Origin of the sequence: Psychrobacter sp. TB15, from assembly GCF_000511655.1 — a bacterium.
Classification (GTDB): Bacteria; Pseudomonadota; Gammaproteobacteria; order Pseudomonadales; family Moraxellaceae; genus Psychrobacter; species Psychrobacter submarinus.
This window is the reverse complement of sequence record NZ_AYXN01000030.1, coordinates 1-57,671: the sequence shown is the minus strand read 5'-3', so window position 1 is coordinate 57,671 and position 57,671 is coordinate 1. Positions and strand designations below refer to the sequence as shown.

General features: G+C 46.4%; 44 protein-coding genes and 3 pseudogenes (1 of these 47 running past the window's edge). 25 read left to right on the top strand and 22 right to left on the bottom strand.

The genetic code is table 11. The annotated features are described in order from the left end of the window. The 13 genes from moaA to W234_RS0106650 all read right to left on the bottom strand — a co-directional run. A protein-coding gene (gene moaA, locus W234_RS0106710) for a GTP 3',8-cyclase MoaA (RefSeq protein ID WP_025645917.1) crosses the window boundary here: on the bottom strand, positions 1–688 show its 5' portion. 410 nt of this gene lie to the left of the window's left edge; 688 of the gene's 1,098 nt are visible here — the first part of the coding sequence; it begins with the start codon at positions 686–688; its stop codon lies beyond the left edge, outside the window. Between the two features lie 143 nt (positions 689–831). Continuing rightward, positions 832–1,539: a nucleotidyltransferase family protein gene (locus tag W234_RS0106705; RefSeq protein ID WP_025645915.1), complete on the bottom strand. Its 708-nt coding sequence runs from the start codon at positions 1,537–1,539 to the stop codon at positions 832–834. Then, a complete protein-coding gene (locus W234_RS0106700) occupies positions 1,532–2,773 on the bottom strand; it encodes an XdhC family protein (RefSeq protein WP_025645913.1) in 1,242 nt (413 codons plus the stop codon). The genes W234_RS0106705 and W234_RS0106700 overlap by 8 nt, the downstream gene beginning before the upstream one ends. 113 nt (positions 2,774–2,886) lie before the next feature. After that, positions 2,887–5,400, bottom strand: a complete 2,514-nt coding sequence (locus tag W234_RS0106695; protein ID WP_025645911.1) for a xanthine dehydrogenase family protein molybdopterin-binding subunit — start codon at positions 5,398–5,400, stop codon at positions 2,887–2,889. 2 nt (positions 5,401–5,402) lie between these two features. Continuing rightward, positions 5,403–6,395 carry an FAD binding domain-containing protein gene (locus W234_RS0106690; RefSeq protein WP_025645909.1) on the bottom strand — a complete coding sequence of 331 codons (993 nt, stop codon included), beginning with the start codon at positions 6,393–6,395 and terminating at the stop codon, positions 5,403–5,405. Beyond that, on the bottom strand, positions 6,392–7,063 hold the full coding sequence (locus tag W234_RS0106685; RefSeq protein ID WP_025645907.1) for a 2Fe-2S iron-sulfur cluster-binding protein: 672 nt from the start codon (positions 7,061–7,063) through the stop codon (positions 6,392–6,394). The genes W234_RS0106690 and W234_RS0106685 overlap by 4 nt, the downstream gene beginning before the upstream one ends. A 372-nt stretch (positions 7,064–7,435) precedes the next feature. Further along, on the bottom strand, positions 7,436–7,762 hold the full coding sequence (locus W234_RS0106680) for a hypothetical protein (protein WP_156923968.1): 327 nt from the start codon (positions 7,760–7,762) through the stop codon (positions 7,436–7,438). Between the two features lie 339 nt (positions 7,763–8,101). Further along, positions 8,102–8,806 carry a DUF3726 domain-containing protein gene (locus tag W234_RS13785; protein ID WP_227501931.1) on the bottom strand — a complete coding sequence of 235 codons (705 nt, stop codon included), beginning with the start codon at positions 8,804–8,806 and terminating at the stop codon, positions 8,102–8,104. A 17-nt stretch (positions 8,807–8,823) separates the two neighbouring features. Continuing rightward, positions 8,824–10,656: a hypothetical protein gene (locus W234_RS0106670; RefSeq protein ID WP_025645903.1), complete on the bottom strand. Its 1,833-nt coding sequence runs from the start codon at positions 10,654–10,656 to the stop codon at positions 8,824–8,826. Between the two features lie 101 nt (positions 10,657–10,757). Then, a complete protein-coding gene (locus W234_RS0106665; RefSeq protein WP_025645901.1) occupies positions 10,758–10,943 on the bottom strand; it encodes a hypothetical protein in 186 nt (61 codons plus the stop codon). A 197-nt stretch (positions 10,944–11,140) separates the two neighbouring features. Next, entirely contained in the window at positions 11,141–12,130 is a 990-nt protein-coding gene (locus tag W234_RS0106660) for a membrane dipeptidase (protein ID WP_025645899.1), read from the bottom strand. 193 nt (positions 12,131–12,323) lie between these two features. Continuing rightward, positions 12,324–13,799, bottom strand: a complete 1,476-nt coding sequence (locus W234_RS0106655) for an aldehyde dehydrogenase family protein (protein WP_025645897.1) — start codon at positions 13,797–13,799, stop codon at positions 12,324–12,326. Positions 13,800–13,885: 86 nt separating this feature from the next. Then, positions 13,886–14,275: a RidA family protein gene (locus W234_RS0106650; protein WP_025645895.1), complete on the bottom strand. Its 390-nt coding sequence runs from the start codon at positions 14,273–14,275 to the stop codon at positions 13,886–13,888. A 198-nt stretch (positions 14,276–14,473) separates the two neighbouring features. Here W234_RS0106650 and W234_RS0106645 point away from each other — a divergent pair, with 198 nt between their 5' ends. Together W234_RS0106645 and W234_RS0106640 are read left to right on the top strand one after the other, a co-directional pair. Continuing rightward, positions 14,474–15,394, top strand: a complete 921-nt coding sequence (locus W234_RS0106645; RefSeq protein WP_025645893.1) for a LysR family transcriptional regulator — start codon at positions 14,474–14,476, stop codon at positions 15,392–15,394. Positions 15,395–15,403: 9 nt separating this feature from the next. Beyond that, positions 15,404–16,192, top strand: coding sequence for a sulfite exporter TauE/SafE family protein (locus W234_RS0106640; protein WP_227501927.1), 789 nt, complete (start codon positions 15,404–15,406; stop codon positions 16,190–16,192). A 99-nt stretch (positions 16,193–16,291) separates the two neighbouring features. Here the strand turns inward: W234_RS0106640 and W234_RS0106635 are convergent, their stop codons facing one another. Together W234_RS0106635 and W234_RS0106630 are read right to left on the bottom strand one after the other, a co-directional pair. Next, complete coding sequence (locus W234_RS0106635; RefSeq protein ID WP_025645889.1) at positions 16,292–17,965, bottom strand: FAD-dependent oxidoreductase; 1,674 nt, start codon at positions 17,963–17,965, stop codon at positions 16,292–16,294. 81 nt (positions 17,966–18,046) lie between these two features. Then, a complete protein-coding gene (locus W234_RS0106630) occupies positions 18,047–18,805 on the bottom strand; it encodes a DUF305 domain-containing protein (protein ID WP_025645887.1) in 759 nt (252 codons plus the stop codon). Between the two features lie 492 nt (positions 18,806–19,297). Between W234_RS0106630 and W234_RS0106625 the strand changes: the two genes are divergently transcribed. The 5 genes from W234_RS0106625 to W234_RS0106605 all read left to right on the top strand — a co-directional run bounded on the left by W234_RS0106625 (position 19,298) and on the right by W234_RS0106605 (position 25,398). Continuing rightward, complete coding sequence (locus tag W234_RS0106625) at positions 19,298–21,664, top strand: FdhF/YdeP family oxidoreductase (protein ID WP_025645885.1); 2,367 nt, start codon at positions 19,298–19,300, stop codon at positions 21,662–21,664. A gap of 111 nt (positions 21,665–21,775) precedes the next feature. Beyond that, entirely contained in the window at positions 21,776–22,756 is a 981-nt protein-coding gene (locus W234_RS0106620; protein WP_025645884.1) for a formate dehydrogenase accessory sulfurtransferase FdhD, read from the top strand. A gap of 111 nt (positions 22,757–22,867) precedes the next feature. Further along, entirely contained in the window at positions 22,868–24,169 is a 1,302-nt protein-coding gene (gene glp, locus W234_RS0106615; protein WP_025645882.1) for a gephyrin-like molybdotransferase Glp, read from the top strand. A gap of 5 nt (positions 24,170–24,174) precedes the next feature. Next, positions 24,175–24,864 (top strand): molybdenum cofactor guanylyltransferase, encoded by a 690-nt coding sequence (locus W234_RS13780; RefSeq protein WP_037059211.1) that lies wholly within the window; start codon positions 24,175–24,177, stop codon positions 24,862–24,864. 42 nt (positions 24,865–24,906) lie between these two features. Next, positions 24,907–25,398: a M48 family metallopeptidase gene (locus W234_RS0106605; RefSeq protein WP_025645880.1), complete on the top strand. Its 492-nt coding sequence runs from the start codon at positions 24,907–24,909 to the stop codon at positions 25,396–25,398. 91 nt (positions 25,399–25,489) lie between these two features. Here W234_RS0106605 and W234_RS0106600 read toward each other — a convergent pair whose 3' ends face one another. Both W234_RS0106600 and W234_RS0106595 read right to left on the bottom strand, forming a co-directional pair. Then, entirely contained in the window at positions 25,490–27,118 is a 1,629-nt protein-coding gene (locus W234_RS0106600; RefSeq protein ID WP_025645878.1) for a long-chain-fatty-acid--CoA ligase, read from the bottom strand. A 135-nt stretch (positions 27,119–27,253) separates the two neighbouring features. Next, positions 27,254–28,195: an acyltransferase gene (locus W234_RS0106595; RefSeq protein ID WP_025645876.1), complete on the bottom strand. Its 942-nt coding sequence runs from the start codon at positions 28,193–28,195 to the stop codon at positions 27,254–27,256. A gap of 344 nt (positions 28,196–28,539) precedes the next feature. On the opposite strand from W234_RS0106595, the gene W234_RS0106590 reads away from it, so the two are divergent. The 4 genes from W234_RS0106590 to W234_RS0106575 all read left to right on the top strand — a co-directional run bounded on the left by W234_RS0106590 (position 28,540) and on the right by W234_RS0106575 (position 31,053). After that, complete coding sequence (locus W234_RS0106590) at positions 28,540–29,328, top strand: class II aldolase/adducin family protein (RefSeq protein WP_025645874.1); 789 nt, start codon at positions 28,540–28,542, stop codon at positions 29,326–29,328. 2 nt (positions 29,329–29,330) lie between these two features. Continuing rightward, positions 29,331–29,627: an alpha/beta fold hydrolase gene (locus W234_RS0106585; protein WP_025645872.1), complete on the top strand. Its 297-nt coding sequence runs from the start codon at positions 29,331–29,333 to the stop codon at positions 29,625–29,627. 371 nt (positions 29,628–29,998) lie between these two features. Then, positions 29,999–30,505, top strand: a complete 507-nt coding sequence (locus W234_RS0106580) for an alpha/beta fold hydrolase (protein WP_025645870.1) — start codon at positions 29,999–30,001, stop codon at positions 30,503–30,505. A gap of 68 nt (positions 30,506–30,573) precedes the next feature. Next, positions 30,574–31,053 carry a hemerythrin domain-containing protein gene (locus tag W234_RS0106575; protein WP_025645868.1) on the top strand — a complete coding sequence of 160 codons (480 nt, stop codon included), beginning with the start codon at positions 30,574–30,576 and terminating at the stop codon, positions 31,051–31,053. Positions 31,054–31,086: 33 nt separating this feature from the next. Here W234_RS0106575 and modA read toward each other — a convergent pair whose 3' ends face one another. Further along, positions 31,087–31,902, bottom strand: a complete 816-nt coding sequence (gene modA / locus W234_RS0106570) for a molybdate ABC transporter substrate-binding protein (protein WP_025645866.1) — start codon at positions 31,900–31,902, stop codon at positions 31,087–31,089. A 461-nt stretch (positions 31,903–32,363) separates the two neighbouring features. Here modA and W234_RS0106565 point away from each other — a divergent pair, with 461 nt between their 5' ends. The 3 genes from W234_RS0106565 to W234_RS0106555 all read left to right on the top strand — a co-directional run bounded on the left by W234_RS0106565 (position 32,364) and on the right by W234_RS0106555 (position 34,580). Further along, positions 32,364–33,365, top strand: a complete 1,002-nt coding sequence (locus W234_RS0106565; RefSeq protein WP_025645864.1) for an energy transducer TonB — start codon at positions 32,364–32,366, stop codon at positions 33,363–33,365. Positions 33,366–33,467: 102 nt separating this feature from the next. Continuing rightward, complete coding sequence (locus W234_RS0106560; RefSeq protein ID WP_025645861.1) at positions 33,468–34,121, top strand: MotA/TolQ/ExbB proton channel family protein; 654 nt, start codon at positions 33,468–33,470, stop codon at positions 34,119–34,121. A 57-nt stretch (positions 34,122–34,178) separates the two neighbouring features. Then, entirely contained in the window at positions 34,179–34,580 is a 402-nt protein-coding gene (locus W234_RS0106555; protein WP_025645859.1) for an ExbD/TolR family protein, read from the top strand. A gap of 441 nt (positions 34,581–35,021) precedes the next feature. Here the strand turns inward: W234_RS0106555 and W234_RS0106545 are convergent, their stop codons facing one another. Then, positions 35,022–35,918: a 3-hydroxyacyl-CoA dehydrogenase gene (locus W234_RS0106545; protein ID WP_025645857.1), complete on the bottom strand. Its 897-nt coding sequence runs from the start codon at positions 35,916–35,918 to the stop codon at positions 35,022–35,024. Between the two features lie 171 nt (positions 35,919–36,089). On the opposite strand from W234_RS0106545, the gene W234_RS0106540 reads away from it, so the two are divergent. The 4 genes and pseudogenes from W234_RS0106540 (at position 36,090) to W234_RS14170 (ending at position 41,897) form a co-directional block, all read left to right on the top strand. Next, positions 36,090–38,291 carry a PhoX family protein gene (locus tag W234_RS0106540; protein ID WP_025645855.1) on the top strand — a complete coding sequence of 734 codons (2,202 nt, stop codon included), beginning with the start codon at positions 36,090–36,092 and terminating at the stop codon, positions 38,289–38,291. Positions 38,292–38,428: 137 nt separating this feature from the next. Further along, positions 38,429–40,771, top strand: a complete 2,343-nt coding sequence (locus tag W234_RS0106535; RefSeq protein WP_156923967.1) for a hemagglutinin repeat-containing protein — start codon at positions 38,429–38,431, stop codon at positions 40,769–40,771. Then, positions 40,708–41,286, top strand: a pseudogene (locus W234_RS14175) (sigma 54-interacting transcriptional regulator). The gene W234_RS0106535 and the pseudogene W234_RS14175 overlap by 64 nt, the downstream one beginning before the upstream one ends. Then, positions 41,262–41,897, top strand: coding sequence for a hypothetical protein (locus tag W234_RS14170; protein WP_025645848.1), 636 nt, complete (start codon positions 41,262–41,264; stop codon positions 41,895–41,897). The pseudogene W234_RS14175 and the gene W234_RS14170 overlap by 25 nt, the downstream one beginning before the upstream one ends. A 177-nt stretch (positions 41,898–42,074) precedes the next feature. On the opposite strand, the gene W234_RS0106520 is transcribed toward W234_RS14170, so the two are convergent. Continuing rightward, positions 42,075–42,980, bottom strand: coding sequence for a LysR family transcriptional regulator (locus W234_RS0106520; protein ID WP_051397443.1), 906 nt, complete (start codon positions 42,978–42,980; stop codon positions 42,075–42,077). 223 nt (positions 42,981–43,203) lie between these two features. Between W234_RS0106520 and W234_RS0106515 the strand changes: the two genes are divergently transcribed. After that, a complete protein-coding gene (locus W234_RS0106515) occupies positions 43,204–44,907 on the top strand; it encodes an L-lactate permease (protein ID WP_025645845.1) in 1,704 nt (567 codons plus the stop codon). 26 nt (positions 44,908–44,933) lie between these two features. Continuing rightward, positions 44,934–46,676 carry a D-lactate dehydrogenase gene (gene dld, locus W234_RS0106510; RefSeq protein ID WP_025645843.1) on the top strand — a complete coding sequence of 581 codons (1,743 nt, stop codon included), beginning with the start codon at positions 44,934–44,936 and terminating at the stop codon, positions 46,674–46,676. 44 nt (positions 46,677–46,720) lie between these two features. On the opposite strand, the gene W234_RS0106505 is transcribed toward dld, so the two are convergent. Continuing rightward, positions 46,721–47,317, bottom strand: coding sequence for an IclR family transcriptional regulator (locus W234_RS0106505; RefSeq protein WP_084212634.1), 597 nt, complete (start codon positions 47,315–47,317; stop codon positions 46,721–46,723). Between the two features lie 351 nt (positions 47,318–47,668). Here W234_RS0106505 and W234_RS0106500 point away from each other — a divergent pair, with 351 nt between their 5' ends. Both W234_RS0106500 and W234_RS0106495 read left to right on the top strand, forming a co-directional pair. Beyond that, entirely contained in the window at positions 47,669–48,790 is a 1,122-nt protein-coding gene (locus tag W234_RS0106500) for a Fic family protein (protein ID WP_025645838.1), read from the top strand. A 243-nt stretch (positions 48,791–49,033) separates the two neighbouring features. Then, positions 49,034–49,366 carry a YnfA family protein gene (locus W234_RS0106495; RefSeq protein WP_025645837.1) on the top strand — a complete coding sequence of 111 codons (333 nt, stop codon included), beginning with the start codon at positions 49,034–49,036 and terminating at the stop codon, positions 49,364–49,366. A gap of 12 nt (positions 49,367–49,378) precedes the next feature. On the opposite strand, the pseudogene W234_RS0106490 reads toward W234_RS0106495, so the two are convergent. Further along, positions 49,379–50,410: pseudogene (locus W234_RS0106490) on the bottom strand (ArsO family NAD(P)H-dependent flavin-containing monooxygenase); the annotation flags it as partial. Positions 50,411–50,471: 61 nt separating this feature from the next. Here W234_RS0106490 and W234_RS0106480 point away from each other — a divergent pair. From W234_RS0106480 to W234_RS0106470, 3 genes and pseudogenes are all read left to right on the top strand, one after another. Then, positions 50,472–51,704: pseudogene (locus W234_RS0106480) on the top strand (IS3 family transposase). A 169-nt stretch (positions 51,705–51,873) separates the two neighbouring features. Further along, complete coding sequence (locus tag W234_RS0106475; RefSeq protein WP_037059204.1) at positions 51,874–52,848, top strand: OmpA family protein; 975 nt, start codon at positions 51,874–51,876, stop codon at positions 52,846–52,848. A gap of 78 nt (positions 52,849–52,926) precedes the next feature. Further along, positions 52,927–57,671 (top strand): Calx-beta domain-containing protein (locus W234_RS0106470; protein ID WP_025645828.1); only part of this gene is annotated, 4,745 nt, incomplete at its 3' end.

Genomic DNA, 57,671 nt, shown 5'->3' with positions numbered 1-57,671 from the left:
ACTCGATAAAGCGGTAGGTCACAGGACGGTCTTTGACGTAGTCCATCGCGTCAATTAAGTTTTGAAAAGCAGTCTCCGCCATTAAGATACTATTAATTTTGAGCTTAATATCAGTAGTCGCTAGAAGGGTGTCCATGTCGCGCATCAGCTGGGGCTGGGTATTAAAGCCCGTCATCTGATGAAAAGTATCGGCATCGAAACTATCCATACTGATGTTGAGCTGGTTTAGTCCTGCCGCCTGCCAGTTGGCTAGGTGCTTGCCAAGCTTGTAGCCATTGCTAGTCATTGCGACCATCTCGATACCAGCGGTATTCTTGATCGTTTCGATAACCTCCACCACATCGCGTCTGATCGACGGCTCGCCACCAGTGATACGCACCTTTTGCGTGCCCACTTGCGCAAAGCCTTGAATCAAAGTTTTGATTTCAGCGACGGTGAGCTCATCGGAGGGGCGTTTGCCTTGGTAGCCGTTTGGCAGACAATACTCACAGCGAAAGTTACAAAAATCAGTGATAGAAAGACGTAAATAAGTCAGCCGCCGCGAAAACCCATCGGTTAGCGGTTTACTATCAACCACCGAATGATCAGCGCCTAAATGACTGGCACGAGCAGAGTCGACAGAGGATAACACTGAGCTATTCTGTGCTTGTGGATCAAAAATATCAGGCTTTAAAACAGGTGAATACAAAAAGGTACTCCCAATAATGGGGTCATAAAAGAGTATAAGCGATTACGGGCGCTGTTGTCGTCAAAATTATGTATTTCTAAACAGCCCCTAGACTCAATAGCTAAACAAAGCGGGCAATAATTACTGTTCTATAGGCAGTTATATCAATAATCAAGCCATCCTTGCTGTCGAGCATAAGCTAATTGTTTAGGAGTATCAATATCATAGCTAAGATTTGAGTGAGCCACCGTGGTGACTTTCTCAGGAGCTAGCGCTCTAATAAAGTGCCGCAAGCCTTTGTCGCCACTGAGCGAGGATTGCCATGATTTTAGTACGTTATAACTGACAACTAATGGCACACCCACGATATCATGCTTATTATCATCAATAATAAATCTCTCATCCAAATTCGGGTAACGACTGGCGACGACTATATTATCTTGTGCTAGAAGTTGATCTAAATGAGGAGCGCTTAATAACACTTGATCCACGCCCATAATCAATACGCGCTTCATCGCTAAATCATGCTGAGATTTTAATGCATCAATAGCTAAAGATAAGCTCTTTGCCATTCCTAATTGTGGATTAGGGTTACTAACGATCTGTATGCTTGAGTTTGGCGCTGTCAAACGGTTAACAGCCGTTTCGATAACGTCAGCAATAGCTGTATCTTGCTGAGGAATGACGACAATAAAAGCTTTTGGCTGAGTCACCAAAGCAAGCATCGTCATATAGTTAATTAATGGTTTACCTTGTTTTTCTAGAAGCTGCTTTGGCTGACCTAATCGATGACTTAATCCGCTGGCTAAAATAATGACCGCATGATTTGGAGGTTTGTTTTGATTGAATGATGAGCTATCCTTGTCATTCATAGCTGGCTTTTGGCTGCGCTAACTCTTTAGTAACTGCAACTTGCTCATAAACGACGGCGCTAATTTGCGCGATGATACTTAGCGCTAACGCTTCAGGGCCATCACCGCCAAGCTTATAACCGATAGGGTAGTGCAGCTGATTGATACCGTCTGCCAAGGCGGTAGGGTCAGCGCAAGTTGCGCTAATCTCCTTAATCAAACGCTCAGTACGATAGCGCGGGCCTAACTGACCGATGTAATTACAATGATTGGCATTCTTTAACAAGACAGCTAAGCGTGCCCGATCTTGGCTGAGGCTATGCGACATTAGTGCTACCGCTGCATTTTGACTCAGTTTAAGTAGAGTTTCGCTATCGTTAAGAGCCACGTATAACGCAGCATCAGCCTGCGGGAAACGCTGGCGAGTGGCATACTGCGGCCGACTATCGATCACGGTGACGTGCCAATCTTGCAGCTTTGCCATGGTTACTAGCGGCATGATATCATTGCCTGCTCCGCAAACAAGTAACCGAATTTGCGGTTGCAAACGCTGCACTAACCACTCGGTTTGTATAGCGTTTTTTGAGCTATTGTCATTTGCAACCGGACTTTTTAAAACCAGATAATCAGCGTGTCTTTTACTCACTTTATAAGCAGATAACTCATCGATTACTGGCTTTGGTAAATTTGTGGTTTGCTCTGGTATCTTTTGTGAGTTTTTATTGTCATCTAAAAAACTGGCGTTTAAATGAACCCTAGTACCAACGGTTACCTCAGAGCTGTTAGAGCGTATTAAAGTAGCGACAGTAGTAGACTCTCCACTTTGACGAACTTTCTGAATTAAATCTAAATACGGCATAGCTGAAGATAAGCGCTCAAATAACACATGAACTTTACCATTGCAGCCTAAGCCAAAGTTCAGCTCGTCTTCTAAGTCTACTGTAAAATCTACAGCATCATTATCTAACTTTTCCTCTAGCTCATCCTCCAAGTCTTCTTTTTGCTCATCACCGGTTTGATAGACCTGCACGCTTGCGCCATGACGCGTCAGCCAAAAGGCGCGTTTAATAATGTGCGGTTCAAGGCAGCCGCCGCTTATCATACCTACTGAGCGACCATCCTCGCAAATAAGCATCATAGCGCCAGGTTTACGATAAGCTGAGCCTTCAGTGCGCACGACTGTCGCGAGCACCGCATCAACGTGCTGCTGCCGTGCGTCAAAGGCGAGCTGTAGAATGTCTGCGACTTGATTCATATTTTTGCGTTTCTTTTTATACTTTTAGGGATAAGATAAATAAAACCTGCTTAAGATTAGAATTATCATTCAGCAGGTCTTATTCAACAGGGGCTATACTTCGATGTCGACTATTACTCAGGCATATCGGCTAAGATTTTGTCCAAAGTAATCGGGAAGTCATAAACACGCACACCGACTGCATTATAGATGGCATTAGCAATGGCTGCCGCTGACCCTGATATAGAGGTTTCCCCAATCCCTTTAATATGCATAGGGTTAGTATAAGGGTCATCCTCTTCTAACAAAATCACATCCAACTGCGGTACGTCCGCGTTGACCGGCACATGGTACTCGGCAAGGTCATGGTTACATAAGCGCCCATCGTGCTTATCATGAATGACCTCTTCCATCAAAGCAGAACCTATACCAAATACCATACCGCCATAACACTGCGAGGTTGCAAGCTTATGGTTGAGAATACGTCCTGCTGCATACACGCCAGTCATACGCTTGACGCGAATCTCACCGGTGACTTTATGTACCGCCACTTCAGCGAAGTTGGCCCCAAACGAGGCTTGGCGAAGGTTTTTGCCATTTTTACCCGGCTTGATCTGGCCTTTGGCGCTGATTTCTTGCTCGTCAAACTTAGCAATAATATCAGCTAGTGCATAGGACTGATTATCATCAAAGTCGTATTGCTCATTTGCAGGTTTTAATTCAGGAAGCGGCATACCTGTCTTTGCCGACACCTTATCTGCCAAGTCTATAGCCTTATCTACCAAGCCTGATACTTTATCTACCTCGCTTTTATCGACTACTCCTTTTTCCACCAAGTTTTTATCGACAAAATCTGCTACTTTTTCTCTACTTGCTCCAATAGCGGCTTCTGCCTTACTAGGCTGATGCTCACCTGATTTCTTGATTTGACCGTTATCTATACGAATCGTATCGGCATGTAGACCTACTTTTTTTGCAAGCATTTTGCGTAGCTGCTCACAAGCCAAATAAACCCCACTACCAGCACTGGCCGCGCCAAAACTGCCGCCAGAACCTGATGCTGGCGGTAAATCACTGTCGCCAAGTTTCATCTCGATATGATCGATAGGTAGTCCTAACAAATCGGCGGCGACCTGAGTAAATACGGTATAAGAGCCAGTGCCGATATCTGTCATATCGGTTTCGATAATGGCTTTGACGCCAAGCTCTTTTGAGTCATCGACTTGTAGTATCGCCCGCGCTTCAGAAGGCTGCAGCATATTGCCACGAGAAGTGCCAGACATACCGGTACCTATCCACCAGTCGCCTTCTAGTCGGCTGGCAGGTTTGGGATTATGCTCATCCCAACCAAATGCTTCAGCGCCTTTTTCCATACAGGCGACCAGCTGACGTGTGGAAAACGGCATCTCTTCGCTAGGGTCTTCTTCAGGTTCGTTCCGGCGGCGCAGCTCAATAGGATCCATCTCAAGCTTAGTCGCCAGCTCATCCATCGCACACTCAACAGCAATCATACCCACCGCTTCACCAGGAGCACGCATAGAGCCTGATAATACGTGATTCATATCCACCATCTGATAGCTGACGCGGCGATTCTCTCCGCGGTACAAAAAGTGAGTGGATAGTGCTGTTGGTTCAAAGAACGCCTCGCCTGGTAAATTGCTGGTCGTGGTATCGTGAATAAAGGTATTAATAATACCCTCTTCATTACAACCAATAGCAATACGCTGACGGGTGTTTGAGCGTCTTACCGTCGCCTCCATCACTTGCGGGCGCGTCATAGTAATCAGTACCGGACGACCGACTTCTTTAGAAGCAATAGCGGCAGCAATAGATTCTGGCGCGATACCTAGCTTACTACCAAAACCGCCGCCGACATAGTATGAGATCAGCTCGACTTGATCTTTCTTCAAATCTAATGCGTCCATTACTTGCTGCTTACAAGAGGCGATCATCTGGTTTGAAGTATATAAGACCAGCTTGTCATCTTCCCAATGAGCCAAAGTAACGTGCGGTTCCATCGGTGAGTTGCTCTGACTTGGGGTATGGTACACACTATCGAGGGTTACCGCCGAATCAGCAAGGCCTTGCTCTGGATCTCCGTGCTTAGCATTCTTATCCGAGCCTTTTTTCTCATTTACCTCATGGGCGTTAGGCAGCTCTTTAGTAAAATCCAAAGCCGCTTGATCGGTTTCGTCTTTATAAGTGACTTTAAGGGCGTTGGCGCCTTCGGTCGCCGCTTCAAAAGTTTCAGCGACAACGACTGCGATGGGCTCACCATGATAAAAAACCTCACTCACACCCTGAGTCGGTGCTTCGGTCTCAGTGCCTTGCTGTGAGTTACGTAAGAAGCGCTTAGGGTCAGTGACGACTTTAATAATACCTGGTATATGGGCAATCGAGTCGCTATCGATCTTTTCAACTTTTCCTTTGGCGATGGTCGAGCCCACCAAGACACCATACACTTTATTGTCTAATTGAATCTCTGCCGAATAATGAGCTTGACCGCTAACCTTTAACGAGCCCTCGACGCGGTTAATTGGTTTACCTACCAAATTACTTGCTGTTTTGCCGAATAACGTCTCAACCGGCTTATCCATCTTCTCTTTGTTAGTGGGCTCTGCCGGTAGTACTGAATCTAATAATGACATGATTATGCTCCCTCGCCCGCTAATGCACGCTTAATAACCTGTTTTAGCAAACGGCGTGTTAGTGGTATTTTAAAATCGTTTTGACCGCTACCTTTGGCATCTTTTAACAACAAATCTGCTGCCTGTTTGATAGTGTCATCGTCGCCCTGCGTATTCGTCAACAAATCTTCCACATCTTCATTGCGCCATGGCTGAGTACCAATACCGCCAAATGCTAAGCGTACTGTCGCCAAATTACCATTATCATCAGCGTCTATCACAGCTGCACACGATACAAGCGCAAAAGCATAAGAGGCGCGGTCACGCACTTTGTCATAAGTGTGTATACCTTTAATAGGCGCTGGCAGCACGACATGCGTGATAAGCTCGCCTGACTCTAAAACGTTTTCGATGTGGGGAGTGTCTTTTGGCAGACAATAAAAGTCTTTTATTGGAATCTTCCGAGTCGAGCCATCGGTTTTTGCAGTCTCAATAGTAGCGTCAAGCAAACGCATAGCGACCGCCATATCGGACGGGTGTTGAGCAATACAAGCGTCACTTGTGCCTAAAATTGCAAGGGGGCGGTTCTCACCGTTAATTGCAGGACAGCCAGTACCCGGTTCACGCTTATTACAAGGGCTATCGGTATGATAAAAGTAGTAGCAGCGCGTACGCTGCAGGAAGTTACCGCCAGTCGTCGCCTTATTACGCAGCTGTCCGGTCGCCCCTGCTAATATCGCACGAGACAATACCGGATAATTGGCAATCACACTAGGATGCGCGGCCAAATCACTATTGCTTACTAAGGTTCCGATACGTAGGCCGCCATCGGCAGTGTCTTCAATCTGTTCAAGCTCTAAGCGTGTCACATCAACTAGCTTGGTTGGCGTTTCAATCTCAAACTTCATGAGATCAAGCAAATTGGTACCGCCTGCGATAAATGAGGCTTCTTTAGGAGTAGCAAACATTACCGCTTGCTGCGGTTCAAGGGCACGGATATATTCAAAGCGTTTCATGAGCGGCCTCCTGCTGTGCTACTGGCAGTTTTATTGTGGTTTACTGATTGATTACCAAGTTGGGACTGACTGGGCGGCGGTGACCAAATACCTGTCACTGCTGAGTCTTGCAGCGAACCTGTAGTCGTCTCTTCACTAGAAGAAGCACGCTTATTTGACACTTCGCTCTCAAGCACTTGTGAGATGGCATCCACGATATTGGGGTAAGCAGAACAGCGACAAACATTGCCACTCATGCGCTCAGCGATCTCTTGGACTAACAACCCATTCGGGTTTTTGAGATCTGTCGTCACATAGCTTGGCCAGTTTTGTTTCACCTCTTCTATTAAAGCCGTAGCGGAACAAATCTGCCCTGGCGTGCAATAACCACACTGAAAGGCATCATGATCTTTAAAGGCTTGCTGCAAGGCTGATAACGACTCAGGCATTCCGATACCTTCGATCGTGGTGATCTCATCGCCGTCATGCATAACCGCAAGGGTCAAGCACGAGTTGATGCGCTCACCATTGATAAGAATGGTACAGGCACCGCATTGACCGTGATCACAGCCTTTTTTGGGTCCGGTAATTTGTAGATGTTGACGACATAAATCTAGAATTGTCGTGCGCGGATCAAGATCGTCAAAGGAGTAATCTTGATTATTGATATTTAAAGTCAAGGTATTCATGCTGGCTTCCCGCTGGCAGATAATGGCTAAATTTAAGGATAACTAATAAGTCTCCATAAAATAGTAGAGGCAGCAGACTGGGGCGTCTGTGTAGTAAATGTTACTCTCTTGGCGTTAAGAGAGTAGAGCAGAGCGATGAATTCAGCTCTCAGTATCAAGCACAGACCTTACTATTGGCTTACTAAAAGAAAGTAGGATAGGTTTTATCGATGAGCGAAGATATAGCAGTTTGGCGTACTGTTTGCTTTTGTAACGGCATTATTAAATCACTTAGAGTATAGCAATGACGGTAACAAGAGTATCAACTTCATTTTGAAAACTATTGTCTGCTTGTTTCTACTATTATCTTGATATTTTATCTGCGCTTGCTACTTATCTGCGCTTGCTACGGCGCTTGATCTTTTGCTGCAGACGCTGATCTTTAGGGTGACTTATAGGGTTGATAGATTTGCTAATAGCGCAGACTGTATAGACCACTAACGTTAAGGCGATGATAAAAGGTGTCAGCAGCCATATTAGACTATTAATAATAAACGGTAGAAGTAGGCCATGAAATAGAGCAGTATTGGGTATCAAGGTGTCACATAAGGCATCTATAATGCGTTTGGATATAGGGAACAATAAGGTGCTAACTCCTAATAAATAAAGGAGCTCGATAGAAGCATAACCCTTAGCAAATACTATGAAATAAAACATCATATAAAAGCTAAAGCTCAATAACCAACACTTAATAGAATAGCTGACCTGTAGCATATGCGACCTCATAACGCCAAAACCCGCTGATATCTGACACACTGGCATGATCAATCTTAAAACTACAATGTCAGATAGAATGTAAGAGAAATACGGTTGAACTTATGTCTGCAAAATATCATCATAGCAAAAAATTTCTACACTGTTTCTATTATATTCATTTTTTTACATATTTATTTTGAACGGCTGTTTAAACGATGAAAAACCCTCAGAGTGGTTAGCTATGAGGGCTATAAAGGTTGTATTGTATTTAAGATGTTGAGAGCTTAACTCTTCAATGTTTAGTTATACGCCGCCTGCGCCTTTGCTTGAGGTGTCACTATTTTCTACTAAGATAGCCGCCGCCGTTTTTTTGAGGGTCTGCCACTGCTCATCATCGACATAGATGCCTTCTTTCCAAGCGCGATTATGCGTCTCATACAGCTCATCAGTCGATATCTTATGATCAAAATCTCGGCTCTCGTTATCGATATCGAAATTTGACGTTGCAAGCTCAATTATCATATCGTCGGTGTTGTAATTGGCTTGAATGTCATTAAAAAAGTAAATATCAGGATAGGTAAAGCCTTGATTTAGGGTAAATAAAGTGTGCTTCGGCGCGCTACCATTGTCCCATTTGGCAAGGCAGGCGATACCTTTGTTCGATAAATTGACCAGCTCGCTATAAGCCAGCCAGCGATTATGGCAGTTCTCGATATAGATTTTATAATGCTTAAGATCTCCCATTTTTTCTAGCGCGTAGTCCATGATAGCGGGCAGGTGGCAAGCTAAGCTGCTGCTATGCAAATTAAAGCGAATCTCAGTCTCGCTCTCATCAACGATATCGATAGGCGTATCTTGCTCCGTCAAGATATAAGGCGTAGCATTATTGAATTGCTCAACGCCATCAAGCCCCGCCATTTGCAATTCGGCAACCATAGTGGCGACTAGATCGGCTTCGCCCACTTCGCGGTGCATACCGGTAAAGGCTTTGTACACGGTACTGACAATCTCATTGCGTCAGACGATCATAACTCTATCTCCTTCATCGCTTTATCTGCATGGTTGGGCGCAATGGGCGCAACGGGCATTGTCGGCAGTGGTCCATTGGGCGCATCGGTAGCCAGTATTGTTGGCTGCTTCGCTATAGACCTCTTATCCAAAGGTAGTCTTGGCAGCAGCGGAAACAGCCACTCATCGCTATGGACTTCATTGAACAGCGGCGCACCCTGAAATAACGTCACTCGTACCCAGCGATCGGAGCGTGGATCGAATTTGGTTGCGCCAAACATCGATAGTTTGCAGCGCAGCAGATGAATAGGCAGAGTGTCCTTTTGTAGTACGTTCATTTGGATATCGCCCATTGCTTTATGACCCATTGTCCAAACGCGGCGGGCGATAGTGCGATACTTGGGCTGTTTTAAGATAAATTCTGAAAGCAGCCGCTCAGGCTCGGCTTGTTTGAGCGCTACATATAAGCGGTTCACTTGCCGCGCGATATCTAACGACAGCTCACGATCATCGCCAGGTTCCTCTCCGCGCACGCCCATACGCGGCTCTTCTTTATCTATCGAGCGATACCAAAACCAATAACTGTTATCCGGCTCATTGAAGTCAAGATTAATCGCCCACTGATAACGGCTTTGTAATACCTCGAGCAAGTCTTCAACTGTTTTACCTTTCGGTAGCGACAAGGTCTCATCGGCGTTGACCTTTTCTTGAAAGGCGTCTACTTGCTCAGGATACAGCTCCATCAAGCAAGAGATAATGACCTCTTGGGCTTCATAACTTAAGTTATTATGCGCGTGCAAAAAATCGCCCCAAGTCTGGTAGCTCTTTATTGTCGTCAGTAAATTATTGCGTAGTAAGGTCAGCTCTTTTACTGCAGTGTTGTTTAACGAGGCTTGTGTCTCATCGATAGTGATGATTTGGGTAAAATGCTGAATAGCGCGGTTGAGTAAAGTTGAGAAATAAGCCGCTTTTTTTGAATTGATTTCGTTGACGAGTGTCGCTTGTAGCGCCTCTTCTCGCGTGGTCAGCCATTGATCGACAATGCAGGGATGATTAATCAAATAAGGCGCCATGCCTAGACCTGTGGCATTACCGATGCCCAAATAGCGCTTTATCTCAGGATGTAGCGTGATGGCCTTGTCACCGCCGCGCTTATGCGCTAAATAGTCGACCCAATCAAGACTGAATTCACGTAATAAATAAACGGCGCACATCTGCGCGCGAAAAGACTGATTAAAATCCTCGCTGTGATTCAGCGGCTCAAAATCATAAATACCAAATTTGCCATTACCATAAACGGCGGTAGTGCGCAGGATGTAGCCCACTTTCGCTAGGATATCAAGATCCGGCTGCTGGCCCTCTGCTAAGCGTGAGACTGTGTGCTCAAACACGCGCACACTCTTGTTCGCGCGCGCCAGCACCATGACCATGTTAGAGTTGCGGCCTGCTTCTTGTAGCGGTACGTTAGCTTTGAGCTGATCGAGTAGCTCTTGCCCAATCTCGCCATACACGAGACCAAAGGTGACATCCCACTTCTGTGCAATCACCCTGTCGTTACGCTCATCATCTGCCAGCTCATTGCAAAACACTACCAAATGATAGACATGCTCAGCGGTCTGCAAGCGGTAAATCACTTGGCCATAACCGTTGTCATCTAAATCCCAAAGATAGGTTTTGAGCGTCCATTGCTCTCTATCTATCTTACGTAGCAAAGTACGCACAAAGCTAATGCGCGTCTGATGCATAGCGCCAAGCCGCTCAGCGTCCATGACTACATTAGGGGCACGTAAAGAACGTTTTGCCAGCTCAATGCCTGTCATACTATTATCATTTGCATGATCGAAATTCATAATGCCTCCGTGGTAAGTCGTGTATTGAGCTGGTCATTTAGTACAGTATTAAGTGACGAAATGACCGATTATATTGAGCTTTGCCGGTTAAGGTTTTAAAGTTAATCCAGCTCTTTAACGATAGCCTGTTTTTCTAATCTCTCCTCTTGAATGAGATAGTCAGTCTCCATGCGATTAGGACGATAAAGGTCCTGATCGCGTGCCATTTGTTGAGCAATTTGCGGCCCATTTACTAGAGTAAATGAGCGTCCGAGCTCGTCTTGCTTAAGTCCCTTTAAATCAGCCATGGTTTGGCTTCCTGTAGTTGTCATGACGTCGTCATGCGTTAGCTTAAATTATATCAATGAAATCAGCCGTAAAAGTTCAAGAGCTTCAATGGTATGATGTCAAATAAAGGTTAACGCCAAAAACAACTGATGCCTTATAGCGTCATAAAGGATTGAATAAAATATAAGTCTGAGTATTAAAGATGTGATCAAAAGATTTAAGTCAAAGGCTTAATTCCTTGCTCTAAAAAGTCGAACCAGTTTTGACCGATGATTTTGCCTGCGTCAGCTTCATTGAAACCGTGTTGAAGCAGACCGTTATAGATGTTCTCCATACCTTTCTCGCCAGCAAACCAAGGCAAGTTATCTGGCCAACCTGAATTGTTAGCACTGCCTTCGCCGTAGTCCATCGCCTTTGACCAGCGGCCATTACGCATCCACTCGAGTACAGATTTTGGCTGATTAAGACACAGATCACTACCGATGGCTAAGTGCCGGGCGCCGTACTTATCGGCGCAATCAGCAATCATCGTGCAAAAATCATCAAGCGTGCAGTCGCTACCATTGGGCAGATGAAACGGATATAAACTAAAGCCAAGCAAGCCGCCAGCCTTGGTCAAGGCGCTAATCACGGTGTCAGACTTATTACGCAGCGCATCGTGGGCAGTAGTGGGGTTGGCGTGACTGATACAGATCGGACGGCTAGAGTGCTCTATCGCCTCAAGCGTGGACTGCTCGGCGCTGTGCGACATATCGATAATCATGCCGACGCGGTTCATCTCTTTAATCGCTTGCTGACCGAAACGGGTCACGCCGCTGTCTTTGGACTCATAACAACCGGTGGCGAGCAGGCTTTGGTTGTTATAAGTCAGCTGCATAATCAGCAGTCCTAAACGGCGCATCACGCTAATAAGGCCAATCTCATCATCGATAGGCGAGCAGTTCTGTGCGCCAAAAAAGATGCCAACTTTGCCTTCCTCTTTCGCGGTTTTGATATCTTCAACATCATAGACAGGTAAAATCAAATCGCTGTTTTGCTCAAAGTGCCTATTCCATTCAGCAAAGCGAGTCATGGTCTGACGCGCATCTTCGTGATAGACCAAAGTAGCATGTACCGCGTTGATACCGCTGGCCTGTAGCATCTTAAAATAATCACGATCCCAATTGCTATATTGCAAGCCGTCAATGACGATATGGTCTTGGTACATCTTGTTATCCTTTTGTGCTTTGATAAAGTGTGTCAGGCACTCATTAAAATAAGGCTGTCAGTTATTTCGCATAGCTGGTATAAATTTTCCTCGCTTGCTGTTCGCCATGCTCACAGAGGCTTCGAAAAATTCATCCCAGCATACTTAACTTTACATTAGCTATGACAAATTAAGTGCTTTATATTCATTTTTCTTAATACGCCTTTTGATAAGCTGTCTTCACAATGGTATAAAACTCTTTGGCGTATTGACCTTGCTCGCGCGGGCCAAAGCTTGACTGTTTACGTCCGCCAAAGGGCACGTGATAATCCGTACCCGCAGTCGCTAAATTAACCATGACGCAGCCGGCTTGTACTTGCTCTTTAAACAGGGCGCTATTACGCAAGCTTTGGGTGATGATACCGCCAGTCAAGCCAAAACGCGTGTCGTTGGTCATGGCAATCGCCTCTTCTAAATCCTTGGCGCGTATCACGCAAGCTAAGGGAGCAAACACTTCTTCTTGGTTGACATCCCAGCTGTTGTCAGTCTCAGTAAATAGCGTTGGCGCCATATAGTAGCCGTCGTGCTGCTTTTGTAGACGCTCGCCGCCATAGGCAAGATTAGCGCCTGCTTGTTTGGCTTTTTCAACCCAGTCCATATTGGCTGCTAGTTGCTTGTCATCGACCACCGGCCCCATAAAGATACCGTCATCTAATGCGTGACCGACCTTTAGGGTTTTCATACGTTCAACCATCGCCTCGACAAAGGCATCATGGACACTATCCATTACAATCAAGCGAGAGGAGGCGGTACATTTTTGCCCCGAGCCGCCAAATGCGCCGGCAATCGCGGCATCAACTGCGATTTGCATATCGGCATCATCAGCGATAACAAGAGCGTTTTTGCTGCCCATCTCAAGCTGGCAACGCACAAAGTTCGGCGCAGTAGCGGCAGCAACTTTGCGGCCTGTCGGTACAGAGCCTGTAAAGCTGACCGCGTCGATATCGGTTGAGTGAATCAGCGCGTCGCCGACAGATGAGCCGCCACCTAATACTAAGTTGAACGTACCCTCTGGCAAGCCTTGACGGTGGATGATCTCAGCCATCGCCACAGCACTTGCTGGCGTTAAATTGGCAGGCTTCCAAATCACGCTGTTGCCAAAGGCGAGAGCAGGGGCGATTTTCCAAACGGCAGTCGCAGTTGGGAAGTTCCAAGGAGAGATAATTGCCACCACGCCTACCGCTTCGCGAGTGACTTCGACTTTAACGCCTGGGCGGACTGAATCTGCCAGATCGCCCATTTGACGTAAGACTTCAGCGGCGTAGTAATGAAAGAACTGACCGGCGCGATAAATCTCACCGCGACCCTCTGCGAACGGTTTACCTTCTTCTAGTGATAGTAGCGTACCTAGTTCGTCACAGCGCGCAATCATCTCATCGCCGATCGCTTGTAGGATAGATTGTTTTTTTTCAAGTGGCGTCGCTTCCCATTTGGGCTGCGCAGCACGGGCGGCTGCGATGGCGTCTTTGACTTGATCCTTGCTCGCCTGGGCAAAATCACCCAGATTTTCGCTAGTGTTTGAGGGGTTAATATTGGCGATAGTGTCTGTACCGCTTTGCCATTCACCATTGATATAAAGGGATTTCGTTGGGTCTTGCTTTAGGGTGGTTTGTGCAGTTTGAGTAGACATAAATAAATCCTTGATAAGATAGTTTGAATAAACGAAAAAGTTGATTTAAATATAATTATAATTATCGCCAATAAGGCATATAGAGCTTAAGGCACAGCAGCATAAACGACCAGCTCAACCAGCATCTCTTCGCGAGCCAGTCCTGCTATTACGAGCGCAGCACGGTTTGGGTAGGGCGCTTCAAAATATTCGGCATAGACTTGGTTAACGGTTTTGAGATACTCGCGGTCGGTCACATAGATCAGCACTTGTAATACCGCGTCCATGCCCACGCCTGCGCTTTGCAAGGTATGCTTGAGGTTATCAAGCGTCTGCCGCGTTTGTGCTTCGATGCCGCCGCTAACGACTTCTCCTTTATCATCGATCGGGATCTGCGCGGTGTATAAGGCACCATTACTCGTAACTGCCCACTCAAGGGGCGCTTTTGAGGCGTAAAGTGAGGTTTTTACCGCTTGTTTGGCTGAATGAGTGGTCATAACGCAAGCTTCCTTAGATAACATTAATAGATGTCACAACTTTAAATCGTTGTTTGATAGTTCTGGTCAATAGTCCTGTGGTTAGCATTTATGCTACTTGTTTTAATATGACAAATCTAACTCATTAAATATTGATAATGATAGATTTTATTTATCATGTAAGTTAAATTGTCAGTGCATGGTCTTAGGTGATGAATTATGAAAATACAACAGCTGCGGCATTTTTTACTCGTGGTAGAAGAGGGCGGTTTTCGCGCTGCCGCAGAGCACGCACACCGCACGCAAGCGGCATTATCAGCTTCTATCAAAGAGCTGGAAAAATCGCTTGGCAAGCCATTATTTGAAAGCGGTAACAAAGCTACCCTTAGCGCTTTTGGCGAGGTGTGTTTACCCAAAATTACTCAGTTTATGGCGGTGTATCAGGCGCTTGAGGAAGATTTGCAAGCAGTAGCGGCGGGCGATAAAGGTAAGATCAGAGTGGCAAGCGTACCGTCACTTGTGACTAAACTGTTGCCTAGCGTGTTGGCTGAGTATTCCAAAAGATATCCTGACATTGAGATTGTCCTGATAGATGACAATTCGGTTGGGGTGACCAATAGGCTGCTGGCAGGAGAGGTGGATTTGGCTTTGGGGAATTGCCATACCATTAACCAAGCCGATATCGATTTTACGCCTTTGATAGCGGATCCGATCGGCGTGGTTTGCCTAAAGAGTAATGCGCTAACTGATGAGCTACAGAACGCGACAGCGGCGCAAAGAAAAGCAGGGTTCGCGGCAGGTCTAAAATGGCAGCAGCTTATCGAGCAGCCGTTTATTTATAATGGTACTTGTGGCCTGCTAGAGAACACCCCTGCCGAGGTGTTAAACCGGCAAGCGCGCTATACGGTTGAGAATATCACTTCCTTATTTTCTTTATTGCGTCACGGTCTTGGTATCACCACTTTGCCTAAGCTGGCTTTTCCGTCTAATGAGCCTGATCTGATTTGGCTGCCGCTACTCAGGCCAGCTTTGACCCGGCAAATAGGCATTTTTAAGAGAGCGAATAAGACGATCTCACCTGCGGCGCAAACGTTTCATAAGTGGTGCGTGGAGTATGTCAAACAGGATTATTTGTTATAAGGATTGGTAGTGTCTCATTCGATAATGTTTGATATTTTTGCGGTTTTACAATCGATGGCGACTTGGCACTTAGCAGCCTTGTTTTTTGCAGGCATGTTGGCTTTTATCATATCTACTGTGTCAGGTGGCGGCGGTGCTTTGCTGCTGATACCGGTTACCTCTTGGCTATTCGGTGCCTCGTCAGCCGCTCCCATTATTAACCTAGGTACTTTTATAAGTCGTCCCTCGCGGCTGTACTTATTTTGGCAGGATATCGACTGGTCATTGGTAAAATACTATGTGCCAAGCGCTGTCATCGGTGCGTGGCTGGCAGCATTTTTGTTTAGTCGTCTAAATGCTAATTGGATTCAGCTATTGGTTGGTATTTTCCTTATCTCTACTGTATTTCAATACAGGTTTGGCAAAGTTGATAAGTCTTTTAATATGCCAAAATTAGGCTTTATACCTCTGGGTTTTGTGACCGCTCTTATCAGCACTTTGGTAGGAGGTTTGGGGCCTGTACTCAATCCGTTTTATATGAATACGGGACTCAAAAAAGAAGACCTTATCGCCACCAAAACCGCCAATTCGTTCTTTGTAGGTATCGCTCAGATAGGTAGTTATACTTTTTTTGGTATCTTGACCGCGCAGCTTTGGATATATGGTTTGGTATTAGGATTAGGCGCTATCGCCGGTAATGTCATTGGCAAGCGCTTTTTGGCGGGCATGAGTGTGAAGCAGTTTCGAGTCATGCTGATTTTACTCATGGTAGTCAGTGGTTTGGTAATGATCGTACAGAATATAGAGTGGTTGCTTTAATAGTGTTTACTTCTATAAAACAGATGTATCATCGATAAAAACCCTTAGTGAATAACACCTTCACTAAGGGTTAGTGGTTATCTTAACGTTTACAGTAGTCTAGGACAGCGCATTGGCTGTTTTGCTCATAGCCGTCACTAACGGATCAAGATATTTATAGCGCTTTTGATTAAGCAAAGTTGACGTCTCTAAGCTGACTGGTTTATCTATGTTTAGATAATCAAATAGCGCTTGCGCCGCTTGTTTACCAGAGGTTGCTGCTTGCTCCATCGTTGGGATTTTCCAGCGCCCAGTCACTGAGATAATCTCGCCAGCTAACACTATATTGTCCCACTGCGTCGCAGTATCAATCAGCTCGTCATCGGCATTACGTACGTAGATTTGCGCTAAGTTAACCCAGCGCTTACCGTTCTCTTGCAAGATACCCATCTCCGCCGTTTCGATATCAGCATAGTCTTGCCAATCCTCGGTATAGCGTAGATTGATAGCGTCAATAGAGCCGCCTTTTGCAATAGCTTTACGCTCGGCGGCATCAGTGATACCTAGCTGATAAAGGATTTCTTTGGCAGCTTCCTCAGGGCTACACTCCATAAAGCGCTTGCCAAACAGCGAGCCTTTATTAAACGGTGAGCTACAAGTGGCCGATAGATTATAGTCAAAGCCGTTAGGAAACTCAACATCCTGCCAAAAGCCGTCACGATGCTGAATTTGAAAGACGATATTCCACGGCGCATCAAAGCATAGGTTGTACGACTTACCCAAAAATGGCTCAAAAACTTTTGGCACTTCGCTCAACGGATACTGAGTGCCAAACGACCATTCATCATTGAACGGCTTTTTGACTTGCGGCATGAGCCCCAGTTTCCACAGCACCTCATGCGGTAGCGCCATTACTGCCGCATCAAAACGCTGGTCTTGCAGGGTATGTTGTAATTGACTGTCACTTGCTTGAATATCTATGCTCAGCTGCTCGTTATCATGGTGATGCAGATTGATTATCCGTGTTTGGGTGATGAATTTGACCCCGCGCTTTTTTAGCTTATCAACTAACGCGTCAATGACCTTGGATGTGGGACGATTAAAGCAGTAGGACTTAGAAGCCACGCCTTTTGGCAGCACAGGCGCGTCAAGCATCGGCAGGAACATCAGTACAAAGCTGTCCATGATATCGACCGCTTTACTATGCATGCGCGCGCCCGTCAAAATCCCGAACCAATTGGTTATAAAGCGCTTAGTATACGCGTCAAAGTCATCGATACCGATAATATCGCCTGCTTTTTTATGAGCCATTGCTGCACGCTCTTCATCAGAGGCATTGACGTGATGGACGATGCGCTGCACCAGTTGCAGCATGTCTTTTTTGTTGAGATTAAAGGTCTCAATCATCGACTCAATAGTCGCCAAATCTAACGACGCGCGTCTATCGACAGCGACTTTATTACCGCTATTTTTGCTCTGTATCTCTTCGTCATCAAGCGCGTTATTACCACTTTGATAAAACTGATAGTTATCAACAGGCGTCAACATATGCAATAAGCTCGCCCGATCGAAGAGATTAAACAAAGAAAAATAAGTCGAGCTTAAAGCGCGAATAGAGTGCTCTTCAAAACGCTGCGCCTCTTCATTAAAATACCCAATCATTTTGCCACCGCAGCGCGCACGAGACTCCACAACAGTAATCTCTAGATTTGGGTCTTCGGACAGCTCAAAAGCAGCAGTTAGCCCCGAGATACCGCCGCCTGCGATGAGTATTTTACGGTTTGTAGTAGACATAGTTATACCTCGTTATTTTTATAAGTGTTATATCTTTGTTGATAACCTTGTTTGGCTCTTTGGCTGTGACCGCCTAAGGCGCTATTGAGCGTTAGACTCTACACCGCCGTTAGCTTTGATCCAGTTTTGCATCTGCTCAATCTCCGGCTGCTGAGCGGCAATAATCTCTTGCGCCAATTGCAGCATCTCCGGATCTTTTCCATACTCAAGCTGCACCTCAGCCATATCTACCGCGCCTCTATGGTGGGGGAGCATACCGCGCGCAAAGGCCATATCGGGATTAGGGTCGGTAATACCAAGCGTCATCTCACCATGCATATCATTCATACCAGTGGCATAAGCTTGCTGCATAGCGCCAGTGTCAGCCATGGGGGCGGCGACATCAGGATGGCTATTTAGCCAGTTTTGCATCTGTTCGATCTCGACTTCTTGTGCGTCGATGATCTTTTGCGCCAGTTGGAGCATCTCCGGGTCTTTACCGTATTTGAGCTGAATATTAGCCATATCAACGGCACCGAGATGATGGCCTAACATTCCTTGAGTAAAAGCTGAATCAGGGTCGTTGTAGCCCATGCCCAACATCATCTCACTGTGCATCTTAGTCATAGAGTCATTATAGGCCTGATACATAGCCGTGCTCGATTCACTATGCGCTGCATCATCAGCCCCAGCTAAGTCTTTGTCGTTTATATGATGCTGGTCATGTAGATCTGACGCGGCTGCAGCGTCTTTGGGAGTAGGGGCAGCGTCGTCATTGGCCGGCCCGCAAGCGCTAAGTGCTAAGATGGCACTAAGACTTGCGGTTACTACTGCTAAGCGTGAACGCTTAATAGCTATCATGGTACGTCCTTACTTAAATAGGGTGATAAAAATAGAAATAGAGTGATAAAAAGATGTTACTCAGTGTCTTATATGCCCAGTGTCTTTATAAAAGTAGAGTAGAAAGGTGGACGGGATACAAGCATCGGTCATACAGATAGGCAAGCCCAATAAGAGCTTCCTAGTTAAGAGAATTGATAAAAATTAAGAGCGCTGATGAGAATCGGCACCCTTGTAAAGAGCGAATGACAGTCAATATTTATAGCTGCTTTTATAGCTAGTTTTATGCTGTTCTCATGGTGTTTTTATAATGGATAAACAACAATTACGCATATACGCATAACAACCGATGCAGATTTAAGTATAAGATTATGCAGGATTAATATGACTCATTTGGTGCTGGTTTAAGGAGTTTTGCTACTTTTTATTATAGGCGCGTTTATTTGCGTAAAAGTAGTGCTAAGATAAAGTCATCACTATCGGTTTTTCACCCATTTGTGCGCGAGGTTTGCTATGCGAAAAATTCCTATTTATTCCCATCCTGCGGCAGGCTGGCCGGCGTTAGTGGCTTCTACGCGCAAACTTATGGATTATAAGTCGTTCTTGCGTGGTAGCCTGAGCGTATTACAAAGCAATCAGCCAAATGGCGGTTTTGATTGTCCAGGCTGTGCTTGGCCGGATCATAAGTCGCATAAGACCTTTGACGTCTGCGAAACAGGGATTAAAGCACTCGCTAGCGAAACCATGTCCGTGAAAGCCGATGCTCAGTTTTTTGCTCGCCATAAGGTGAAAGAGCTACAAGGCTGGAGCGGCTACGAGCTTGAGCATAGCGGCCGCCTATCTGAGCCGATGCGCTATGATGCCAAACAAGACAAATATCTGCCTATCGCTTGGGATGATGCGTATCAAATCATCGCTGATGAGCTCAATAAACTTACCTCACCAGATGAAGCGCTGTTTTATACCTCAGGCCGCGTCACCAATGAGCCGGCCTTCTTATACCAGCTCTTTGTGCGCTGCTATGGCACTAACAATCTACCTGATTGTTCCAATATGTGTCACGAACCGACCTCAATCATGCTCGGTAAGCAGCTAGGCGTCGGTAAAGCAACGGTGATGCTAGAGGACTTCGAGCAAGCCAAACTGATCATTATGTTCGGACAAAATCCAGCAACGAACCACCCGCGTATGCTTGAGATGCTCGCTCACGCGCACAAACAAGGCTGCAAGATTATCTCCGTCAACCCAATGCGCGAGCAGGGCCTAAGCGCCTTTAGAAATCCGCAAAAGCCGAGCCATATGGCCGCTGGCCAAAGCGATGCTATGGTCGATGATGTGGTACAAATCCAAATCGGCGGCGATGCTGCTCTATTGACAGGATTAGCCAAGTGGCTGATTGATAATGATAAAATTGATGAGCGCTTTATCGCCGAGCATACCTCAGGGTATGAGCCTTTGCAGCAGTGGCTTGATAAGCAAACTTGGGCGGATATTGAGCTTGGCTGCGGTATCGAGCAAGCGCAGATTGTCGCGCTAGCCAAGCAAGTCGCCGCTAGCCCTAAGACCATCTGTACTTGGGGCATGGGTATCACCCAGCATGTGCAAGGCGATGATAACGTAGCGATGATTACTAACCTACTGCTGATGATGGGTATGATCGGTGTCGATGGGGCGGGCGCTTCTCCGGTACGCGGACATTCAAATGTGCAAGGCGATCGCACTATGGGCGTGCATGAGCGTCCTAAGCAAGAGCTGCTCGATAGCTTAGAGCGTGTCTTTGAGCGTGAAATGCCGCGCGAGGATGGCTTCGATGTCGTCGGTGGCGCTAAAGCACTAATCGAAGGTAAGCTCAAAGCCTTTGTCAGTATGGGCGGTAACTATGCAGTCGCCGCTCCTGATATGAGCGCTATTCAGCAAGCGCTCATAACGACCCAGCTCAATGTCTTTGTCGGTACTAAGCTCAATGGCACTATGCTCTATCCAGGCGCGAACAATATTATCTTGCCGTGTATTAGCCGTACTGAGAAGATTATTACCAAAAAAGGCGAGCAGTTTGCCACTACCGAAGACTCTATGTGTCAGGTTTCACGCTCGCAAGGTAACCTCAAACCTATCAGCAAAGACATTAAGTCAGAGGTGCAGATCATCGCGGACTTAGCGGCGTATGTATTAGGTGATAGCGATATTCCTTGGCAAGCAATGAGCCAAGACTTCGATATTATTCGTGATTATGTGGCGCAAGCCATCGATGGTTTTGAGGACTTCAATCACCGTGTGCGCGAGGCGGATCGCGGCTTCCATCTGTATCATCCAGCGCGTCATCGGGTCTGGAATACCGATAGTGGCAAAGCACAGTTTGAAGTACCTAAGTATCCGATTACCTTTGTCGCTCGGCAGATGGCAGAGGCGTCTGAGGACTTGCAAGCTGAGATAGATCATAGCTTGGATGAGAATGCGGCAGCTAATGACTTACAAAAAGTCTGGCAGCTCACTAGCGTGCGCAGTCACGATCAGTTCAATACCATGATATTTGGTCACCAAGATCGCTATCGTCAAACCGAGCGCCGCGATGTGCTGTTTATGCATCCAGATGAGATCAGCCGTTTGGGCTGGCAAAAAGGCGATAAAGTTACTATTTCTCGCCAAGATAGCCATGAGCAAATGCGTACGTTAGGGCCGCTAGTATTGACCGAGATGGACATCGCTGCCAATGCAGTAGCCGCGTATTATCCTGAGTGTAATGACTTATTAGATTTAGATACGCATGCGCCAAGCTCGCACATACCCGCTTATAAGTCCTCAACGGTGATAGTAGAGCGAGTCAGTACCGAGCAAGTCAGCCAAGACTCTGTTGCCAAGGGTCACGCTGTCTCGGCTTAACGGTTTGTCCGGTGGTAATGATAAGGTGGGTTGTCTTAGTATAACCCACCATTTTTAATATTAAATGATAAATGAGTTCGCTAACTAATGATGGCTAAAGATAGCACTAACATGACTTACAAACAGGCAGAGCAAGACACTGCTTCAACATCTGCAGTACCGCTAGCACGCAGCCATCTTACGCAAAAACATCACTATGCCCTAAAGAACGCTCCGAATCTAACACCGTCTGAGAATAAGCGTGCAAAGCCGGTTGCTATCGACAACCAGCCAGCGAGTCTTGCGGTAGAGGCGGCGGTCGCTATCGTTATCAACGGCATTCATTATGCAGTGTTGATGGCGAGCCCCAATCAGCTTGAGTATTTGGCGCTTGGGTTTTTGTATAGCGAGGGGCTGATTGAGCAAAGTCGTGATTTGCTCGATTGGGAAGTGACGCACCTAAGCGATGACGCTAAGTTGACGGCTTTTAACCAAGATGCTGTGGGAGTCGATGATGCTGATAACTCTACTGACCACTCTAGTTTTGCGCACTTATTAGATTACGATACCTATCTGGTCGAGCTGGTACTGAGCCAGCGTTGTCATCAGCGCATTCAAGCGCAAAAGCGGCAGCTGGCAGGGCGTACAGGCTGCGGTATGTGCGGTATCACAGGATTGAGTCAAGCTTTGCCGGATCTTAGTGATTATGCCGATAACAGCCCTCAGTTAACTGCCAAACCTCGTTTAGAGTATCTACTAAATATTAGAGCGCAAATCGATGCTACGCAGCACACCCATCAGCTGACAGGGGCGGTACATGCGGCGGCGACTTTATACAAAGATAAGTTATATCTGTTCGAAGATGTGGGTCGGCACAATGCATTAGATAAATTGATCGGTTGGCAATTACGACAAAAGGCAGAGGTTGATTGCGTGGTGATGACCTCACGCTTATCGATTGAGCTGGTGCAAAAAGCCGTAAGGATGCAGCTGCCTTGGCTAGTGGGGATGTCCGCGCCGACTAGTACCGCAGTGCGAGTGGCTGAACGTTATGGCTTAGGGCTTGCAGGGTTTTTGCGTGCTGACAGAGTGACTTATTATTCAAGATATTAGAGCTATGTGAGATTGTTTTTTTTAAAAGCTATTTTTATTAAAGATTTCTTTGTTTTGGCAGTTAACGACTATAATGACGCGTATACATATTTATAAGTGAGTACCCATCTTATGATTACCTTAGAAGCGCTGCAACAAGCGATCACTGAGCGTATTGAGCGCTATAATCAAACGGACTTTCCTGTAACCAAACGCAGGGTGCAAACGATCGATTTGCTTGAGTGCCAAAATCATATTTTGGCGGAGGATATTAGCTCGCCATTCAATATACCCAGACAAAACGTCTCTGCGATGGATGGCTACAGTATCGCAGCGGGTAGCGCGCTTGATGCAGACACTAGTATCGAAATCGTGGGCGAATCGCAAGCGGGAAGTCCTTATACGGGTAAGCTCACTGCGGGACAAGGGGTTCGTATCTTTACCGGTGCTGTGGTGCCAGACGATAGCGATACGGTCATCATGCAAGAGAATACCAACTTTGCTGAGATACGCGAATCCATCGATAAGTCTCAGCCTTATCATATAACGCTGACGCAAGCCGCGAAAGCCGATGATAATATTCGTAAGCAAGGCGAGGAGATTGCAGAGGGCGAGGTGGTACTACAAAAAGGCAAGCGTCTTAATCCTGCCGACATTAGCTTACTGGCCAATCTTGGAGTGGCAAAAGTCAAAGTTTATCAGCCGTTAAAGGTAGGCGTCATGGCGACAGGCGATGAGCTAGTCGCTGTCGGTCAGCCGCTACAGAGCCTAGCGCAAATCTATAACTCCAATACGCCAACGCTTAAAACCTTATTAGCAGGATTGCCAGTAACTATCGAAGACTACGGTATTATTCCTGATAATTTAGAGCAGACTGTCGCGACTGTCACTACCGCTATGAACGAATGCGATGTGCTCCTCTCTAGCGCAGGCGTGTCGGTCGGTGACTATGATTTTTTGACGACGGTTATCGAGCAATTAGGCAAAATCAATCACTATAAAGTCGCGATGAAACCGGGCAAGCCTTTTGTCTTTGGTGAGCTATTAGGCGATAGCGATAATAAGCTTGCCAAGCCTGTCTTGTTTTTTGGGCTACCGGGCAACCCATTATCCACTCTGGTAGGTACGCTACAGCTAGTAATACCGTCTTTGTGGCGTTTATCTAGCGTCAGTGCCGATGATATGCCGATGGTAAGGACAGTACAGGCGACACTAGACAATGACGTGCGTAAGTTAGCTGGACGCAAAGACTTTCAGCGCGGCGTATTAGCGCAAAACAGTGATGGCAGTTTTACCGTAAAAGCCTTTAGCAAACAGCAATCGCACCGTATCAAGCAGTTAAGCCAAGCCAATTGTTTGATTGTTTTGGCAAAAGATAACGGCAACTTAGCGGCAGGTGAGAGCGTAACCGTGCAGCCATTTCCGTGGTCATAAAACATATGAGATTAGCCGGAGTGGTCATTTTAGCAGGCGGCAACTCTAAGCGTATGGGTACGCCCAAAGCCAAGCTCAAGCTGCCCGGTGGTGAGACGTTACTGAACTATCATGTCAGACATGCAACGCCGCTAAACGTGCCGATTATGATTGCTGATAATGAGCATGGGTTTAAGGTAGATGAAGCGTTAGCGGCTCGCTCCGAAGCGCCTATTTTTCATATCAAGGACTATGGTCAAAATGATAAAAAAGCAGATAATAGCAAGACTGATGATAAGTACAAAAACACAGGCGGCGCATTAGCCGCCATTGAATCAGCGCTGCAAACGTGCATTTCATTCGTTAAGGATGCTAGTTCTAAAAATAGCCTAACTGATTACTTACTGGTTATCAGCTGTGATAGCTTAATTAAAGCCACCGAGCTTTGGCAACATCTAAGCGCTGCTACCAACCGCAGCCTATACGCTAGAGCAGTCGTTTGCCTAAGCGATGATAGCCATTTATATCCGTTATTAGGCTTGTATCAGCTCGCTATCGAGCCTGAACTGCGCGCTTATCTCGATAGCGATCAACGCCGTGTCATGCGTTTTATAGAGCCGATTTGCCAAAAAGTCGCTTTTGATCCGCAGTGGCAGTATTTAACGAATTTTAATACGCCTGAGGACTTTGTCAAAGCATGTCAGGCTCTATCTTAGAATATTTGATACAGTATAAAATAAACCTTATGAGCATTATGTATGACTACCCTTAAATACATCGCCCATTATCCTGAGTCTATTCAAACACAAGTGGCCAAGCTTATCAGTCGTGGTCAGCTTGGCGAGTACCTGAATAATAAATATCCAAACGTGCACCAAATTCAAAGCGACAAAGCGCTGTACCAATATGTCAATGAGATAAAAAACGACTACATGCGTAAAAGCGCTCCGTTATCGCAAGTGAAGTACGACAGTAAGCTTAGCACGCTAAAACAAGCGCTAGGCATGCATACTTATCAGTCGCGAGTGCAGGGCAGTAAGCTCAAGTCGCACAACAGCATCACCGTAGCGAGTGTCTTTAAAGACGCGCCGCTCGAATTTCTGCGGATGATAGTGGTTCATGAGCTCGCACATTTTAAAGAAAAAGATCATAGTAAAGCGTTTTATCAGCTGTGCCATCATATGCAGCCAGACTATCATCAAGTTGAGCTAGATACGCGGCTGTGGCTGCACTTACGCGAGCTGTCCTGATTAGATGGTATAGTAATAGTCATTTGATACTCATATAAGAAAAGCCTGCGTAGTAGCAGGCTTTTTTGTGACGCGGACTCTATAGTCTAACCTACGAATTTAGCAGCACATCACCATGCTCATCGCGCAAGTCAGTTTTTACCATCTTGCCTGCGCCATTTAACACGATGTTATCGACAAACACGACTTTGTCAGGAATTTGCCAACTGGCGACTTTGTCTTGATAAAACTCCAATATCTGTGCCTCGGTTACCTCTGAGCCATCCTCTTTTACCACTATCAATACCGGACGCTCACCCCACTGTTCATGCTTTGCGGCAATAGCGGCGGCCATTTTTACCTCAGGATGACCGGCGGCGATGTTTTCAAGCTCCACTGATGATATCCATTCACCGCCTGACTTGATCAGATCCTTGGATCGGTCACGAATATTCATATAGCCATCAGCGTCGATGGTAGCGATATCACCCGTATCAAACCAGCCATCGTCAGTGATAGCGTCTGGTCTATGAGTGAAGTAGTCATCGATGATCCAGTGTCCGCGAATCTGCAAGCGACCTTGCGACTCGCCATCCTCAGCAACTCTTTGCTCTGGGTTTTCAGTATCCATCAAGCGCAGCTCAACGCCATAAGGCGGACGCCCTTGTGATTTGCGCAGCTCGTTGATCTCCTCTTTACTCAAAGATTTGTGCTTGGCTTTGATTTGATTCATAGTACCAAGCGGGCTGGTCTCGGTCATGCCCCAACCATGTATCGCATCACAGTTGAAGTCTTCACGGAAAGTCTTGATCACGGAGGGCGGACAAGCAGCGCCGCCAACGATAGTCCGCGTCATGCTCTCAAGTTTGCTACCATTCTTTTTCGCCGCGTTCAATAAGCCCTGCCAAATGGTCGGCACGCCTAGCGCAATGGTCACCTTATAATCATCAATCACTGAGACCAGGCTGTCACCATCGAGGTTGGGTCCTGGCAAGATCAAAGAGCAGCCGACGATCGCCGCGGCGTATGGCGTGCCCCAAGCGTTGACATGGAACATCGGTACGACGGGCAGTAGCACATCTTGCGCGGATAGCGATGAGACATCCGGCATACACAGTGCGATAGCGTGTAGCACTGAGGAGCGATGGGAGTAGAGTATGCCTTTAGGATTACCCGTAGTGCCTGAAGTGTAGCATAGCGAGCTAGCAGTGGTTTCATCAAGCTCTGGCCAGTCGAATTCAGACTCTTGCTCATTGATGAGTTCATCGAAGAATAGCGCATCTGGGAAGTGCTCTAGCACTGCCTCGTTGCGCTCGCCCAACAAGATAAAATGCTTGATGCCTTTGATATGATCTTTGATAGCGGCGATGAGCGGCAAAAAAGTGATATCAAAGAACAGCACCTGATCGTCAGCGTCGTTAACGATGTAAGCGAGCTGCTCGGGGAAGAGACGCGGGTTGATCGTGTGGCAGATCATACCGCTGCCGGAGATGGCGTACCAAGCCTCTAAGTGGCGGCGGTTGTTCCAGGCCAGAGTCGCGATGCGATCTGAGGACTTAAGACCTAGCGTTTGTAGGGCATTAGCCAGCCGCTTTGAGTTGTCTGAGATGCTCGCCCAATCGCTTTGGGTCATCGTGCCATCGACTTCTTTTGAGTAGACGGCAGTATCGCCATGATAGCGAGCAGCATGCTCAATTAAGCTACTGATCAGTAGCGGTTGATGCATCATTTTTCCTAACATTTGCATATCCTTATCATCGTTAGTAGTACATATCCGTCAGTACCGTTGCTATGACGTCTTACTTAGTATACGTCACTCTCACCATTCTAAAAATATTTTATGATAATTGGCAGTTCTTTATTATATGTAGCTTATTTACTCTTCAAACTCAGCCAACATCGACGTGATGCGCTCGTCCTTTTGACGCCACAGATGCTCAACCCACGCAAACATCTGCTCTTTGGTAGCAGAGTCGTTCTCATAACCGCCATCTTGTAGACTTGCAAATAGCTCGTCAGGGATTTCGATATGCCGGACATCGACTCCCAAGCGCTTGATTTTCCCTTGCCAAAGCTCACCATAAGTGGGCACGCCATCAGGGTAGACGATGGTCATATCTAAGATACCATCGATCTCATCGCCCAAAGCGTTGATCGCTAGCGCCAGACCTCCGGCTCTTGGTTTAAGCAAATGCGTGTAAGGTGATTGCTGAGTATCACGCTTTTTTGGGGTGAAGCGCGTACCTTCTAAATAGTTGAGCAAAGTAAAAGGCTTATCTTTTAATAGCGCGCAAGCACGTTTAGCCTCAATGATATCTTTACCTGCCAGTGCTGGGTTTTTGGTCACGGCTTGCTTAGAGTGGCGACGCATCATCGGGAAATCTAAAAAGTAGAAGGTCTGACCGACGATAGGGATATATATCAGCTCAAACTTAGTAAAAAACCGCGTCAAAGGCAGACGATCGCGACTAATGTATTGCACAATGCTGGTATCGACCCATGATTGATGGTTGCTCACCAGTAAATATTTGCCTTGGACATCGATATCATCAGGTAGGCTAATGCGCCAGTCCTTTTTGGGTAAGATGGTATCGATCAAAGTATTGTTACTATTAATCCAGTAGTTGGCGATTTTTATCACGGTTTTGTCAGCGATGTCAGCTCCGGTAATGATTTTGGTGGCGCCCATTAGCCAGATAGGAATACTACCGGCGAAACTATTACCAACGATAACCCCTGTCGCTGTCGCTAATGATACCGCTTTACCAAGCTTTGGCGTACGTTCATGCATTTTTTGAAAAAGTGAGTGTAGTCGCATAGCAAACCTTTCCTATTGTTGTTGCTGCTTATTGAGCTATCTTAATTGAACTGCTTTTATTCCGTTATTTTTTGATTTGGCTATTATGGTAGCTGTTATTTACGGCGGTAACATTACGACACAATTTTAGCAGAAATTCGGCCGAGCGTAGTTAGGCTAGCGTGACTGGCGGTTACAAAGGGCGGCAGTACGCTAAAACTGACCAAGCGCAATATTATGTCAGGCAGCAAAGGATGATGACTGCTCATTTTTAGGGATAGCTTTAAGCCAATAAAAGTGTTTAGAATGAAGTAACGGACAACAGCGCTTATTTCTAAAGAGCGAACACAGTAAAGGATGACACCATGCAAAATGACATGACAAACGATCTAAATAACTCAGCTGCGACTGTAAAAGACAACGTCAGCGCCGCAGAATGGCAGATGCGCGTTGATTTGGCCGCTTGCTACCGATTAATCGCCATGTATGGCTGGGATGATTTGGTCTTTACCCATATCTCAGCGCGCGTGCCCGATACAGAAGATGAGTTTCTGATTAATCCTTATGGCTTATTTTTTGAAGAGATTACCGCTTCAAACTTGGTAAAAGTCAATCAGGCCGGCGAAAAAGTTGCGCCATCGAAGTACGATATCAATCCCGCCGGTTTTACTATTCATAGCGCCGTACACAACGCCCGTGACGATGCACATTGTGTGCTGCACTTACACACTAGCGACGGCGTGGCAGTGTCAGCTCAAACCGAGGGCTTGCTGCCTTTATCACAGCAGTCGCTCTTTCCGCTATCGAACCTGGCCTATCATGACTATGAAGGGGTGGCGCTAAACCCTGATGAAAAAGTACGTCTGGTCGCAGACTTAGGCGACGCGAATTTCATGATTCTACGTAATCATGGCTTGCTTACTTGCGCCAGCACGGTCGCGGATGCTTTTTTATTTATGTATATCATGCAAAGAGCTTGCGAGGTGCAAATCAAAGCGCAAAGCGGCGGTGGTAATCTGACTCATATACCGCCGCAGATATTAGCCGGTATTCAAGCGGCTTCAAAAGAGGTGACGAGAGGCGCAGGTGGTGATATCGCTTGGCCAGCACTACTCCGCAAACTACGCCGTACCGATCCCTCATTTGCGGAGTAGTTATGATTACTTTGGCGCAGTGGCGACAACAAGGAGAGCTTGAGTCGATCAATGGGCAGCAAATTTTTACTCGCACGGGCGGTAATAAAAGTGTGCCAGCGCTTGTGCTCATCCATGGCTATCCGAGCGCCAGCTGGGACTGGGAGGGCATGTGGCAGGCGCTGACCCAGCGCTACTATGTGATTACGCTTGATATGCTAGGGTTTGGGTTTTCGGCCAAGCCTAAAGACGCGCGCTACTTGATAACGGAGCAAGCGGATATTTTTGAGTATTATTTGCATAAACTTAGGGCGTGTTGAACATTCACAAATGCGCACTGCTGATCGCTAAAATAGTTCTAGTCTAAGTGAAAATTGCAGGTAATGCTTATTGCATTGGCTAGATTTTCGCAACGACTAGGGCGATTTTAGCATCAGCCCTTACTACAACAATAGGGACAGGACTATTTTTTGCCGCTTTATTGATAAAAATAGACGCTTAGAACGACTAAACTTACCATTTTTATCTGCAAATCGCCTAAAAAATAGTCTCTGTCAGTGCCAAGGTCGAATGTTCAACACGCCCTAATATCACGGACTATCACATATTAGCTCACGACTATGGCGATACAGTAGCGCAAGAGCTGCTCGCCAGACAGCGTGAGGGTAGCGCAAAACAGCGTATCGCTAGTGTGTGTTTATTAAATGGTGGTCTGTTCCCAGAAACCCATAAGCCGGTGTTAATCCAAAAATTACTACTCTCGCCTTTAGGGCCATTAGTGTCCAAGCTTATCACTAAACGCAAATTTGCAGACAATCTACGGCGCATCTTTGGACCCAATACGCCGCCGACTCCTGAGGTTGTCGATAGCTTATGGCAGCTGCTCAATCATAATAACGGTCTTGCGGTGATGCATAAGCTCATTGACTATATACCGCAGCGTCAGCAGCACCGTGAGAGGTGGGTTGAAGCCATTATCGAAAGTAATGTTCCGGTCAAGCTTATTAACGGTAGCAAAGACCCTATCTCAGGCCAGCACATGGCTCAGCGCTATCGGCAATTAATATCTAATGCCAGTAATGCTAATGATGTCAATGTCACTGAGCTGACACAGTTGGGTCATTATCCGCAGCTTGAAGATGCTGAGGCGGTGACGACAGCTTATCTGCAGTTTAGAGATAGTCTCAATCAGAGTTAGTAGCACTAAGAGATAATATCAATCAATGAGGGTTGGCTATTAAAAAGACATCACGACAAGGACTCACTATGAAACGCGCCGCGCAACTACAGCCTTTATCTCGCCAACATCACTTAGGTCTCAACATCTCTCGCCATGCCAAAGAGTGCTCTGATAATCCTGAAGATATCAGTAAGCACTGGCACAAGCTCACTTCATATATTGATGATTTGCAAAGTCACTTTGCGATTGAAGATCATCTGATCGCGACGGCGCTATTGCCTTATAGTATTAGTAAACCCGAAGTCGCTTCCGCGCTTACCACGCTCAATGAGCAACATAAGTCTCTGCAGGCTCTCGTGAGCCAAGCCCAAGACTCTGCAAACTCTCAAAGCCATCCTATCAGCGCCGCCCAAGTCAAAGCGCTCGCCACTTTGTTATACGACCATATTCGTTTTGAAGAGCGTGACTTGTTTCCTATTGCTGAGCGCTACCTGACAACAGCAGAGTTAGATACGATTTATGCCGCCAGTCCTGATAATGTCAAAAGAGCAGATGAAAATCGTTAAAAATATTGCTGGCTTAGTCGATAGCAAGATTAATTACTGAACCGGTAGATAGCCGGCATCAGCAAAGTACTGTTGCCCAGCCTCAGAGCGTAGATACTCTGAAAATCCAGCAGCGCTAGGTCGCTCACTGAGCACTATACCGTCTTGTAATATCGACGGATAAGAATTCGGTGCTAAGGTATCAAACTGCGTAGGCTTTGCTTTGATAGCTAGCAGCTGTGCCAGCGCAACAAAGCCATAATCGACACTACCGGTATGCGTATATTGAAAAGCTTGGCCGATGTTTTCAGCTTGTATGAGACGTTTTTGGGTTACCATAGTCTCATAACTATTTTGGGCTTGTAGATAAGCTTTGGCGGAATTACCATAAGGCGCGAGCTGCGGGTTGGCAATAGTCACTTTAGTAGATTTCGCCATCAATAATGCATTTAAAGCCGCCGGCTTGAGCTCGCTTAGCGGATGAATAACGCTATACAGCGCCAGTTGACCTTGAGTATAAGTGAAGGGCTGAGCGTCTTTTTGACTGTTCGCCTGATCAGTCGTTAGTGTCTGTGCGGCAAGCTTGGCCGGAAACGCCTGATTCGCAGATAAAAATAAATCGTATGGCGCGCCTGAGGTGATTTGCGCATATAGCTTACCTGATGAGGCGTAAGTGATCTCAATTTCTTGGTTCGGTTGATTATTATCGGTTTTATAGCCTTCGACGACTTTCGGCAAGACGTCCGATAAGTTGGCAGCAGCAGCGATACGTAGCGTTTGAGACGATTCAGTATTCTCTGTAACACTGTCTTTAGCGCACGCTGTCAGCGTAACTGCTAGACAGCTTACGGTTATTATTATTGCTTTCATTACCACTCTAATTTTTAATTGTCCAACCGTCAGTGTACCTAAGAGCCGTCAGTTTTGAAAACGCTATTTCACCGTGTAAAGATAAGTACGCTCGCTCATTAGCTATTGTTAAGTGTCGTCGATTTATATTGAGAGTCATGGCTTGCTATATTAGTCACCTTAGTAGGACTATTAGTAGCACTAGATTTATTTTTTAGTGAATTTGCCATAACACCAAATTAACACCGAATTGATTATGGTAATAATAATTATTATCATTTATAATACAGCTTTAGTGACGTTGCATTTATAACTGAACATATAAATATGATATTAAAAGGCGCTGCTGACGTAGCAGCCCGATGGCCTGTGTTGCACTGATTGCTCGCAAAACTCTCATCTTAATGTCATCAATATCCATAAGTCTCAAATGACTTATAACGTATAAGATGAATCACTCAAATACAATTTGATAGATCGTTATGACTGAAAGAACGAATAAAAAAAGTTTTCCAAGCCTTTATACCGGGACATTTATCGCTGTCATCGCGCTGCACGCTATCACAGGTTGGGCACTTGCGAATGTCAAAACACCAGATGTGACTATCGCTGAGCCTAACGAGGTGTCGCCCTTAGAAATCGAAATGATTACACCGATTATCAAAAAGCCTGAAGTTGTAGAAGTTCAGCCAACACCGGAACCAGTCATTGAGTCAAAGCCTAAGCCGGTAGCTACTGTAGCGCCGCAACCTAAACCTGAACCTGAACCGCAATCTAAACCTGAACCGCAGGTTAAACCTGAGCCTAAAGTTGAACCAAAACCTAAAGCTAAGCCTGAGCCTAAAACCAAACCCGACATAAAGCCTAAGCCTGAACCTAAACCACCAGTTAAGACGCAGCAAACCCAGCAAGAAGTACAAGCCAAAAAAGCAGCAGAGCAAGCGCTAGCAGAAAAACAGCAGCAGGCGATAATAAACGCGCAAAAACAAGCAGAGCGACAAGCCCAAGAAAACGCCAGAAAGCAAGAACAAGAACGAATAAACGCACAAGAATTGGCAAAACAGCAAGAAATAGCCAGACAACAAGCATTGGCTAGACAGCAAGCTGAAAATGAGCGTTTAGCGCAAGCGGAAAAGGCTAGGGAAGCCGCTGCAGAACGTGCACGTGCAGCGCAGAAAGCGGCTCAAGCAAAAGCTGAAGCTGCAGCGGCAAATAGTGAGCCCGTAAGTTTTAGCGGTAGTGATGCATCATGGGCGAGAGAGCCTAATTTTGAGGGTTTAACTCATGAGGCACTCACCTTAAACCTAAGGTTTAGAGTCGACAAGCAAGGTAATATCAGCAATATCACAGTTACGGGTTCAAATGACCGCCGGATAATTCGAGATGCCAAACGTCGACTTGGACGTAGTAAATTAAACCCATTTATACAAAATGGCGTACCGGTTACTGGTATTGTGAATTTGTCTATTGCTGTTAGATCTTAGGGGCTATCGTCGTATTCCCTAAAAAAGCGCTTTCATCACAGTTAAGAGCTGATAAATACTAACCACTATTTAGTTTGGGCAACCAAAAATAAGGAGTCTACAATGGACTTTGCAATCTACTGGCAATACAGCGATATGGTGACAAGAACTCTGTTTTTCTTGCTGTTAGCATTGTCGATACTCTCTTGGGTGACAGGTATCATCCGTGTTATTCAAAGCCGCAAATTAGCAGCGACGGTTGCTGACGACTTAACGCAGCAGATTCAGGCAAGCCGTGCTGAACTAGCAGCATCCGATAGTAAAGATCAGCGCCTCGTCACTGAGCAGACGCTGCTCAAACATATTGGTCGTTATCGCTTTGCCAGTGAGCGCGGATTACCAATCTTGGGCACGACGGCGGCCGTTGCCCCGTTTATTGGGCTGTTTGGTACGGTGTGGGGGATCTTTCATGCCTTGCATAACATTGGTACTACCGGGCAGGCGGGACTTGCGCAAGTTGCAGGGCCAGTAGGGGAGGCTTTGATTATGACCGGTCTTGGTATTGCCGTAGCGATACCTGCAGTGGTGTTTTATAACCTAGCTATCCGTATCAACCGCAAAGTTATGCATTATGCTAATGATTGCGCCCATGACCTCCTAGCGCAGTCTACGCGTGATGCGCTACCAAACACAGAGTCTACTCCAAGAGCTGTGACTAGTGAACGAGTTGCTGCAACGACTTCTAACAAACAAACACAGCCTCAATATCAGCATTAGTACAAGCACTGAGGATAGTAGATCTGAGAAGAAGACAACTGAGAATAAGAGACAACTATGGCTTTTCAATTAGGTGATGACGACACACAAGGTATGAATGAGATGAACCTCATTCCGCTCATCGATGTCATGCTGGTATTGATGATTATCTTCTTACTGACGGCGACGGTACTCAATCCAACCGTACCGCTGAATCTGCCGCAAACCAGTGCTGAGATCAATGAGCCGCCAGCCGATCCCATTCAAATCAGTATTGATAAAGATGCAGGCCTGTTTTGGGATGATAAGGCGATTAGTATGGAAGAGCTTGAGTCGCGCTTACAGCAGCAAGGAGTAAGCGGCGATAACCCTTCTATTCAGCTACGCGCCGATAAGGACAGCCGCTATGACAATGTCGCGCAAGTACTAGCCGCTGCCAGTACCGCGGGCCTAACGAAGATTGCGTTCGTTAATGAGTAGCTCATTTTAGACTATATTAAAAAATAATAATAACAATAAAGCTGGCAAGTACTTTACTCCACACCCTACTAGTGACATAGCTAGTAGGGTTTTCTTTTTTATAGTGATTGCAATAGTCATTGGCATTGGCGTTTTACGAATGACGCTATAAAATTCATTTTAAATAAATCTTATAAAGATACTCGTTTTTCATTCATGAATACGCAATTTATGGAGAGTATGGTCGATGGTCTTATGATGCTTGATCACAGCGTAGATAGTGTTCACTATGAGCCGTTTGGCCCTAAAATGAGCTTAGAGCTGTCTTGATTCTGACTTCAGTCCTCAACCACAACACTAAGTCTCATTTTTATTGTATTTAATATCTCTACAATATCTTTTAGGAAGTGTTTGCCTAGTCAGCGCTCAACTGGGCAAACATTCAGCGTAAGAAGCGGTCTACTATTTTAAAAAGTCAGGATTCATATAAGCAGGATTTGGATAGCTATAAAACCCTTCGCCAGTTGCCGCGCCTAGTTTATTTTGATCAATCAGTTGCTCTTTTAGGTACTTAACCGCCTTAAACCTCACAGGGCTTTGAGTCCGCTCAGCAGACATCTTAGTGATGTTATAAGCGGTGTTGATCCCTATGGTATCTAAGATACCAAACGGTCCGACAGGCGCACCGGTCACTATCATCCAAGTCTTATCAATGGTATGCGGATCAGCCACTTCTTTGGCTAGTAGTTGCAAACCTGCGTCTATAAACGGCGCTAATAAGCTATTCATAATATAGCCGGGTTGCTCTTTATACAGCGGCATTGGCACCATACCGATATTTGTCGCAAACGCGACTACCTCATCAAATACTTTAGGATCGGTTCTAGGATGCCCCATGATTTCAGCGACGTTATGCATCCAGATCTTATTGGCAAAATGTAGCGCTAGGAACTGAGCAGGCCGTCCTGTTGATTCAGCAAATTGGCTCGGCAGTAAGGTTGAGGTATTGGTCGCAAATACTGTTTTTTCTGGAGCCAGATTGGCCAGTTTTTCATAAAATTCGATTTTAATCTCTGGAATCTCAGGAATGGCTTCAATCATTAAGTCAGCGTCTTTGACTGCTTCTGCCAAATCTGAGGTATAGCTAAGATTATCAAACGCCGTATCTAACTGCTCTTGCGTCGCTCTTAAATCCTTTCTGAAGGCCTTACACATCCAATTAAACTTTGACTTAGCTTGCTCTAGCACCTCGTCACTGATGTCATAAACGATGACATTAAAACCATGATATGCAGCTTGAAAGGCGATTTGATAGCCTAGGACGCCGCTTCCTGCGACAGTTACATTCTTATACGTCATGATGACTCCCTGAAATAATGACTATGATTTTAGAGTTATTATGTGGCTATTGTCAACGTACTGTCATAAATGCTCGGTAGACTTGAGCGTAACTTATATCGTTGTGGTGGATTTGATAAAGCCGCAACCCACCCTTTACGCCACTCTAGCCAAATAGCAAGGTGACTGAACATGACGTTATTGAACAAACCGCTCGCTCATGAAGCCGTAGAAGACTCAAACACGAGCAATAATATCGAATTTCAAACCATCATCAATCGCCGTATGCATCGTCGCCATATCTTAAAAGGCGGTACAGGGCTGGCGGCGGCAGCGTTTTTTGGGGCGCTGCCTTTGGTTGGCTGTAGTGACGACGATGACGACAGCCCATCTCGCCTGCCCAGCGACGATGACCAAGCCGCCATCCCAGCACAAGGAAATCTCAAACGTCCCGACACCCTAAAATTCACTGCAGTGGCGCATTCGACAGCTGATACCATGAGTGTGGCAGAAGGCTATCAGGCAGAAATGATATTGCCACTAGGGACACCGCTGATGTCTGGTATCGCCGACTGGAAGGACAACCGTGAGCAGTCCGCTGAGTCGTTTGAGTGGCGTATGGGTGACAACCATGATGGCATGTGGTTTTTTGGCAAAAAAGGCAATACCTACGATGCCAAAGCCTCTAAAAACGGCCTGCTGGTCATGAACCATGAGTATGTCAATAGCAGCGAGCTTAGCCCATTTGGTTATCATGTCATCTCGGATAACAATGCGGCACCCATTTATCAAAACCGTCGTCTGGCCAGTGATGTGCGCCGCGAGGTCAACTGCCACGGGGTCGCTGTCGTTGAGATGACGCGCCGTGCCGATGGGATGGGTTATGAGATGGTCAAGGATTCAAAATACAATCGCCGTATCACCAGCAGTACGCCCGCCCAGCTGACAGGCCCTGTGGCAGGCTCTGATTTGGTCAAGACAAAGTTTGATCCAACAGGGTTGCAGACGCGCGGCATCAACAACAACTGCGGCGCAGGACTGTCGCCGTGGGGTACCTATCTGACGACAGAAGAAAATTTCTTGGGCGTATTTGCGCGTGGTCAAGACGCCGAGCAGCTAAGCGCAGGTCATAACTACGGGCGTGAGCGCTATGGGGCCAGCGAAAACTTCTCTGGCTGGGAGTATCTGTGGCATACGCCTTATGCCAAAGATGAAATCATAGCTGATGAGTTTGTCCGCTGGGATATGACCGCGACAGGCGCTGATGCTACTGAGGATTATCGCAATGGCTTTAATACCTTTGGCTACATCACCGAAATCGATCCTTTTGATCGGCACTCAGCACCGCAAAAACGCACGGCACTCGGTCGTTTTGCACACGAAAACTGTGCGTATGCGCCCGTCGAGTCAGGTAAACCTGTGGTGTTTTATATGGGGGATGATGCGCGCGGCGAGTATATTTATAAGTTTGTCTCAAAGGCACGATGGTCCAATGCAGATATCGGCGGCGGCCTCAAAGCTGGCGACAAATACCTAAATGAAGGCACGCTGTATGTGGCGGTGTTTCACGAAGATGGTCGCGGCGAGTGGCGGCCACTGGTCCATGGACAAAATGGACTTGATGCGAGCAATGCTGAGCTGCCCTTTGCTGGGCAAGATGAGGTGTTGGTCTTTGCGCGCGCTGCCGCCGATGCCTTGGGTGCGACCAAGATGGATCGACCAGAGTGGGTGTCGGTGAGTCCCATGACAGGTGAGGTGTATGTGACCTTGACCAACAACAAATATCGCGGCGAGCGTGAGGATCAGCCTCTCTTAGCAGCCAACCCGCGCAGCTACGAAGCGCGCGGCAAATCCCGCGGAAATGATAATGGTCATATCATTCGCTGGGCCGAAGCAGGCGGTGACCATGCGGCGACACGCTTTGAGTGGGATATATACTTGTTTGCCGCGCCCAGTGAGCTTACGGCAGAGAACTTATCGCAATTAAACAAAAACAATGACTTGTCATCGCCTGATGGCCTGTACTTTGATCCGCGCGGGGTATTATGGATTCAGACCGATGATGGCGCGTATACCGATACCAGCAGTTGTATGCTATTGGCCGCGTTGCCTGGTCAGGTCAGCGATGGTACGCTGATCACCACATCTGCAGGCCAGCAAACCCGCGTCGGAATGCCCGCCCGTGATGACAATATCAAACGTTTTTTTGTCGGTCCTGAAGGCTGTGAGGTGACAGGCATCACCATGACGCCAGATTTTAAAACGTTATTTATCAACATTCAGCATCCTGGCAACACATGGGGCGCGGTGGCTGGAGGTAGTACGCCGCGCTCGGCCACCGTGATGATTACTCGCGAAGATGGCGATGTCATATTGGCAGAATCATTTACTTAGAGCGCTTGGATGACTCGGCTACGATAGTGAAATGGCTGAAATAGTGAACGGCTGCGATGGTAAAGCGGCGGCACGGTGATTACAAATACGGATAGTGATGTTAGCTAAAACCGCAAGCGTGAACTGAACCCCATAAGTTGTGTTCAACTTATGGGGTTCAGTTCACTGCGGTGAAAACCACTGATAAGGGTTTCTTAAGTAAAACCACCACCCAAGATCGCTATGACATGCAAAGCGATAGTGCCATCAGCAGCAATATCGAAGGTGACAAAGTCATCGTCCAAGCAGGACAAGATATCAACTTTACAGCCGTCAACGCTATCAGTGATCGCGGCACCCAGCTCTCAGCAGGTCGTGATGTCAACATTCTAGCGGCTGAGAATACGTCTAGTGAAAGCTCGTTTAGTCAAACCAAAAAATCAGGACTGTTCGGCACAAGTGGCGGCATGGGCTTCACTATCGGCCAGCAGCAAACTGATGATAGTAGTGCTCAAACGGCACTGACGCATACTGCTAGCAACATCGGTGCGATTGACGGTAACGTCATCATCAATGCTGGTGTTACTTACCAACAGACAGGCAGCAACATCGTTGCCGGAATGGGTGCAGACACTGGTGCAGATATTAACGCTGCTGATCGTGGTAACACCGTTATTCGCGCGCAAGACATTAATATTGATAATAGTATGAATGTCACTACCACTCAAAGCGAGCAAAAGTTTAAGCAGACGGGTCTGACTGTTTCTGTTTCTAATAGTTTAGTGGATAATGTCAACGCTATTAGAGATTTAGAAGAGGCTGCTGGTAACACAGGCAGTACACGTATGAAAGGTATAGCAGCGATCAGTGGCCTTTTAAAAGCACAAGCACTTGCAGAGCAAGCACAGGAAACACTTGGTAGTATTCAAAATGGAGTGGGCAATACCCGCATCCAAGCCACCATCGGTAGTCAAAAGAGCCAATCGAACAGCAGCAGCTATACGGAGAAGAGTCAAGGTTCAAGTATTGATACTAACAATCTTGCCTTGATCGCTACAGGGGCAGGGTCAGACAGCAATATCAACATCAATGGCAGTAGTCTAACCGTCAGCAATGATGCCTTATTCCAAGCGGACAATGACTTTAACGTCAATGGTGTCGCGCAAAACAGTAACACGCGTAGTAATAATAAAAGCTCAAGTACGGCTATTGGTGGTTATGCCAGCTTTGGTCAAAACACTAGTGCAGGTATCACTGCCAGTGCCAGTCGTGGCAAAGGCTATGCCAACAGCGATAGCACTACCTATGCCAACAGCCAAATCAACGTCGGTGGAACGAGCACCTTCGATATCGGCAACGACGTCAACATCAAAGGCGGCGTGATTAACACCAATCGCGCCCAAGGCGCCATTTGTGGTGACGTCAACATAGAGTCATTACAAGATACGGCCACCTACGACAGCAAACAAAAGAACATGGGCTTCAGTGCTGATATCGACATCGCAGGTGGTGGCGCAGGCTCTAGTCTTTCCGTTAATGGTGGCAAGACAAACCTTAATTCTGACTATCAAGCAGTCGGTGAGCAGTCAGGCATCTTTACTGGTGATGGTGGCTTTGATATTGCCGCTGGCGGTAAAACCACGCTTATAGGCGGTGCAATCACCACCACCGAAGCCGCTCGTGATGCTGGACGTAACCGTTACACCAGTGCAGACGGTATCAAGACGCAAGACATTAATAACACAACTAGCTATGATGGTGATGCCCTCCAAGTGGGTGTGAGCATCGGTCAAACCAATAATAAACCCCAAGCCAGTATGAACGGCTTAGGTTATGGCAGCGATAGTGACAGTGATAGCAGTGTCACGCGTGCTGGTATTACAGGTATTGCAGGCAGTCAAGACATCACCACGGACAACCGTGCCGAGTATGCAGGCATTCTTGAGAATAGCTTTGATGCTGGTCGAGTGAATGAGGAGTTAGGTGCGCAGACGCAGATTACGCAGGAGTTTGGGAAAGAAGCGCCAAAGGCAGTGGCTGAGTTTGCACAACACCGTATTAATGCTATAAAAGCCAATCCTGATTTGAGTATAGATGAAAAGCTTACAGCGATTGCCAAATGGGATAAAGGTGGTATTTACCGAGTTGCCGCTCATACCACTTTAGGCGCGTTAGGCACAGGCAGTGTGGAAGGTACGTTGACAGCGGGTGGCGTTGCTGCGGCTGCGCCTACACTAAATGATGTGCAAGCTAAGCTAGCTAAAGCGCTAACTGATAAAGGCATGAATGCAGATATTGCTAATGGCACGGCAAGTGGTGTCATCAGTTTGACGCTATTAGGTACAGGTGCTGCTGCTGGATTAGATACATCGAGTACAGTGACTGCGACTAGTATCGATGCGAATAATAGACAGCTGCATCCTGAAAAAGGTGAATATTGGGTTGTCGAACAACTCTACAAGCCAATTTGGTCACCCAAAATGCCGCTTATGAGCAGCTGATTGCCGATGTAGAAAAGGTCGCCACGCGCTCGACCGCCCCGATTTTGCTATTGGGCGCGACAGGGGTAGGCAAGTCGCAGCTGGCACAGCAAATCTATGCGCTCAAAAAAGCCAAAGCCAACAATGCCGCACAAAGCAAATACGCACTGGGGGCATTTGTGGAAGTCAACTGCGCCACCTTGCGCGGTAATACTGCCATGAGCGTGCTGTTCGGTCATGTCAAAGGCGCGTTTACGGGTGCCGCGTCCAGCCGAGAGGGGTTGCTTAAATCGGCGGATGGCGGTTTGCTGTTTTTGGATGAAATCGGTGAGCTGGGACTCGATGAGCAAGCGATGCTCCTCACCGCCCTTGAGGCGCAGCGCTTTTATCCGCTTGGGAGTGACACCTCGATTGACGTGTCGTTTTAGCTGATGGCGGGGACGAACAAGGACTTGCGCCAAGCGGTCGCGGATGGCGAATTCCGTGCCGACTTGTTTGCGCGCCTGAACACGTGGACGTTTTTTTACCATCGTTAAAAGACCGTATCGAGGACTTGCCTGCCAATATTGATTACGAGCTGGCGCGTCTGGGCAGTGAGCAGCAGTACCAGTACCGTTTTGAGCCAGCGGCGCGGGCGTACTTTGAAGCCTTTGCCATGAGTCACGCGGCGACATGGCAGGGCAACTTTCGTGATTTAAGCGCCAGCATGACGCGCTTAACGACATTGTACGAAGGCAAAATGATTCGTATGCCCGATGTTAAGGCAGAAATCACCCGCCTTAAGCATTTGTGGGCATTGCCCAATAGCGCGCAGTATCAAACGGATAGGGCGTACGCGCCCAGCCTAACCGAGCAGCAAGCGCACGCGGATACGGTGCTGAGTCGTCATCTATCAAGCGACGACAAAGACGCGCTCGACCCCTTTGACGCGGTGCAGCTGGCGTATGTGATTGAGGTCTGCTATCAGCACAGCAGCCAAGCGGCGGCAGGGCGCTATCTGTATGCAAACTCCAGAAATAAACTGAAAAGCAATAACGACAGCGACCGACTGCGTAAGTATCTGCTAAAGTTTGGGCTAAGGTTTGATGAGCTGAAGTTTGATGGATTGGATAATGGCTTTAATCAGTCAGTAGGTCAATATAGATAATAAGCCTATAAAAGTACATGAAAAACGCTGCTAATTTCATTTCAAAAAACGATGACGTATTTGGTCGTATCGCTATCTAGAATGTCACAGAAAAATATTAAATCAGCCACCCAAACAGGTGGCTTTTTTATGTCTGATAAAACAGTTGGGTGTGAGGCCGCTTATAAAACTAGTGCTTTAGCAGTAGTAGGCTTCTTTGTTTTTTAGCGCGTCTTGCAAATAAGCAACCAATAATTTGAGCTTTTGATCGGGCTGTTTTGATTTGGGATACACCGCAAACATCCCCATACGCTTGCGGGTAAAATCTTGCAAAATTTGGGTTAAAGTCTGGCGCTGAAAGGCTTTATACACTAGTGCTTGCGGCAAAAAAGCAATGCCCAAATCACTCAGCGCAGCATGTTTGATCGCGCTTAAATGATTACTATGGAAGCGGCCACTGACGGGCAGCAGCAGCTCAGCACCATCCTCATATAACGGCCATAAGTCGCTACTGGTGTTATCAAATTTATAGATGAGGCAATCATGATTTTGCAGTTGGGCGGGGGTTTGCGGCGTACCATATTTGTTGAGGTAATTTTGGGTGGCGCAAATCACCCATTGACTGTCTATCAGGCGTTTGACAATCAAGGAGGAGTCTTCAAGCTCCGCCGTTCGGATGGCCAAATCAAAGCCATCTTCGACCAAATCAATCAAACGGTTGGTGATGTATAGCTCTACGGTTATCTCAGGATATTTTTTACAAAATTCAGCGATAGCCGTGCTGAGTAGTAAGTCAGAAGAGACCACAGGGGCGGTGACGCGGATATGGCCTTTCATGTTTTCGCCATAGCCGACGACAGCATTTTCCGCTTCTTGAAAGGCAAGCTGAGCCAATTTGGCTTTGTGATACAGCGTTCGGCCGGCATCGGTCAAGCTGAGTTTTCGGGTGGTTCGGTAGAGCAGTTGTGCATTTAAGTTGGCTTCTAGGCGCGCGATACGTTTGCTCACTACAGAATTGGTCAGCGCCAGTTTGTCAGCAACTTTGGAAAAAGAGCCTTCATCGACCACCAAAACAAACAAAACCATGTCATCAGCTTTAATCATACCGATTCTCTAATCAGGGTAATATATTTCGTATTATAGCAAAAAAGGAAAATAACCTTGTCTGATCATGCTGTTTATCTTTGCACTTGTAAAGCGTAGAGTGTGTGAATTCTACCCTAAGCACAATGAGGCTGTTAATCTGAGCGATTAAGTGGCTGTATGTAAGGACTGTGTTTAAGGGCGGCGTTTAAGGATGCACAGACGATAACAGGGAGAGGGAATTTTGAATCAGACTGTCTATGGGCTACTTGCCCTATTGCCAATCATACTCAGTGGCGTATTTCTTATTGGTCTACAATGGTCGGCTAAAAAAACCATGCCGATCATTTTGGCGGTGACTGCCGCGCTCGCACTTTTTATTTGGGACATGACGTTTAACCGCGTGTCGTCCTCTATTCTTCAAGGGACCGTGATTACGATATCAGTATTGTGGATCGTATTTGGTGCCCTGTTCTTATTAAATACTCTAAAACACACGGGCGCTATTGCAGTGATTCGCGCAGGTTTTATCAACGTATCGCCTGACCGCCGAGTGCAAGCCATCATCATTGCATGGTGTTTTGGTACGTTTTTGGAAGGTGCATCGGGCTTTGGCACACCGGCTGCAATTGCGGCACCGCTGCTGGTCGCGATAGGGTTTCCTGCATTGGGTGCGGTGCTTATGGGGATGATGATCCAAAGCACGCCCGTATCGTTCGGGGCGGTCGGTACGCCGATTGTCATTGGGGTGAATAAGGGTCTAGATACCGTGGCCATCAGTGCGCTGCTGGCGCAAGAAGGCATGCAATGGGAAGAATTTTTACAACTGATTACCACCCAAGTGGCGATCATTCATGGTGTGATTGGGACGTTTATGCCGCTGCTGATGGTGATGATGCTCACCCGCTTTTTTGGTAAAAATAAAAGCTGGAAAGAAGGCTTAGCCATTTGGCCCTTTGCCATCTTTGCAGGGTTGGCCTTCACTGTACCTTACACTTTAACGGGTATTTTCTTGGGTCCTGAATTTCCATCGTTGATTGGTGGACTGGTCAGTGTGGCGATTGTCATTCAGGCGGCTAAAAAAGGATTTTTGGTACCAAAGACCACGTGGGACTTTGAAGCCAAAAGCAGCTGGCCAAGCGATTGGATGGGTAAACTGGTGGTCAGCAAAGAAGATGTGGCCACCCCAGCAGGCAAGACCATGTCTACGCTGATGGCATGGTTTCCTTACTTGCTAGTGGCGCTGCTACTGGTGTGTTCGAGAATGTTTGCTGACTTTAAGGACTTGCTCAGCAGCGCCACGCTAGACTTTAATACGATTTTGGGCGAGGCCGATATCAGTGCAGGTTTTAGTCCTTTATACTTGCCCGGCGGCCTGTTGTTAATCAGCGCCTTAATCGCAGCTTTTGTGCAAACTAAAAATCCAACGCGTGCGCTGGGTGATGCTTTGAGCGAATCAAGCAAAACCGTCTTAAGCGCTGGGTTTGTGCTTATTTTTACCATCCCTATGGTTCGGATTTTTATCAACTCTGGGGTCAATCTATCCGATGTCGCGAGTATGCCAGTTGCCAGTGCTGAGTTGTTTGCAGGCACGTTTGGCAGCGCCTTTCCGCTGATCAGCTCAACCATCGGTGCCCTAGGTGCGTTTATCGCAGGCTCGAATACCGTATCAAACATGATGTTTAGTCAGTTCCAGTATGAAGCGGCTATGAGCTTGCACATCTCGCCCTCACTCATCATCGCAGCACAAGCGGTTGGCGCCGCGGCGGGTAACATGATTGCCATTCACAATGTGGTGGCCGCATCAGCAACCGTTGGGCTGCTTGGGATGGAGGGCGCGACGCTGAGACGCACCATCTTACCAACCATCTATTATGTGTTGTTCAGTGGCATCATCGTTATGGCAGCCATTTATCTCTTTGGCGTTCAAGGACCGCTAACCTTATGAATGCACAGTAAAAAAAAGAGCAAGTAATGAACCGTTATCGATCGACCGCCTCCTATACAAGCCAGCTACCATCAGATCAGGTGTTGGTTAAATTGACCAAAATACTGGGCGCCGCCAATATACAGGCAGATCCAGCAAAAAATGAGCACTACCGCATGGGCTGGCGCTCAGGCGGCGGTAGCGCGCTGGCAGTGTTGTTTCCGCAAACGCTGCTTGAAATTTGGCAATGTCTGGAAGTGTGTGTTGAGGGCAACTGTATCATCATCATGCAGGCGGCCAAAACAGGTCTGACAGAAGGCTCAACGCCCAGCGGTGATGACTACGACAGACCCGTGGTGGTGATCAATACACTGGCGATAAATAAGCTGTATTTGATCAATGATAATGAGCAAATTATCAGCCTACCGGGTACGACTTTGCATCAATTGCAGAACGAGTTAAAAGCGGTCAATCGAGCGCCGCACTCGGTGATTGGCTCATCGACTTTGGGCGCGTCAATCGTCGGCGGTGTCTCCAATAATTCAGGCGGCGCGCTGGTCAAACGAGGCCCTGCTTACACGGAGCTGTCGCTGTTTGCGCAAATCAACGAGCACGGTCAGCTGGTATTGGTGAATCATTTAGAGGTCGATTTGGGCGATACGCCCGAAGAAATCCTCACCAATTTACAAAACGGCTATTTTGACAAGTCACAGTTATCTCAAAGCAACAAACTGGCCTCAGACAAAGAGTATGTCGCCCGAATACAGGATGTCAATGCCGACACGCCGAGCCGCTTTAATGCGGATAAGCGCAGGCTGTATGAAGCCAGTGGCTGTGCAGGCAAGTTGGCCGTTTTTGCCGTTCGCCTGGATACGTATCCCACCGCAACCAAAGAGCAAACCTTTTATGTCGGTAGCAATAGTGTGTATGAGCTGGCACTACTGAGACGACAAATACTATCGAGCTTTAAAAATGTCCCTGAAGTGGGCGAATATATGCACCGCGATATATTTGATGTGTCTGCCAAGTACGGCAAAGACACCTTTTTGAGCATCAAGCATCTGGGTACCAATGCTTTGCCCAAGCTGTTTTCTATCAAAGGCAGTATTGATGCCAAACTGAGTAAATGGTCATGGGTGCCCAATCATTTGACCGATAAAGTTATGCAAATGATCGCCCAAGTATTGCCGCAGCATTTGCCCAAGCGCATGCTTGAGTACCGCAACCAGTATGAGCATCACCTGATTATCAAAATGAGTGATGAGGGCATCTATGAGGCACAGTCTTTTTTAGAGTCTTTTTTTGCAGATTCAGAAACGGGCAGTTATTTTACCTGCACGCAAGCTGAGTCAGACAGCGCCTTTTTACATCGCTTTGCTGCCGCAGGGGCCGCCATACGTTATGAAGTCATGCATGAAGAGACCGCCGGAGAGATACTGGCGCTCGATATTGCTATCCCGCGTAATACGCTTGATTGGCTGGAAAATTTGCCTGAGAGCATCACTCAGCACTTAGAAAAAAAGCTGTATTACGGTCACTTTTTTTGTTATGTGTTTCATCAAGATTATATTTTAAAAAAGGGCAGTGATGCCAAGCAGGTCAAAAAGATGATGCTTGAGCTATTAAACAAGCGCGGTGCCAAATACCCTGCTGAGCATAATGTCGGCCACTTATATGAAGCCGAACCTGATTTGCAGCAGTTTTATGAGCGCCTAGATCCTACCAATACTTTTAACCCTGGTATCGGTCAAATGCCAAAAACCAAACGCAACTGCGCGTGCTGTTTATAGCCATTTATAATGGTGATGAGGCTTGAAGTGACAGTCGCCTGCTCTTACGCATCACCACCGCCAATCCGCTCCGCCAATGCCTGCAACTTGGGTACAATCATCGCAGTATAGTCATCCACTGCCCAGTTGGCGCTTGGCACACTAGCATTGAGCGAATAGACGTATTGCCCCGTGGCGATATCATAGACGCCCACCGCGACTGCCAATATATCAGTAGAAAACTCTCCATCAGAGACGGTATAGCCGTATTGCTCATAGTGCTCTGCCGCGCAGGTTAGGGCGCTTTTTGCATGAGTAAACGCTTCATTAGACAAACTTTCTTTTAAATTGCTAATAATGACCGCCTGCCTTGCCCGTGAGCTTGCTGCATAAAACGCTCGCCCAATCGCCGTGCGTGCCACGGGTACCGCTGAGCCGACTTGCAGGTTGACCGATAGGCGCGCGGGGCTACGGCAGCAAGCATGATAGCGCATCTCTCCTTCCACCTCGGTTGCTAGATTCACCGATACCTCATTTTCGCTAGCAAACTGTCTCAGTAATGGCTCAGCGTACGCCACCATGTCATGGCGACTCCATGCCGTGGCACTCAAGCGCACCGCATTACTGCCCAATTGATACTGTCCGTATTCATTAGTACGCAAAAACCCGAGCGTAACCTATACCATGTCAAGGTAGGTCGACCAAAGTGCATATCCTGACAATATCTTACACACGTTGATATTGTTAGCCTGTAAATATTATTCAATTGAATAACACAATGTAAATTATAATGCAATAAAATTTAAATCGTATTTGGGCACTGTATTTTTATAGTGTTTTTACCTCTACTCAAGCCCTTCTCAGAACAAAAAAACTATGTTTGTTCGTTGAGAGTCTATTCTTATTACGCTGCTATTGTCGTTTTTGAATTTCTACGTATTGTTTCTACTGCTTATTCTCTGCATAATATAAGGAGATTACTGTTCTAATCTCTGCATATCTCTGGGGAACGTATGAAGCATACTACTTATATTCATGAGCACTCAAATTGGACTGAATGGCAATGGTCGGACAAGAAGCTATTGCCACTCGTCAGTCGTGTGCGGATATTACAAGGCCATTTATTAGGAAAGCTACTAACACTAGGGTTCGATCTGAATGTTGAGGCACAATTAGATGCGGTGACCTTAGAGATTATCAAAACTTCTGAGATAGAAGGTGAGACGCTAAATGATGAGCAGGTTCGTTCTTCAGTTGCGCGGCACTTAGGGCTGGATAATGCAAGTATGCCAACCACTACTCGTGAGATCGATGCAGTGGTAGAGATGATGCTAAGTGCCACCTATCACTATCAAAAGCCACTATTATTAGGTGACTTACTCGGATGGCATCGAGCATTATTTCCAGATGGATATAGTGGGCTTTATCGTATTCAAGCAGGCAGTATCCGTGATGATAGTAAAGGGCCTATGCAAGTAGTGTCTGGTAGGTATGGTCGCGAGCGGGTTCATTTTGTTGCTCCGAGTGCGGATAGGTTGCCAGATGAGCTAGACAAATTTTTATTGTGGTTTAACACTTCGCCAAATAAGCAAGAAGATATAGATTTGGTCATAAAAGCAGGTATTGCTCATTTATGGTTTGTGACTTTGCATCCATTCGATGATGGAAATGGACGACTAACACGAGCACTCACAGAACGAATGCTGGCAAAAAGCGATAACAGTGCCCAACGCTTTTATAGTATGTCAGCGCAAATCCTTAAACAGCGTAATGACTACTACAAAATACTAGAGCGTACGCAAAAAGGTGATAAAGATATCACGGATTGGTTGATGTGGTTTTTACAAACGCTAGAGCAATCCCTCATTGTAGCTCAAGAAACTACAGATAAAATTATCAATAAGGCAGGCTTTTGGCAGACGCATCGACAGCATGCTTTAAATGATAGGCAGGTGAAGATGTTAAATATTTTGCTGACTGATTTTTATGGCAAACTCACCACTAAAAAATGGGCGACCATGACTAAGTGTTCTATAGACACGGCACTAAGAGATATTAATGATTTAATAGAGAAGGATATGATGCAAAAATCTGGGGCATCGGGACGCAGTACGAGTTATGAGTTGATTTTATGATAAAAATAGTATTTTTTAATTCCGCTATGACAGCAAGAAAGTATTCAAATAAGCCGTAATAAAGACAACCCATTCAGTGACCTAATATGAGTGGTTTCTTTACATCAGTCTATTAATAGATTTGAAGTATGAAATAGCTGGTTCTGCTAGGGTATACATAACAGTGTGTTTTTTGAGGATGTTTTTTACGGTGTGATGATAAACTTTAGCGCTAAATTATGAATGACTAAAGAGGTAAGTTTTTTGTCTGAATTAAAAACAGTTGGGCTTTTTGCCATTACTGCATTAGCAGAGATTGTAGGTTGCTATTTGCCATACTTATGGCTGAGAGAAGGTAAGTCAATATGGCTACTTGTCCCTAGTGCGCTTAGTTTGGTCGCTTTTGTATGGTTGCTGACTTTACATCCAACCGCCGTTGGCAGAGTTTATGCCGCCTACGGTGGGGTGTATGTAACAATGGCAATTCTATGGTTATGGACTGTTGATGGTATTCGACCAACGACATGGGACATATTAGGTACAGCAGTGGCACTTCTAGGTATGGCTATTATTATGTTTGCACCGCGCAATACATAGGATACGGTTGTTTTAACCATCACGTACTAAAAACTCCAATAGAGTGGGAACATTCTCTCTAGCACTGCGTCCAGCACCAATCAGAGTGGCAGAACCTGGGCTTGCCCAGTCACCATAACCAAACAACCATAACCGAGGCTCCTTGACCGCTTGCCCATCTTTAACTTGCACTTTTCCATCAGCTTCAAGGACATTTAAAGGTGCTAGATGGTCAAGATTTGGTTCAAACCCAGTACACCAAATAACGGCATCTATCGTTTCTTCACTACCATCAGCCCAAATGACGCCTTGTTGAGTAAATTGGCTGAACATAGGTACTGAATGTAAGATACCTTTGTCACGTGCCGCCTTGACGGGAGGCACCATGACGATATCACCGATACCGCCCTCAGGATCACCATTATTGCTGCCAGTAATACGTGCTGTTGCTCTTTCAAACAGGACACGTCCATCGACATCATCGGTTAAAAATAATGGGGGCTCACGTGTTACCCAGCTGGCGTTAGCCACTTGAGCCAGCTCCGCATAGATTTGTGCACCTGAATTACCACCACCTACTACCAAGACGCGCTTATTTCTGTAGGCGTCTGGGCCTTCATAATGCGCGGAGTGGCGTTGCTCCCCAAGATACGCTTGCTGACCTTTGGTAGAAGGAATTATAGGATTGCTCCACGTTCCCGTTGCGCTCACGACGGTTTTTGCCAACCATGTAAAACTTCCATCAGTCACCCGTAAGCAATTGTTTTTATCATCACGCTGTACGCTTTGGACTTGATAAGGTCGGTAGATTGGTAACTTATAATGTTGTTCGTAGTCAGCAAGGTAATGGATGACCTCATCTCGACGGGGATACTCGCCATCTTTTGCTTTTGGCATAAAGCGAACTGGCAAGGAGCTCATAAGAGCAGGAGAAAATAGGCGTAACGATGGCCAAGTATGCTGCCACGCGCCACCACTTTGGTCTTGATTGTCAAGAATGATGAAGTCAAGTTTCGCACGTCTCAGATAATAGCCAACGGCTAAACCAGCTTGACCACCGCTGAGCTATGCTGAATAAACCGTAGAGATAAACTTGGTAAACTAAGCACAATAACAGGAGTTTATCATGACCAAGAAAATCAGAACCTACAGTGACGAATTTAAAGCCGAGGCCGTCAAGAAGATAGCAGACAACAACGGCAATATCTCAGCCACTGCAAAGCAGCTTGGCATTGCCATGCAGACCTTATCTAATTGGCAGAACAAAGCCAACCAAGGCAAGCTTGTAGGAACAGAGCAGTACGATCCACAGCTCATAGCCGTGATTGAAGAGAACAAACGCCTCAAACGACAGCTTAAAATAGCCGAAGAGGAACGAGAGATATTAAAAAAGGCGACGGCGTACTTCGCGAATGAGGGACGTTAAGAAACAGTCTGGGAGACTGTTTTAGTGACGCAAGGCGAAGGACTATGCCCGCAGTGACAGTTAGTCAGGTACGCCTTTATCAAAGACAATCAGCAGATATTTAGCATCACTACTATGTGCCATGTATTGAAGATTAAGCCGTCAAGCTACTACGATTGGCTGAGTCGTGATATCAGCGAACAGCAGGTACACCGCAATCAGTGCGAACTATTAGTTAAAGCCGCTCACAGTGAAACTAAAGGGCGCTATGGTGTTGAGCGCCTGCATGCGCATCTAAATAGACAAGGACATGATATCAGTCCTTACATGGTTAGAAGCATCAAAGAGGAACACGGCATTAAATGTCGTCGTCATAAGCGCTTTAAGGTCACCACTGACTCAAACCATAATAAGCTTGTCTATCCAAACGTGTTGGATCAGCAGTTTGATGCTAAGCGTCCTAATGAGTCTTGGGTCAGTGACATCACCTATATCTGGACTGCTGAGGGCTGGTTGTATTTGGCTGGAGTGAAAGATTTATACACCAAAGAGCTTGTTGGTTATGCCATCAACAAACGCATGACTGCTGACTTAGTATGCCGTGCACTCAATATGGCAATTAAAAATAAACGACCCAGCAAAGGGCTAATCGTTCACTCTGATAGAGGTAGTCAATACTGTAGCCACGCGTATCATAAGATCATTAAACAGCACCATTTTACAGGCTCGATGAGCGGCAAAGGGAATTGTTACGACAATGCTCCGATAGAAAGCTTCTGGGGCACATTAAAGAATGAGCTGGTATATCACCAAGACTATAAAACAAGGTTTGTAGCCATCAGAGATATCATTGGATATATTGAGCTGTACTACAACCAGACTAGGATTCAAAAGGGCTTGGGCTACAAATCACCAAGACAAGTGTGGTCTGATTATTATCGTCAGGCTGCGTAATTAAAATCTCCCAAGTTTAAGTCTACGGGATTGACGGCAGGGGTCAATGTACTGTATATATGCAAATAGAACTATAGCTGTCAGGGTCATTGAAAAACAACATATAAATCCATCTGCTTGTTAATTTAAAAATATTACCTATCAAAAAAATGGAAGTCTGGTTAATACTATGAACAAGATACTTAGAAAGAATATAGTTGCTATTATTTTACCAATAACATTGCTTGGCATGCCTTCTTGTGCTGTCATTGGTGGTGCTGATAGTGAAGGCTATACCCAGCATGTTGATGGCGTTATGTGGAACAATAAAAAAAGTATTGACTTCAAAGAGGTGCTCAAGCAAGAAGTGGCGTCTGATAAGACTCGATTAGTATTTATACGGAAGAACGATAATCATTCTGAGCAAACAAGTACCAATATCTCCATCAACAACAGGTTTCAAGTCAGTTTGCATGCGAACAACTACACGGTGGTGGACTCTTGTACTGGAAGTAATCAGTTGAGTGCTCAGGCGACTGGTTTTAAAAATAATAACTTATTGGCAGATAAGCAAGATTATCAGTTACAAGGTGGTCAAACGTACTTTTTTTATGTCGAAATGGACGGAACAGGCGAGAGCACACTGACGCAGATAACGCCTGACAGTGCATCACCGCTATTAGCAAATAAGTCCTATCAGTCTCATCAAATTAGTCGTGTCGTAACGAATTGCCCAGCACCTGTCGCTGCTATGCCCACTGTGATACCACCTTTAACAGTAGAAAAAGAAACACCAGTGCTAACTGAAAAAGTGACGATTGATCTTGAGGTATTATTTGAGACGGATAAGGCGGTCGTACGGCCAGAGTATTATGCCAAAGTAGCTGAGTTGGCTGAATTTATGACCCAGTACCCTAATACGGTAGTAACCATCGAGGGGCATACTGATAGCCGAGGCAAAGATAGCTATAACCAAACTTTATCCCAACGTCGTGTTAATGCGGTAAAAGAAGTATTGATCTCGCAGTTTGGAGTCGCAGAAGATCGTTTAACTGCCATTGGTTATGGCGAGTCGCAGCCAAGAGCAAGCAACGACACAGTAGAAGGTAGGCAGCTCAATCGCCGAGTGGTTGCTGTGGTCGAAGAAAACCTAGCTAAGCCATGAGTTTTTAGCGATTTAGACATCCTAATACATAAGACTGTAAAGTTTTAAAATTTTGATTGAAGAATATAAGAGATAAAAATGAATACGATTATTGTGAAGACAAATGATGCGACTCAAACCATAGATCAAGTACAAGTCGTGACCAAGGACGGTAAGCCTACCATTATTAAAGCTATGGATAAGGTGAATTATGAGTTTCATGATACTGCTATCGGTCGAGCGCCTAACCATATCATCACTAAACGTCTGAAAAATGACTTACATGTTTCATTTGAAGAAGAAGGTCAAGAAAGCGACCTTATTATACAAGGTTTTTACGATAACCCAGACAGTGCGCTACTTGGTATCGCTGAAGATGGAGAATACTATTATTATATTCCAGATACTGGTGAGACCTATGATTATGTGACTCAACTGGAAGTCGGTGATGTCGAAGGTCAGGCGCTCGGCGGTACAGAGTATGTTGCAGTTGTACCTTGGTGGATACCAGCGGCTGCTGGCGTTGGATTGGTTGGTATAGTCGCTGCTAGTAGTAGCAGCTCAAACGATAGTGGTGGTGTCACTCCTCCTGTTAATCAGGCGCCTGTTGCTGAAGACGATGTCGTAAAAGGTGAAACAGGTCAGCCTGTCACTATCGACGTAATGGCAAATGATATTGATCCTGAAAAAGACTTAGACCCTACCAGTGTCAAGCTGATCGATCCTACCACAGGTGATGAAGTCACTAGCATCACTGTGCCTGGCGAAGGTGAGTGGATAGTTGATCCTACGACTGGCAAAGTCACTTTTACACCAGAGCCAGGTTTTAGCAATGATCCCACACCTATTGAATATGTTGTTTCTGACAATGCTGGATTAAAGTCCAATCAAGCGACCATTACCGTTGACTATCCAGGCGTAGTAAGCATCACAGGCACGACCAGCTTGAATGAAACCGCTGTTGATGGCAGTGCCAATGAAGCGACTTATACCGTAAGTATTAGCAACCCAAGTACGGAAGATACGGTGATTGAAGTCACCATTAGTGATGGCAGCACCGAAGGTTCCGCTGACTATACCGCACCTGTCACCCAGAAAGTCACCATTCCAGCAGGTCAAACTACGGTTGACATCAGCGTACCGATTGTAGATGACAACCTATTTGAAGAACCCGAGGACTTTACCGTTACCGTTACTGATATCACTTCAGGTACGGCAACGATTGGCCCTGATGACAGCGTCAACACCACCATCTATGATGATGGCACCACCGATGGTGAAACACCTGTTGATCCTGCCGATCCAAGTATGGGTGATGACACGCCAGTAGTATCTATTACCGCCACCAAACCTGAAGCCGTTGAAGGCGAGGCTGGTAATGACACCTTAGCGTTCACCGTCTCTCAGAACAACGTTAGTAACTTTGACAGCACCGTTGACGTTAAGCTAAATAGCGGCGATAGCGACATTGATGCCGCTGATATCTCAAGCATCGTCTACACAGATGAGAACGGTACTGAGATCACCTTATCGACCCAGGCTCAGATCCAAGACTTCCTCACCAATGGCGCAAGCGTCAAAATTGCAGCGGGTCAAACCAAAGCCCCAGTCATCATCATTACGGTGGCGGATGATGATGTTTATGAACAATCAGAAGACTTAGTACTGGATATCAGCAATGCACAGAACGCCACTATTGGCACGGACAGTGCGACCGGTACCATCCTTGACGAATCTGATGATCCAAATGATCCAGGCACCCCACAAGAAGGCGACCGTCCGACCGTTAGCATTGCTGCGAGCAAAGATACTGCCATAGAAGGCGAGGACAACACCTTAGAATACACCGTTGCACAGGACAACCTAAGCAACCTTGCCACTACAGTCACTGTCAAAGTGGCGACGGGCAGCAGCGAGGTTGAAGCGGCGGACATTGCTTCTATTGGCTACATTGATGCCACAGGCAGTCCTGTGACCATTACCGACAGCGCCGCCATCGAAGCGTTACTAGATGGCACCACCACCTTGCAAGTCAAAGTACCTGCAGGTAGTACAGCTGCGCCTAAAATTACGGTTATCGTCAAAGATGATGCCATCTATGAGGACAGCGAGCAGCTGAGCTTTGTTATCGACAGTGCTGATAATGCCGATATCGACAGCACTGTTGCCACTGGCAGCATTGTTGATGAAGACCGAGTAGCTGGTAGTGAAGATCGCTTAGGCGACTTTAATGATGGTGATGAAGCGCAGAGCACCGATCAAGGTCAGCCTGTGAGTGGCAACTTACTGGATAACACCTCAGAGACCGATCCGAGCATCAGCCTGAGTGTCTCGAACGTGCAAGTGGATACCGATGGCGATAGCGTACTAGACACCATCCCAACAGATGGCACCCCAACCGCCATCACCGATGTCAATGGCGACCCGATTGGCAGCATTACCGTTAATGCTAATGGTGACTACACCTTTACCCCAGATGCTGACTTTACCGGTGACGTTCCTGTGATTGGCTATGACGTGGTTGATGCAGATAGCGGTGATGTGCTAGATAGCTCTAAGCTTGAGATCACAGTTAACGCAGTTGCAGTGGTTGTTAATCTGGGAGTTACGAAAGCTGAGGCGATTGAGACCACAGACAACAGTGACACGCTTGAATTTGCAGTTACTCAAGCGTTCAAGAGCGATAAAGACACCACGGTTAAAGTACAACTAGACAAGGTTGGCAGCGCCGGTATCACGGCAAGTGATATTGCAAGCATCACTTATACAGATGCAACAGGTGAGGTGACCCTAACAGACCCATCTGCTATTGAAAGCTTCTTAACCAATGGTGCAGCCGTTGTGATAACAGCGGGCAGTAAAGAGGTGCCAGTTGTCTTTGAAATTGCAGACGACAGTGTTTATGAAGGACAAGAGACACTAACCTTAAATATTAGTGATGCCCGTAATGATAATGGTGCAAGCATTGGTGATAATGCTCAGTCAGGTACTATTAATGATGAAGATGGCACAGACCCTCTAAATCCACTAGATAGCGTCACGGTATCTATCGTAGATACGATTGATACGGTTAATGAAGGCGATACTGGCAGCTTCCTAGTTGAATTGCGTGACGCTAATGGTGATCTGATTAACGCGATTACCGATGTCACTGTAGAAGTGACTTATAGTGGTGTTGCTGCAAACGGTGATGACTTCACTGGCAGCGCGACAGTGACAATCCCAGCAGGTTCAAGTAGCTTTAATCTTGACTTGCAGACCCTTGCAGATAACCTAGTTGAAGGCGATGAGATTGTAAATATCACTATCTCAAATCCGCAAGGTGGCGGCTTTGAAGCCATTGAGGTTGATGCCAACGCTGACACTGCAGACATGACCATTGTTGATATAGACACAGCTGAGATTACTGTGGGTGATGCGGTGGCCGTTGAAGGTGGAGACTTAGTTCATACCATCACCATCTCAACACCAAGTGATAAAGCTGAGACGTATGTCTTTAGCATTACTGAAGGTACAGCGACTGAAGGCGCTGACTACACCAATGCGCCCGTCTTTAGCAACCCAGACATTGTTTATGACCAAGCTGCCGGCACTATCACCGTACCAGCGGGCGTTACTGAATTTACGGTTAGCTATCCAACCATTGATGACAACATTGCTGATGATGGTGAGACCACCACAGTAACTGTTGACGGTAAGACTGGCACAGGCACCATCAACGACGAAGATGGCACAGATCCTATGAATCCGGTAGAGGGTGTGACTGTTTCTATCGTAGACAATGTTGACACTGTTAACGAAGGTGACACTGGTAGCTTCCTAGTTGAATTGCGCGACGCTAATGGCGATGTGATTAACGCGATTACCGATATCACTGTAGAAGTGACTTATAGTGGCGTTGCTGCAAACGGTGATGACTTCACTGGCAGCGCGACAGTGACAATCCCAGCAGGTTCAAGCTCAGCGCCTCTTGATTTAGTAACGATTCAAGATCAGCTGTCAGAGGGTGATGAGATTGTGAATATCACTATCTCAAATCCGCAAGGTGGCGGCTTTGAAGCCATTGAGGTTGATGCTAACTCTGACACAGCAGACATGACCATTATTGATGGAGATAAGTCTGTTGTTGATATCAACGCAACGAAAGAGACAGCGATTGAGGGTGTAGACAACACCTTGATCTTCACTGTATCACAGCAAACAAAGAGTGACTCAGACACCACAGTACTTGTAAAACTAAATCAAACAGATAGTAATATCGAGCCGCAAGACATTTATGCTATTAGCTATACTAAAGCTGATGGCACACCAGTGACCTTAACGGATCCTGTTGATATTGCTTACTTCCTGAAGAATGGTGATACGGTTACTATTCCAGCCGGTCAAGACAAAGCACCTGTAATTACAGTGATTGTTGCAGACGATGCTATCTATGAGAAATCAGAAGACATGGTGCTTGAGATCAGTAACCCTGTCTCTGCAGGTAATGGCATTGTTGAGATTGGTCAAGCATCTGACACGGGTACCATTTATGATGAAGACCGAGACCAACAAGGTGATCAGCTAGGCGACTTTAATGATGGTGATGAGACGGAAGTTACCGATCAAGGTCAGCCAGTTGACGGCAATCTATTAGGCAACGCGTCTGAGACAGATGCTGACATCACGTTGAACGTTAATAATGTTCAAGTAGACATTGATGGTGATGGCACCCCTGATGAGATTACTGTTGGCACACCAGTTGATATCGTTGACGCTGATGACAATCCGGTAGGCTCTCTAACAGTGAGCCCTGATGGCAGCTACACCTTCACGCCAGATGGCGACTTTACCGGTGACGTTCC

What these genes read in the sequence shown, in the direction of transcription:
- W234_RS0106520 (WP_051397443.1), bottom strand. Translation starts at nt 42,980, where the DNA reads ATGATTAAAGCTGATGACATGGTTTTGTTTGTTTTGGTGGTCGATGAA.
- W234_RS0106585 (WP_025645872.1), top strand. Translation starts at nt 29,331, where the DNA reads ATGATTACTTTGGCGCAGTGGCGACAACAAGGAGAGCTTGAGTCGATC.
- W234_RS0106595 (WP_025645876.1), bottom strand. Translation starts at nt 28,195, where the DNA reads ATGCGACTACACTCACTTTTTCAAAAAATGCATGAACGTACGCCAAAG.
- W234_RS0106665 (WP_025645901.1), bottom strand. Translation starts at nt 10,943, where the DNA reads ATGGCTGATTTAAAGGGACTTAAGCAAGACGAGCTCGGACGCTCATTT.
- W234_RS0106560 (WP_025645861.1), top strand. Translation starts at nt 33,468, where the DNA reads ATGGACTTTGCAATCTACTGGCAATACAGCGATATGGTGACAAGAACT.
- W234_RS0106500 (WP_025645838.1), top strand. Translation starts at nt 47,669, where the DNA reads ATGAAGCATACTACTTATATTCATGAGCACTCAAATTGGACTGAATGG.
- W234_RS0106670 (WP_025645903.1), bottom strand. Translation starts at nt 10,656, where the DNA reads ATGAATTTCGATCATGCAAATGATAATAGTATGACAGGCATTGAGCTG.
- W234_RS0106705 (WP_025645915.1), bottom strand. Translation starts at nt 1,539, where the DNA reads ATGAATGACAAGGATAGCTCATCATTCAATCAAAACAAACCTCCAAAT.
- W234_RS0106605 (WP_025645880.1), top strand. Translation starts at nt 24,907, where the DNA reads ATGACTACCCTTAAATACATCGCCCATTATCCTGAGTCTATTCAAACA.
- W234_RS0106660 (WP_025645899.1), bottom strand. Translation starts at nt 12,130, where the DNA reads ATGTACCAAGACCATATCGTCATTGACGGCTTGCAATATAGCAATTGG.
- dld (WP_025645843.1), top strand. Translation starts at nt 44,934, where the DNA reads ATGAACCGTTATCGATCGACCGCCTCCTATACAAGCCAGCTACCATCA.
- W234_RS0106620 (WP_025645884.1), top strand. Translation starts at nt 21,776, where the DNA reads ATGACTTACAAACAGGCAGAGCAAGACACTGCTTCAACATCTGCAGTA.
- W234_RS13780 (WP_037059211.1), top strand. Translation starts at nt 24,175, where the DNA reads ATGAGATTAGCCGGAGTGGTCATTTTAGCAGGCGGCAACTCTAAGCGT.
- W234_RS0106635 (WP_025645889.1), bottom strand. Translation starts at nt 17,965, where the DNA reads ATGTCTACTACAAACCGTAAAATACTCATCGCAGGCGGCGGTATCTCG.
- W234_RS0106690 (WP_025645909.1), bottom strand. Translation starts at nt 6,395, where the DNA reads ATGAAACGCTTTGAATATATCCGTGCCCTTGAACCGCAGCAAGCGGTA.
- W234_RS0106565 (WP_025645864.1), top strand. Translation starts at nt 32,364, where the DNA reads ATGACTGAAAGAACGAATAAAAAAAGTTTTCCAAGCCTTTATACCGGG.
- W234_RS0106680 (WP_156923968.1), bottom strand. Translation starts at nt 7,762, where the DNA reads ATGATGTTTTATTTCATAGTATTTGCTAAGGGTTATGCTTCTATCGAG.
- modA (WP_025645866.1), bottom strand. Translation starts at nt 31,902, where the DNA reads ATGAAAGCAATAATAATAACCGTAAGCTGTCTAGCAGTTACGCTGACA.
- W234_RS0106645 (WP_025645893.1), top strand. Translation starts at nt 14,474, where the DNA reads ATGAAAATACAACAGCTGCGGCATTTTTTACTCGTGGTAGAAGAGGGC.
- W234_RS0106590 (WP_025645874.1), top strand. Translation starts at nt 28,540, where the DNA reads ATGCAAAATGACATGACAAACGATCTAAATAACTCAGCTGCGACTGTA.
- W234_RS0106630 (WP_025645887.1), bottom strand. Translation starts at nt 18,805, where the DNA reads ATGATAGCTATTAAGCGTTCACGCTTAGCAGTAGTAACCGCAAGTCTT.
- W234_RS0106555 (WP_025645859.1), top strand. Translation starts at nt 34,179, where the DNA reads ATGGCTTTTCAATTAGGTGATGACGACACACAAGGTATGAATGAGATG.
- W234_RS0106575 (WP_025645868.1), top strand. Translation starts at nt 30,574, where the DNA reads ATGAAACGCGCCGCGCAACTACAGCCTTTATCTCGCCAACATCACTTA.
- W234_RS0106540 (WP_025645855.1), top strand. Translation starts at nt 36,090, where the DNA reads ATGACGTTATTGAACAAACCGCTCGCTCATGAAGCCGTAGAAGACTCA.
- W234_RS0106650 (WP_025645895.1), bottom strand. Translation starts at nt 14,275, where the DNA reads ATGACCACTCATTCAGCCAAACAAGCGGTAAAAACCTCACTTTACGCC.
- glp (WP_025645882.1), top strand. Translation starts at nt 22,868, where the DNA reads ATGATTACCTTAGAAGCGCTGCAACAAGCGATCACTGAGCGTATTGAG.
- W234_RS0106625 (WP_025645885.1), top strand. Translation starts at nt 19,298, where the DNA reads ATGCGAAAAATTCCTATTTATTCCCATCCTGCGGCAGGCTGGCCGGCG.
- W234_RS0106685 (WP_025645907.1), bottom strand. Translation starts at nt 7,063, where the DNA reads ATGAATACCTTGACTTTAAATATCAATAATCAAGATTACTCCTTTGAC.
- W234_RS0106545 (WP_025645857.1), bottom strand. Translation starts at nt 35,918, where the DNA reads ATGACGTATAAGAATGTAACTGTCGCAGGAAGCGGCGTCCTAGGCTAT.
- W234_RS0106600 (WP_025645878.1), bottom strand. Translation starts at nt 27,118, where the DNA reads ATGTTAGGAAAAATGATGCATCAACCGCTACTGATCAGTAGCTTAATT.
- W234_RS0106700 (WP_025645913.1), bottom strand. Translation starts at nt 2,773, where the DNA reads ATGAATCAAGTCGCAGACATTCTACAGCTCGCCTTTGACGCACGGCAG.
- W234_RS0106695 (WP_025645911.1), bottom strand. Translation starts at nt 5,400, where the DNA reads ATGTCATTATTAGATTCAGTACTACCGGCAGAGCCCACTAACAAAGAG.
- W234_RS0106655 (WP_025645897.1), bottom strand. Translation starts at nt 13,799, where the DNA reads ATGTCTACTCAAACTGCACAAACCACCCTAAAGCAAGACCCAACGAAA.
- W234_RS0106475 (WP_037059204.1), top strand. Translation starts at nt 51,874, where the DNA reads ATGAACAAGATACTTAGAAAGAATATAGTTGCTATTATTTTACCAATA.